We start from the raw sequence: 57,205 nt of genomic DNA, 5'->3' as shown, positions 1-57,205 counted from the left end.
GTGATCGATCTGCGCATCGACGTCGATGCGGGCGAAAGCCGTTCGCCAGCCGGTACGCCGGGACTGGCGACCATGACCCTGTACGGGCTGATGGACAAGGACTTCGAAACCAACGAACTGCGCACGCCCTACCAGTTGCTGACCGACACCGGGAACCAGTACGGCGTGGACCTGCGGCGTGACCGGGCCAGTATTCTGCTGCGCGTGGTCAGCACGCGCGGCCCCATGACCATGGTCAGCACCCTGGCCAAGCAGATGGCGGATGCCAAGTACCCGTTCGAATACTTCAAATACCGTCGCGATGCCGTGGTCGGCCAGCTACCCGAAAACCCCGCCAAGTCGTCCACCGAGCGCAATCTGTCTTTGGCGTTGTACGGCGATCATCCATTGGCCAATCTGGATCGCCGCACGCCGGATACAGTGAAAAGCGTGGGCAACTCCGCAGCCCGTGGGTTCTATCGCAGCTTTTACGTACCGGGCAATCTCATCGTGACGCTGGTCGGCGACGTAAGCCGCGCCGATGCGGAAAAGATGGCCAATCTCCTTACCGAGCATTTGCCCAAAGGCGACGCGGCAGCGCCGCTGCCTCCCGTCCCACTGAGCGCATCGAGCGTGGAAGCGGCGCCGCAACGCCTGGTTCGCCAGAAGAACCAGAGCTCCATCGAGCTTGCGCAGTTGCTGCCGATCGACAGGAAATCCCCCGACATGGCGGCGATCATGCTCGGCAACTACATGCTGGGCAGCTCCGGCTTCCAGTCGCGCCTGATGCGCGAGTTGCGCGAAAAGCGCGGCCTGACCTACGACGTGAGCAGTTCGCTGGATATCCTGCGGGGCAGCGCCATGCTCAGCATCGACATCAGCACGCGTAGCGAGCAGGAGCAGCAGGCGCTGCAATTGCTGCACGACGAACTGGCACGCTTCACCCGGGACGGCCCCACCGAAGCCGAAGTGGCCGAAGCCAAGGATCGCTACCTGCGCAGCATGAGCTTCTGGGGCAGCACCAATCAGGCCCTGCTGGGGCTGGTTGCCAACCTCGGCTATTACAAGCTGCCGCTGGATTACTACGACCAGTTGGCCGCACGGATCGAAAAACTGAACGCCGCCGATATCAAGGCCGCATGGCAGCGCCATGTGGACCCCACCCGCTTCCGCATCGCCATCGAAGGCCCCGAGCCGGCCAAGCCCGCCACCGATGCAACGCCCGCCGCCATAGCAGCGTCGGCACCATGAGCCAGGCACGCAATCAGCTACGCATCGTCGGCGGCGAATATCGTCGCCGCGTGCTGCGTTTTCCGGATGCAGAAGGCTTGCGCCCGACACCCGACCGGGTGCGCGAAACGCTGTTCAACTGGCTGGGCCAGGATCTCACCGGCAAGACCTGCCTCGATCTGTTTGCCGGTAGCGGAGCGCTGGGCTTCGAAGCGGCCAGTCGCAATGCCCGACGTGTGGTGATGGTGGAGAAGGCCAAGCCGGTGCATGCCGCGCTCCAGGTCAATCGTCAATTGCTCGGCGCCACCCATATCGAGCTGGTCCACGCCGACGCGGCGGCATGGCTGGCGCGCTGTACGGAGCAATTCGATGTGGTGTTCCTCGACCCGCCTTTCGCTTCCGACCTGCTGGTCAAGACCTTGACGGTGCTGCCGGTGCGGCTCAATGAAGGTGCGCTGGTGTATGCCGAATGCGCGCAGCGGCCCGACCTGAAGGGCTGGGAAATCCTGCGCGAAGGCAAGGCCGGCACCGTGCATTACGCCTTGCTGCGCCACACGGACTGAACGGTCGCGCGGTTTCGCTTCGAGCCTCACCGCCTGCACGATATGGCATACCGCCCGGCAGTGATTTTCCGGCCAGCGAAGCCCAGGCTGCGGCGGCAATGCTTGTGATGCTGCAAAGAAAGGCCAAAGCCGTTCCTACTGACATTGTTTGCCGGGCCCGAAAGTGGGACAATCGCGCACGATTGGCCTAGGGCCATGTTTTTACTCGTTTTTTTATCTGTATTGCCGAGGAAGTAATCGATGTCTCTGATGATCACCGACGAATGCATCAACTGCGACGTCTGCGAACCGGAATGCCCCAACCACGCCATTTCGCAAGGTGCGGAGATCTACGAGATCAACCCCAACCTGTGCACCGAATGCGTAGGGCATTACGACGAACCGCAATGCCAGCAGGTCTGTCCTGTGGACTGTATTCCCCACGACCCCGATCGCAAGGAATCCAAGGAAGACCTGATGCAGAAGTACCTCACCATCACCGCGGCCTGACCCGATGAAAACCATGCCACCGCGCGCTCACGATCTGCGCTCCGAAATCGACCAGACCCTGGCGGTGGCTGGCACCCTGGCGAACGTTTCCCCGGAGCAGGCGCTGCAACTGGCCGGGCAGGCGCAAATGCTGGCCGAATCCATCGAGTACCATGCCGGGCAAGCGCTGGCGCTCTACACCCAGGCCGCCGCATTTAGTGCCCGCAATGCGCTGGTGGACGCGGAACGGATGGCGCGCCGCGCGCAGGAGATGGCGGAAGCCCACGCCTTGTGGGCACTCTGGTTCGACACGCTGGACCTGGCGTCCGGCATTGCCTACGACCTGGAACAATACGACGTCGCCGTGGACGGCTGGCTCAAGCAACTGGAACGGGGTTTCGACCGCGACGAGCCACTGGCCATCCTGCGGGGCTACCTCGGGCTGGGCAAGGTGTTCTTCATGTATGGCGACCTGCCCACCACCACCGCCATGCTGGAAAAGGCCCGCGAATACCTGCCGCAGATCACGCGGCATGACGTCGCCTTTGGCCTGTACATCAACCTGGCCGCCGATGCCTGCCATCATGCGGACTTCTCCGCCGCGCTGAAGGAGCTTGCCTCCGCCGAGGCGCTGCTCGATGAGATGGGTTACTGCCAGTACGAGCACGAACTTTACTACTACCGGGGCCACATCTATCGCCGTCAGGGCAAGCTGCATGCGGCATTGCGGCAACTCGAGCGCTCGCTGGCGCTGAATGCCGGCACCAGCAACCAGTGGGGCCGTACCGTCAACCTGATCGAGCTGGGTGAAACCTGCCTGGACCTGGGGCAACTGCACGCGGCGCAGTATTACCTGAACAGTGTCGAGGAAGCGCCAATGCTGTATCTGCAAATGCAGATCCACGGCGTCCTCGCGCGCGTCAGCGCGGCAGTCGGCCGTACCGACCGCGAGTTCGTACATTGGCAAAAGCACTTCGCCCTGGCGGAGCGGATGGCGGAAGCCGGCGCCCAGCCTCACGTTGCGAAGCTGCGGGGTAAGGCGCTGGCGGAACGGATGCGCATTGTGGAAAACCGGCGTCAGGCCTGAGCGTTCTCCTTGTTCCACGGCGGCCCCAACGGGGCCGTTTTTCATTGTTCCCCCCCATTCCGGCCATAAAAAACCCCGCCCAGAGGGCGGGGTTCAAGCGTGGAACCAGAGGGTGGACAAGTCGCCTTACTGGCGCATCTTGGCAATTTCCTTTGCCAGTTCGCCATTGGCGGTATCGCCATCCAGCGCCCAGCTGAACACACCACCCAGGCCGTTACGCTTGGCGTAGTCGATCTTGACCGCGATGTCTTGCGGGGTGTCGTAGCTCCACCAGTTGCTACCGTCGTACTTCCAGGACTGCTTGGTCGTCGGATGGTAGTAAACCGTACCCGGCGCGTTCTTCAGCACCTTGTAGTCCTCGTTGCCGGCTTCGTAGGTTCCCTTCGCGGCACCGGAGGCTTTCTGATACAGACCATCGCCATTCGGGCCCGGTTGTACGCCAGTCCAGCCACGGCCGTAGAACGGAATACCCAGTTGCAGCTTCTTGGCCGGTACGCCCTTGGCGAGCAGCGACTTCACCGCAGAATCGGTGTTGTAGTACGTTGCCAGGCTGGCTTCGCCGGTCTTGCTGTCGATGGCATTGGGATTTGCCGGATCCGGATACAGGTGCGACTGGAAGTCGGTCGGGCCTTGCGCTGCCCAAGTACCGTTGTAGTCGTACGACATGATGTTGATCCAGTCGAGGTACTTGCTGTACTCGGCGGGCTCGGTCAGGTCGATCTTGTCCTTGCCGGCGCCAACCGCCGCGGTCAACAGATACCCGCTCTTCAGCGCGTCGAGCTGGGTACGGAACTCCTTCATCAGCAACGTGAAGTTCTGCGTATCGGCCGGGCTGACAGTGTTGTATGGCTGGCCACCGTGCGAGCCGGGGAATTCCCAGTCGATGTCGATACCGTCGAACACGCCATTGGCCGCCGCCACACCGCCGCTACCATCGAACGCGGCAAGGTTGCCCTTGATGTAGAGGTCGATACAGCTCTTCACCAGTTGCTTGCGCAGCGGATCGGTGGCCGATGCGGCGGAGAACCACTTGGACCAGGTCCAGCCGCCCAGCGAGATCAGCACCTTCAGGTCGGGATACTTGGCCTTCAGCTTCTTCAGCTGGTTGAAGTTGCCCTTGAGCGGACCGGACACGCCATTACGCGGATCGTCCCACTGCGGCCAGCCCCAGGTATCGCCCACGCCGTCGATCGCAGCGTCGGAGCCCATGCCCTTCTGATAGTCGGCCCAGGAATCACCACCGGTGCCAGCGCCCGGTGCATTCGGGTCGGTCGCACCCGGCTCCAGCTTGTTGACCATGCCGCATTCGTAACCACCGTTCTTCTGGTAGACATTACCGAACGCATAGTTGATGAAGGTGAGCTTGGCGGCGGTACCGCTGGTGTCGATGTTCTTCACCTGGTAGTTGCGGCCGTAGATGCCCCACTGCGCGAAGTAGGCACCCACTTGCGCACCGGCAACCGGAGTCGGGACCGGGCCAACCGGGGTCGGGGTCACGATCGGCGTCGGCGTTACCACCGGGGTCGGGGTGGGCGTCACCACCGGGGTCGGCGTCGGCGTTACGACGGGGGTCGGCGTGGGTGTCACCACCGGGGTCGGCGTCGGCGTCACGACGGGAGTCGGCGTGGGTGTCACCACCGGGGTCGGAGTCGGCGTCACGACGGGAGTCGGCGTGGGTGTCACCACCGGGGTCGGAGTCGGCGTCACGACTGGCGTCGGAGTTGGCGGAACAGGGGTCGGCGTGACATCACCGCCACCGCAGGCACCCAGATCCTGCCACACGCCCCATTGGCCGGATGCGGTCGGATTGTCGCCACGGGTCCACCACTTGGCTTTGTAGTTGCGGCCGTTGTAGGTCACCTGATCGCCGCCGACATACACATTGTCCGAACCCCAGGCCTGGAAGCAGCCGGTGTTCGGCGCCCCAGTCGGCTGGGGCGCGGGAGCCGGAGTGGCAGTGGGCGTTACGACCGGGGCAGCGGGCGTATCGGCGGAAGCGCCGATCTTCACCCACAGCGTAGGCGATGCGGCGGGGTTCCAGTTGGTACCAGTGTATGCCGTATGGGTAGCCAGGGCGCGGTAGTCACGGCCTTCGTAGCTCACCATCGTGCCGGCGGCGTAGGTATTGCCTTCCTGCCATGCGGGATAAGCAGCGAATGCCTGGGCGGCAGCCAACGCCGCCGGGATCGCCAGAAGTGTCATGCGATGGAAACGCGACATGCAACATCCTCCTTCTTTGGATATTCGGTATTTTCTTGCAATAAATGCAAGTAAATAGAGTTGCCAGTTGCCTCCACCGTCGATTCCGTCAAAAACCGGGCGGGGACAATGCCTTGAAGAAAACGTTGGTTCTTCCCGGCGGCATACCTGGAACATATTCGCGAATTCGCACATAACTGTCAAAAAAAGTACAATTATGTTTTTATGTTTAAAAACATAATGTTATTTACAAACCACCCGCACCCCATCCTGCCCTTCGAGCGGAGATGAACGGAATGCCACTTGAATTTGAACACCTCTGGTTTTCACATGAAATACTTTTGCTGGAACTGGTGCCACCCAAGACAGCCATCTCTTCATAAAGTAAGAATCAATGGCATAACTAGCTTAAATTGCGATGAAATCATGGAAAACTTTCACCCGACCATCCCGAGTAAAGGAGGGAAGGCCCCGGTGCGCCGCTCGGTCTTGGCCGGCCCCGGAACCGTCGCACTTTCTGGCACGAGGAGATAGCGGCAAAAAAAAAAGCCCCTGCCAAAGGCAGGGGCGAGTGTTTGCGCGGAGAGTGTGGATGCGCAAAATCAGTTCATATGTTTGGGCCTTACTGGCGAACCTTGGCCATTTCCTTGGTCAGTTCGGCATCGGCGGTATCACCATCGAGCGACCAGCTGAACACGCCACCCAGGCTATTGGACTTCACGTAGTTCACCTTCAGTGCGATGTCCTGCGGGGTGTCGTAGCTCCACCAGTTGCTGCCGTCGTACTTCCACGATTGCTTGGTGGTCGGGTGATAGCGCAGCGTACCGGCTGCGTTCTTCAGCACCTTGTAGTCCTCGATGCCAGCCTCGTAGGTACCCTTGCCGCCACCGCTGGCAGCCTGGTACAGACCATCGCCGTTCGGGCCGGCTTGCACGCCAGTCCAGCCACGGCCGTAGAACGGCAGGCCAACCACCAGCTTGCTGCGCGGTGCGCCCTTGGCAACCAACAACTGGATCGCTTCGTCGGTGTTGTAGTACGACACCAGGCTGCGCGCGCCGGTCTTGCTGTCGATGTAGTTGGGGTTGCTCGGGTCCTTGTACAGATGCGACTGGAAGTCCGTCGGGCCCTGGGCCGCCCACGCGCCGTTGTAGTCGTAGTTCATGACGTTCACCCAATCGAGGTACTTGGTGTACTCGGCGGGATCGGTCTGCTCGATCTTGTCCTTGCCAGCGCCGATGGCGACGGTCAGGCCGTAACGGGCGCTGTTGGTGGCGCCGATGGCGTCGAGCTGTTCACGGAACTCCTTCAGCAGCAGCGTGAAGTTCTGCTTGTCTTCCGGCGCCACGGTGTTGTACGGCTGGCCGATCACGCCCGGGAATTCCCAGTCGATGTCGATACCGTCGAACACGCCAGCTGCGGTGCCTGCGCCACCGGCATTGCTGCCTGCGTCGAACGGCACGTTGCCCTTGATGTAGATGTCGATGCACGAACGAACCAGCTGCTTGCGCAGGGCATCGGTCTTGGCAGCCGCGGAGAACCACTTGGACCAGGTCCAGCCGCCCAGCGAGATGTAGACCTTCAGGTTCGGGTACTTGGCCTTCAGCTTCTTCAGCTGGTTGAAGTTGCCCTTGAGCGGACCGGACACGCCATTACGCGGGTCGTCCCACTGCGGCCAGCCCCAGATGTCGCCCACGCCGTCGATGGCATCGCCACCGCCGATACCGCGCTGGTAGTCGGACCAGGCGTCACCGCCGGTACCGGCATCCGCTGCGTTCGGGTTGGTTGCGCCCGGCTCCAGCTTGTTGATGATGCCGCACTCGTAGCCACCATTCTTCTGGTACAGGTTGCCGAAGGCGTAGTTGATGAAGGTGAGCTTGGCCGCGGCACCGCTGGTGTCGATGTGCTTCACCTGATAGTTGCGGGCATACACGCCCCACTGGGTGAAGTAAGCGCCTACTTGCGCGCCGGCGATCGGCGTCGGAGTGGGGCCAACCGGCGTCGGGGTCGGGGTGACGATGACCGGGGTCGGCGTCGGGGTCACGACCACAGGCGTCGGTGTGGGGGTAACGACCACCGGGGTGGGAGTCGGGGTGACGACGACCGGAGTCGGCGTCGGGGTCACGACGACAGGCGTCGGAGTGGGGGTTACAACCACCGGTGTCGGAGTCGGGGTGGGCTGGCTGGTGCAAGCGCCCAGGTCCTTCCACACGCCCCAATCGCCGGACTGCGCCGGGTTATCGCCCTGCGTCCACCACTTGGCTTCGTAGTTACGGCCGTTGTAGGTCACCTTGGTGCCGCCGGTGTATACGCCGCTGGCCGTCCAGGCCACATAGCAGGACGCGCCGGGGTTGCTGGTCGGGGTGGGGGTCACGACCGGCGTCGGGGTGGGCGTCACCACCGAGGTCGGTGTCGGCGTCACCGGAGCGGGCGTCGGGGTGGCGGTACCGGACGAAACGCCCAGATCCTTCCACAGGGTCAGCGACGCGGCGGGGTTCCAGTTGGCACCCACGTAGGCGGTATGCGTCACCAGGGCCTGGTAGTCATGGCCGTTGTAGGAGACGTTGGTACCGGCGGTGTAGGTATTGCCTTCCTGCCAGGCGGGGTAAGCGGCGAATGCCTGGGCCGTGGCGAGAGCGGCGGGGATCGCCGCGAGGGCGAAGCGCTTGAATTGCGACATGAACAAATTCTCCATCCTTATCGGCTCGGGGCATGCCACCCGCCGTTGTGTCTTTGGATTAATACCATTCGTGGATTCGGGCCCGGTGTGCCGAAGGTGCAACTGGAAACCTTCGTCGTGCCCGCTTGGCATGCAGGTCGCATGGTGATTCATCATGGTTGTCAGTGTCAACCAAGTAAGCAATCACTAATTCATGTTAAATAACAACGAATTAGCCAAATTTTCAAACGGATGTAGTGATGCCGTCTGGCTGACGACAAACGGCCCAAAGGTAGCCACAGACGGCCAGCCCGACAAAACAAGTGGTGGTATTAGCCCGCATTGCCATTTCAGGCCTCAGGCGAGCCGGCCATGCCCTCCAGGGCACTAGCGACGGCATCGCGCCGTGCCTGGGCCACACGCTCGGGAATTTGCGCCGGATCGGCGCAAGCCCTGGCGACCGCTCCCGCATCCACCGCACGCGCAATATCCCGTACCTGGCGCAGACGGGATGCCTGGGGATAGGGAAGATCCGCGTTGCCGGATTCACTGCGCAGGTCGGTGGCACAGGCATCCAGCAATTGATCGAAGCGCGCGGGCTTGCGCAACGCATCGGTGCGGCCGAGCAGGCCCATCAGCGCCTCCGCATCGAGCGACAGCGCCTGATGAACCAAGGGCCGCTCGCGTTGGGTGATCACGGCCAGATCGCGGCATTCCGCCGGGGCGCGGATACGGCGGCTCAGGCTGTCGATCCGCTCCGCGCCGATCTGCCGCGCTGGCTCGGCGCACGGCTCGCCCAACCGTGCGCAAAGCGCGGCATAGCGCGTGGGCAGCGGCCAGTTCCGGCCCGCACAATCATCGAGCACCCACATGGCCTGGTCACCGTGGTTCGGCATGAAAGAACCCGTGGCGGTGGAACACGCCCACAGCGCATCCAACTCCGGCGCGATCCGCGCCAGGGCGGCGCATTGCCGCAGCACCGCGAACATGCGGCTGGGGGTGCGCTCCATCATGCCGCGCGCCAGCTCCTGCCAGACCCGCTCGGGCACCAAATGATCCACCTCGCCATCCGCCACCATGCCTTGCATCAGGGCCATCGTTTCCGGTGCCACCACGAACCCGAAGCGGGCGGCAAAACGGGCCAGCCGGAGCACACGCACCGGATCCTCCGCAAAAGCGGGGGAAACATGGCGCAGCACACCGGCCCGCAAGTCGGCCTGCCCATTGAAGGGATCGATCACCTGCCCATGGTCGTCCTCGGCCATGGCGTTGATGGTCAGGTCGCGCCGCGCGAGGTCTTCCTCCAGGGTGACGCTGGCATCGGCGAATACCGTGAAGCCCTTGTAGCCGCGCCCATTCTTGCGTTCGGTGCGGGCCAGCGCGTATTCCTCCTGGGTGCGCGGGTGCAGGAACACGGGGAAATCCTTGCCCACCGGACGAAAACCCGCGGCTTCCATCTGCGCCGCGTCCGCGCCGACCACCACCCAGTCGGTGTCCTGGACCTCGAAGCCCAGCAACCGGTCACGCACCACCCCGCCCACTTTGTAAATCCTCATCTCGCCATCCGCTCCAGACCGTTCGGGTCTGATCTTAAGCCTGTTCGGAGGGTTTTCACGACCGGCCCCTGCCGGCAAGTGTCAGTTCAGGTGGTACGACCAACGCGTGCGGGGCAGAAAAGGCCCCGAGCATTTCGGCCTGCCAGCCTTTCAAATAAGAATAATTCTTATTAGAATGGATTGTGACGATGCGCTTACGGTGTTGGTTCAACGAGAGGCAATCATGAGCAGCCTGCTTTCCCGGTCCTATCTGCTACGGAAGATGCTCGGCTTCGCCATCGTGCTGGCAGCCGGCATCGTGGCGATCCAGATGCTATGGCAACGCATCGGCGTCGGCGGTCCGGCCATGAGTGGCGCGCTGGTCGGGGGGTTGGTGGCTGCGGCGGCCACGGCATTGGGCACCTTGCCGGTGCTGTTGTCGCAGCGCCTTTCCGAGCGCACCCAGGACACGCTGTTCGGATTCGGCGCCGGTGTCATGCTCGCGGCCAGCGCCTTTTCGCTGGTGGTTCCGGGCATCGCCGCCGCCGAATCCCTGGGCGCGGGGCCGTGGCAGGCGGGGTCCATCGTAGGCGCCAGCATCCTGCTGGGCGGTGCGTTACTGCTCCTGCTCGATCGCCTGTTGCCGCACGAGCATTTCATCAAGGGCGTGGAAGGCCCGCAGGCACTGGCGCTACGCCGCGCCTGGCTGTTCGTGTTCGCCATCGCGCTGCACAACCTGCCGGAAGGGCTGGCAATCGGCGTGGCGTTCGCCGGCACCGATCCCACCAGTGCCGGCGCGCTGGCCACAGGCATTGCGATCCAGGATGTGCCCGAAGGCCTGGTCGTGGCCGCCGCCCTGCTGGCGGTGGGTTACTCGCGTGCGCTGTCAGTGGGCCTGGGCATGGCATCGGGCCTGGTGGAACCGGTCGGCGCCGTTTTCGGCGCGGCGGTGGTCAGCCATTCCGCCGCCCTGCTGCCGTGGGGGTTGGGTTTTGCCGCTGGCGCAATGCTGTTCGTCATCAGTCACGAGATCATTCCCGAATCGCATCGCAAGGGGCATGAGGTATACGCCACGGGCGGGCTGATGGTGGGGTTCGTCATCATGATGGTGCTCGATACCGCGCTGGGCTGAGCGCTGCCAGTGACAGCCGTCGGGGCGTACACTGCAAACATTCGGCTATCGCCATTTCATCCCACGCGCTGCACAAACATGCCAGCACCCGGGAAATCGGCCAGAATCGCGAAGCGCCGCGCCACGCGGCCCATCCGGCCTCGGCAACCGGCCGCCCCCGAATCCAGTGCGTCCGGCCTGCGGCCGCACCCATCCTCCAGGAGTCCGCCATGCGTATCGCCAACGATGTCACCCAACTGATCGGCAACACCCCGCTCGTCAAACTCAATCGTGTGACCGAGGGGTGCGGCGCCACCGTGGTGGCCAAGCTGGAATACATGAACCCATCGCATTCGGTCAAAGACCGTATCGCGGTCAGCATGATCGATGCCGCCGAAGCGGCCGGCCTGATCGGCCCGGATACCGTGATCGTCGAACCCACCTCCGGCAATACCGGTATCGGCCTGGCGATGGTTTGCGCGGCACGCGGCTACAAACTGGTGCTGACAATGCCGGAAACCATGTCGCGCGAACGTCGTGCGCTGCTGCGCGGCTACGGCGCAGAGCTGGTACTGACCCCCGGCCCCGAAGGCATGGGCGGCGCCATCGGCCGCGCCAAGGCACTGTGCGACGAGCACGCCAACTATTTCATGCCACAGCAGTTCGAAAACCCGGCCAACCCCGAGATCCACCGCCGCACCACGGCCGAGGAGCTGTGGAACGATACCGACGGCCAGATCGACATCCTGATCGCCGGGGTGGGCACCGGCGGCACCATCACCGGCGTGGCCGAGGTGATCAAGGCGCGCAAACCATCGTTCCAGGCCATCGCCATCGAGCCGGATGCCAGCCCGGTGCTGTCCGGGGGCGCCAAGGGCCCGCACCCGATCCAGGGCATCGGCGCGGGCTTCGTCCCGGCGGTTCTCAATACCTCCTCCTACGACGAAGTGATCCGGGTATCCAATGACGATGCGTTCGCCACGGCGCGTGCCATGGCAACCCGCGAAGGCATCCTGTGCGGGATATCCGCCGGGGCGGCCACATGGGCTGCGGTGCAGGTGGCACGTCGGCCGGAGAACGCCGGCAAGCTGATCGCCGTGGTGATTCCGTCGTTCGGTGAGCGCTACCTCTCGACCAAGCTGTTCGAAGGATTGCTGGACTGAGCATGCACCGCAGCACGGTCACGCTGCCCAGCGACAACCGCTGAAGTCCATCCGCCGCGTGCCAGCACGCGGCGGATCATTCCCTTTCCGGCAGCCCCCGCCACGTCCGCCGCGTCACACCGTGGCCTCGAACTCCGGTAGCTTTTCCGGTACGCCTTCATCGCGGAAGGTGATCACCACCCCGGCCAGGTTGCCACCATCGTCACGCATCGCGGCCGCCGACTCCTCGACCATGATCCGCAGGCTGTAGCGGTTCAACAGCACGCAACGTCGGGGGCGCACCGTCTGCGCCTGCCCGAGCAGCAATGGACCGCACAGATTGGGAAGCGGCACGCCGCGCGCCGTATCCACCATCACCAGCACCCGCTCGATCGGCATGCCCGCGGCGTCCTCGCTGGAAAAGCCGGTCAACGCCGCTGCGGCCGGATTCATGTATTGCACCCGCCCTGACGCGTCGATGCCGATCAGGCCCTCGCCCAGCGCCTCCAGCATGCGCTTGCAGCGCACCGACTCCACCTGGACCCGTTCGCGCCAGGTAAAGGATTCGCTCACGTCACGCGCCACGCCGCGATAGCCCTGGAAGCGCCCCGCCGAATCGTAGTGTGGCCGGCCACTCAGGCTGACGATGTAATGCCTGCCCTCCAGGGGCACGCGCAGGATGAAGTCGCGATAAGGCTGGCGGCGGTCCAACCGCTCCCGGTGGGCATCCCATTCCTGCTGGCTCAGCCCGCCATCGTCGATTTCCCAGCTTCGCTTGCCCAGCAACGCGCTCAGATTGATCCCCGCCCGCGCAAACTGGCTGCTCGACACGTAGGTGATGCGATGTTCGGTATCCAGCTCCCAATACCAGTCGCAGACGATCTCCAGCAGTTCGGACATGCGCTGGCGACGCAGCGTCAGCTCCACTTCACGCTGCTGTTCGTCAGTCACATCGCGAACGATCACCACGCGATGACCCGGATAGCCCGACAGCGGCAGCGTCTTCAATGCCAGGTGGCGTTCTTCGCCGTGCCGGTCGGGCAAGACCAGATGCAGCGCTTCCTGCCCAGGGCCAGGGTCCAGCTCGGCACTGCTCCAGATCGCATCTTCGCGCCCCAGCAGCGGCACATCGCCCCCCAGCCAGGCCTGCGCCGCCCGATTGCCGTAGATCACCACATTGGCGGCATCGCGCAACACCACCATCGCTGGGAGATGCTCCACCAGCGTAACGATGCGCTCGACACCCCGCGACACCGGAATCGCCCCCCCGCGTGACGCCTGCCGCGGGCGATCGACGGTTGCCGCCAGTGCCGCCAGCAGGCTCAGGGCAAGCCCCAGGGGCCAGACCCAGAGCAGGTTCGCGCGGCTCGCCGGGGTCTCAATGAGCACCAGCCGCCACTGGCCACCCTGCTGGTTGACCAGCGCTTCGCTATGTAATCCGCCCTGTAGCGCCTTCTGCCCGCCTTCCAGCATGCGCGTCGGCTTTGTCGCCGCCCCCCAGGCGGGGTCCTGCCAGGTCTGCCAGAGCGAGTAATGGACATTGGCGGGCAGCGCCTGCTCCACCCAGCGCGTCACACTGCTCAATGGCACGGTGATCGACAGGAAACCATTGAATGCCTCGCGCCGCTGCCCCACCGAATCAAGCGGCATCTCCGGGTGATACACCGGGTAACGCAGCGCGAACGCCAAGGGTTGCATTTTCAATGCCAGCAAGGTGATCGGCGGGCTCAACACGGGCTGGTTTCGGTCACGGATGGACTCCAGCGCCTGACGCCGTGCCACCACCTGCCCAATGTCGAACCCCTGGTAGGCCCGGGTGATCTCGTTGTCGGGGTAGAGGTAATCGATCAGGTAATAGCTCTCGCGCGCGACCGGCGCATGCAATGTCACCTGCCCGGCATCGCCGAGTTCGGGATTGTGTCGCTTCGCCAGAAACTCAGCGACCTCGTCGACGGGAACTTCGCGGATGTAGGCCGCCATCAGGTAATCGCCGAGTTCAGGCGTCAGGCGCTGCTGCCGTAGCAGGCGCACGAAATCCTTGCCGTCGAGATCGGGGTCGACCAGGAAGGCGCCACGGATACCTCGGACCATTTCATTCAGGCGTTCCATGCGCGATTCCAGGCGGACCGCCGCCAGCGCAGCCTGCTGGGTCAGCCGCTCCTGCACGATGCGCGTCTGGGTGTGATAGAGCCAGAGATGCAGCATGGCCGTACACAGCAGGCCGATACAAAGCACGGCCAGGAAAATGGTGAGCCGATTCGCGGAAACGCGGCGGAGAAAGCTGCGCATGATGTGCCCTGAACTACACCGGATTACCGGCAGGTAGCCCCACTATGCGCGCCAGCCTTCCGCCCATCCCCACCCCCTTGATGGGCCAGCCAACGAAATCCAGTGGTTGGCAGGCGATTGATCAAGGTAATTGCTCTTCTCGCCTGAGAATCGGATTTTTCCACTGGCGGGGCGGTGAATCCCGGACTATCCGTCGCGACGGCCCGGGATAAAAAACTGCCCGGGAAGCCCCGGGCAGAAGCAAGGTGCGGCGGAGGTGCGGGTCTTGCCGACGAACCCTGCGAGGGTGGCCACCGACCAGTGACGTCGGTTCATTGCTTGGCCGGGTTGTTCACCGCGATCTGACCACCGAGCAGCGCCAGGTTGCTGCTGGCCTGGAGGACAGCGGCCGGCATCAGCGAGGGAATACCGATACGGATACTGCCTGCGGCTTGCAGACCGCCGGTGCGCGAAGCATCGAAGACAATCTCATAGCTGCCGCCCGTAGTCGGGACGATGTAATCGTCGCGCCCATCCCAGACCGCGCTGACGCTGGTGGGCAGGCATAGCAGGCCGCCACCGCCCGCCAGCGTGGTATCGCCACCGGCGCCTACCGTCAGGTTCACGATGGGGCTCTGCAACAAGCAGCCGCTGAGCGAATTGCCGCGCCAGGTGCCAATCAGACTCTTCAGCGTGTTGGGTACCGCGGTGCCGTAATAAGCGATGTTGTTGCGCAAGCGCAGCACCTGGCCCGAGCCGGCCATCGTCAGCACGCCCGTGATCTGCCCATCGGCGCCAAAGGTCAGGCTGGCCTGGCTGAACGGCGCTGCAGTGTTATTGATGACTACCAGTTGCCCCAGATTGACGAACAACTGGATCAACCCGCCCACGCCCAGCGTCAATGTGGGGCGCTGCTGGGCGATGGTGGCAAGGGTCTGCCCGTTACCGTCGCGCAGGGTGATGCGCAAGGTATCGCTGCCTTCGCGCGCCACGGTCAGCTCGGCCATGCCGATCTGTCCGGTCATGCCGTCGGGCGTGTCATAGATCGCCACCGGGTAAGTACCGACGTACACGTCGAGAATCTGGTCGGCATCGCTGAGGCCCGTGGTCGCGAACGACTTGGCAAGACCGATGGCGGTGGCAGTTCCGGGTGCAGGCGTCGGGGTGGGAACACCCGGCGTGGGCGTGGGGGTCGGCGTTCCGGGTACGGGTGTGGGAGTCGGCACGCCGGGCACCGGAGTGGGTGTCGGTGTGCCGGGCGCAGGAGTGGGTGTGGGCACGCCTGGTATGGGCGTGGGGGTCGGCACACCGGGTGCCGGGGTGGGTGTAGCGCTACCGGGCGCAGGAGTGGGCGTGGCGCTACCAGGTGTCGGCGTAGGCGTGGGCACCCCCGGCAGCACGCTGCCGTCGAGGAAGACCCCCACCAGCGCCTGGTACGCCGCCGCGTTGGTTTCCAGCCCACTGAACAACGAAGCCAGCAGGGCATAGTACGGATTGCTGGCAAGCGGTGCGTAGTCGTCGGTGAAGGCATTGAAACCGGTGGGTACCGGCGCGCCCTCCTGGCGGAGCGCATCCGACAAGGTAGTATTGGCGGTCGGCGCGCCGGCCACGGCGGCGGTCAGGTCGGCAGCGGTCAGTTCATCGAACCAGGTCGTGGGTTGCTTACCGTGGACCATGACCAGCATCAGATCGGTCAGCGGGGTCAGCCGGAAGCTACCCGCCTGCGGCGCCAGCGTATGGAGCGTCAGCGCATTGGCATTGCCGGCGCTGGTGCCGCCACTTACCTGCAAGGCGCAGGGAAAGGCCGTGCTCGGTACATCGATGCTGAAGCGGCCATCGGCGCCAGTCGAACCGCTGCCTTCGTAGCCGCTGGCACATTTGGCCTTCAGCGTGCCGTTGGCGATCGGCTCGGTCACCGCCGCCACACCGGCGATGGTGCCGGTATCGCCACCACCGCCACTGCCCGAACCCCCGCCACTGCTGCCGCCCCCACCACCGCCGCCACCGCAGGCGACGAACATCATGCTGGCGGCGGTAGCGCCCAGCAAGGTGGCCCAGCGGGCCCAGTTGAATCCCGTAGTCTTGTTGACGTGTTCCATTTTTCGCACCTCGAATCGGTTGTCGGTAAGGGTTGGGCCTGCTTCGACCGGGCCTCTTTTGCTTTCCGCCAATCTAGGTTTTGCGACATGGAAGCGGCATCACCAAAGCCAGGCCCCCGATTCGGGGGGATGCCCGCCAGGGCTTGCCGCTATTGGGTTTGGCCGGTGCCGTGGCGATGGATGGTGGGGTCGTGAGGGGGAACGACGACCCATAGGCCGTCAAGTTGGCGGATGCGGCCACGTCGCAAGCCGGCATGCCCCACGTATTGATGACAGTCAGGGGGAAAAGGCGCGGTGTACGCGCCAGGGGACATCAGCCGATCGACAGGCTGCTCAGACCAGCCCGCGCCGCGCCGCTTCCAACGCGGCCTCGGCCCGCGAACAGATATTCAGTTTGCGGTACAGCACCTTGATATAGCCGGCCACGGTATTGTCGGTCAGCCCCATCAGGCGCGCGGCCTCGCCAACACGCAGGCCACGGCCGATGAACGACAGCACCTCGGTTTCCCGGGGGGTGAGTTCGCTGGCCGACTCATCCTCCAGTTGGGGCAACGGTGCCGGCTGCTCGCGAAAGTGCCGCAGGATGCGGCGGGCAATGGTGGGCGACAGCGGCGGCATGCCGTCTTCGATCTCGCGCAGATGCCGCACCAGCACCTCAGCCGTCTGGCCCTTCAACAGATAGCCCTGCGCGCCGGCCGCGATGGCGGAGAACAAGTGCTGGTCGTCGTCGTAGATGGTGCTGATCAGCACCCGCGCGTGCGGAAAACGCCCGAGGATCGCAGGGATCAGCGTCAGCCCCGAATCGTCGGGCAGACCGATATCGATCACCGCCACCTGGCAGGCATCGGCCTGCGCCAGCCATTGCCGTGCCTCGGCGCAATCGCGCACCTCGGCCACACTGCAATCGGGATGCACCGCCAGCAACGCGCCGCGCATCGACTGGCGCGCGGCGGGCAGATCGTCCACGACCAGGGTGGCATATCCAGCACGGAGGGATTCGGACATCGTGGGCTCCTTCGATTTCTACCCTGCCAGTGGGGAGGGTGGCGGCGTGAATACCACGATAGCGGTGGTGCCCCCGCCTTCGCCGGAGAAATAGAGATCGCCGTCGATCTCGCCCATCCGGGTGCGCAGGTTGGACAGGCCATGGCCCCGGCCAAGCCGCTCTGCCGCCATGCCCATGCCATCGTCGCGGATCACCGTGACCAGCCGCCCGGCGATGCCACGCTCCAGCCGCACGCTCAATCGCCGGGGCCGCCCATGGCGGATGGCATTGCTGACCAGCTCGCGGAAGACCGACATGTAGTTCTTGTAATAGCGATAGTCCAGCCGATGTGGCAGGACGTCCTCATCGAAGGGCCAGTCGAGTTCGATCCCGGCCTGATCCAGCCGTTGCGCCGTTTCGTGGCGCAACTGCGCCAGCACCTCCTCCAGCGACAAGGCCTCGCCCGCCAGCCCGCCGACAACGGTACGCATCTGCGCAATGGCGGCCTGCACCGCGTGTCGCGCTGCGGGCTGGTCCGCCTGAGCGAGCGCCGACAACAGCGCGGCACCCAGGTCATCGTGCAGATCGCGCGCAATGCGCTGGCGTTCCGCTGCCACGCCTCGATCGTAGGCGGTCCGGCCTCGTTCCATCTGGCCCGACCAGGCCAGCAGCGTGGCGCCCAGGCGTTGATGCGACAATCGATAAGGCTGGCGACCGGTCAAGCGCAGGCCAGCGTCGGAAAACGGCGTGGGCAAAACCAGTTGGCCCCGATCGAGCGTCGGAGCGGCTGCATCAGCCACGACCATGCTGTTCAGCGGCCGATAGACACGGCGCAACAACCGCCGCCAGATCGCATCCCGCGCCTGGTGCGTTGCAGCCCCGTCCAGCCCGGTCATCTCGTTCAGCAACCGCTGAAGCGCCTCGGTCCACCGCTGTTCGCGATATGCCAGCCCACCCCGCCACCCTGCCGGGGCCACCAGCAGCCCGGCCAGCAACGCCACCGCCCAGGTAGGCCACACGGGGAAACCATACCTCAACACGACGACCAGCAACGCCCAGAGCACGCCGGGCACGATCACGGCCCTGCAACCGACCGGCTGAAGCGCCGCGCGATGTCCCAGCCAGATCACCATCGCCAGCAACAACATCAGGACCGGCACCAGCGAGGGCCAGGATGCGTCATGCCGTACCAATACCGCCAGCGCCAGCCACACGGCCATGCCCGCCAACGCCAGCCACTGCACTTTCCGACGTGAGCGCGGATTCAGCGTCATCGCCGTCATCACCAGCGCCAGCAACAGCAGGAGAAACCACTGCCGACCCCAGGCCGGAGCCAGCATCGGAACAGCGAAACCGCCCGCCAAGATAATCAGCAGCAGCAACGCCTCGCGCCATCTCCGCCCGGTGGGCCGCATCAGCGGCAGCGTCGCGCACAGCGCCGCCCCCGCAAAACACAGGCCGCCCATCCAGGCCGCCAGCCCAAGCGCGACCGGCCAGGTTCCGGGGTGAATCTGCATCAGCGCGGCACTGCCGATGAAGACGACGAATCCGACGCCAGCAAGGGCGGCCCAGCGATTTCGCCAGTAGCCGGGCCGCGCCAGGCAGCCCACGCCGGCGGCCAGCGCCAACCATGGCGCAGCGAGCACGGCGAACCACCAATACAACGTGGAGGGCAAGGACGGCCAGGAATGGTATTGCAGCACCGCCAGCGCCACGATGCCGGCCGACAGGGCCAGCCGGAGAAACAGGGCAAACCGGGGCGAGCCGGTCGAACGCATGGAGAATCCAGTCGGCGGTTCCAGATACCGGAAAGTCTAGAACACGCCCCGCGGCGGTGCGGCCAGCACACCGCCCTCCCGCATCACAACTGGATCAGCTCGTTGTGCTCCGCACTGAGAATGGCCGCTTCGAGCACGCGCATCACGGCCACCGCTTCCTGCGCGGGCACGGGATTCGGCCCGTGGCCGCGAATGGCCGCCGCCATCGCGGCATAGAAGGCGGGATAGTCACCGCGCGGCATCGGCACCGATTCGGATTCCGGGCGATCGTTCACCCAGCGGTGCAAGGTGCCGGGCAGCGGATCGATACCCCAATTCCGATCCGCAGGGGTCAGGCCGGCCTTGAGCTGATTCTCCTGCTCATCGAGGCCGTGCTTTTCGAAGCTGGCCTGGGTGCCATGCACCAGGAAGCGCGGTGTACCACCGGAAACCAGCATGCTGGCGGCGAGAACGGCACGCAGCGTCGGGTAGTGCAACACCACCAGCGCATCGTCCACCGCCATGCCGCCATCGCGGCGGACCACCATATTGGCGCTGACCGCCGTCGGCATGCCGAACAGCGCCAGCGCCTGATCCACCAGGTGCGGCCCCAGGTCGAACCAGAGGCCGGCGCCCGGGCCGTCGCCCTCGCGCCAGCGTCGCCGCACCACAGGGCGATAGCGATCGAACCGGCTCTGGAATTCCGTCACGCGCCCCAGCACGCCGTCGTCGATCAATCGGCGCAACGCCAGGAAATCGGCATCCCAGCGGCGGTTGTGGAACACCGAAAGCAGGCGATCCGCCTCGCGCGCGGCGTCGACCAGCCCCTCGGCCTCGGCCACGTCCAGCGTGAATGGTTTATCCACCACCACATGCTTGCCGGCGGCCAGCGCGGCGCGTGCCAGCGGCGCATGGGTATCGTTGGGGGTGGCGATCACCACCAGATCGATATCGGGCCGGGTGATCAGTGCGGCGGGATCGGTCTTGACCGCCATCTCGGGCCAGTCGGCGATAACATCGGCCGGGCGGGAACTGGCCACCGCCACCAGTGACAGATCGGGCGTGGCATTGATCAGGGGGGCGTGGAACGTCTTGCCGGCATAGCCATAGCCGATCAGGCCCACGCGCAGGGGACTGGACATGCTGCGAACTCTCCAACTTCGATAGGCGGATGTTATAACCGTGCTCGCCACTCGTCGCTAGGGCATATCACCAAGCGAGTGTTCGTTATCACCCGATCCGATACCCATGATCAGCCTGCACCCCACCATTGCCGAACTACCTGCCACCGCCTGGGATGCCCTGGCCGGCGAACAACCCATGCTGCGCCATGCTTTCCTGGATGCGCTGGAACAAAGCGGCTGCGTCGGTGGCGACAGTGGCTGGACGCCATGCCATCTTGCGCTGTGGCGCGACGGCGTGCTGTGCGGCGCAATGCCGCTGTACGCCAAACAACACTCCTACGGCGAATACGTTTTCGACTGGGCCTGGGCCCGTGCCTATGCCGAACACGGCCTGTCGTACTACCCCAAGCTGCTCGGCGCCATTCCATTCACCCCCCTGCCCGGCCCGCGCCTGCTGGCACGCACCGATGCCGACCGGCAGGCACTGATCCGGGGCGCGCTGGATCGCGCGGCGCAACTGGACATGTCATCGCTGCACCTGCTGTTCGGCGACGACGCCGACCTTGCGGCCTGCGACGCAGTCGGCCTGATCCGGCGCGAGCAAGTGCAATTCCACTGGCAACGGCAGGCGGGTTGGCAGGATTTCGACGACTTTCTCGCCAGCCTGTCGCGCGACAAACGTCGCAAGATACGCCAGGAACGACGCAAGATCGGCGAAGCCGGGGTCCGGATCGAGCGCAAGGCCGGGCACGCGATCGACGCCGGGGACTGGGCGTTCTTCCTGCGCTGCTACGACAGCACCTACCGCGAACACCGCTCCACTCCCTACCTGAACCTGGACTTCTTCCTGCGCGCGCATGCCGCGCAGCCCGAGGCGTGGATGATGGCGCTGGCCTACCGCGACGACGCACCCATCGCCGCGGCGCTCAATCTGGTCGGGCCAGCGCGGCTGTATGGCCGATACTGGGGTGCGCAATGGGATGCCGCCGGCTGGGTGCCGGGCCTGCATTTCGAATTGTGCTACTACCAGGGCATCGAACACGCGCTGGCCACAGGGCTATCGGTGGTCGAAGGTGGCGCGCAGGGCGAACACAAACTGGCGCGCGGCTTCAGCCCGGTCATGACCCATTCGGCCCACTGGCTGGCCCACCCCGCCTTCGCCGATGCCGTGGACCGCTTCCTCGACCGCGAACGACGCCTCGTCAACGCCTACCGCGACGAACTGGAAGCCCACCTCCCGTTCCGCCTGGAGCAGAACGGCGATTGAACCCCACTGGCAGGATGGGGATTTCAACTTCGTACAACCTGACTGCCAGCCCATCCAGCAATGCCGGATAACACCTGGCAAGCGATGGCCAAGTGGGAGAGCAACCCATCAGGTTCGAGCCGGTCCCGACAGATCACCCATGACGAGCCTCCAGCTTTGCCTTTTGCCTGCACCCTTCAGCAGCCCAAACAAAACCAGAAACCCGGTTCAACGCAGCACAGATAGCTCAGTACAGCGAACGAGCGCAGCGAGGCTCCCTCGCGACGGCGAGGGTGGGGGGGAGTGGGATCAATCAGGATTGAACCGGTGCCCGCATACCCGGATAACGTCGCGCCCGGCGGAGCCGGGCGCTTGCCGCCCTCTACCCAACAACCCAAGCCAACCCCAAAACCCGGTTCAATGTAGCTTGATCGCCGGCCGCGCCACCCGCCGCAGCTTGTCGCCCATCCAGAGCAATGCCGTCAGCACCCAGCCGTGCACCGATGCCTGATGGATGCGGTACAGCGACGCATAGATCAGCTTGGCGCCGCGCCCTTCCACGTAGTAGTTGCGCTTGGGGCCGACAATGGCAGCCAGGCTGCCGACGGCGGTGTGCTTGCCCAACGACACCATGATGCCCTGCGGCCTGAACTCGAATGGCTTGACGGCGCGGCCGGCCAGTTTGTCGCCCAATGCCTTGGTCAGCCATTCGGCTTCCTGGTGCGCCACCTGCGCCGTAGCCGACAACGGTTTACCCCCCTCGCCATCAGGCGCACTGGAGCAATCGCCCATCGCAAACACATCAGGGTCGGTCAGCGTCTGCAAGGTGGTGGTTACTTCAATCTGGTTCTGCCGGTTGACGGCCAGCCCCAGCTCGGCCAACCAGGGCGATGCTTTCACACCCGCCGCCCACACCGCCACGTCGACCGCCAGCACCGTACCGTCGGCCAGCACCACGTTGCCCGGCTGGACCTCGGCCACACGCCGGTGCGTGAACACCTGGATACGCCGCTTTTCCAGTTCGGCGCGCGCGTAGTCGGCCAGTGCCGGCGGGGCGGCGCCCAGGATGCGATCGCCCGCTTCGATCAGCGTGATCTCCAGTTGTGCCGGTGTGAAGTTGGAACCGTAGTGGTGCAGCTCGCAGATGGTGTGGTGGATTTCCGCCGCCAGCTCCACCCCCGTGGGGCCGGCCCCAATGATGGCGATACGCAGCGGCGTGGCGGGGTTGGCATGCGCGCTGGCGGCAAAGGTCAGCGCCAGGATGCGCTTGCGCAGACGCTCGGCGTCAGTGGGGGTGTTCAGGAACATGCAGTGCTCGGCCGCGCCGGGGGTGCCGAAGTCGTTGGCAACCGCCCCCACTGCGATCACCAGCGTGTCATAGCGCAATGTGCGGGGCTCGGTCATCACCGTGCCGTCCTCATCGCGGACCTCGGCCAGCACGATCTGCTTGTGTTCGCGGTCCAGGCCCGTCATCCAGCCATATTCGAAGCGATAGCCGTTGCGCCAGGCATGTGCGAAGTAGTTCACCTCGTCTTCGCCGGTATTGAGCGCGCCGGTCGCCACTTCGTGCAGCAACGGCTTCCAGATATGGGTGGATGCGCCATCGACCAGGATCACCTCGGCCCGGTGTGTGCGCCCCAGCGAGCGGCCCAGGCCGGTTGCCAGCTCGATGCCTCCGGCGCCACCACCGACGATCACGATGCGATGCGGTTCCGTTGCGTTGGATGCAGTCATGGGTATTGCTCCAATGATCGAGAAGAGGATGCCCTCGGAGCGTGAGGGATGGCCCTACCGATGAAGGGCCAGAATTGCCCCAAGCATGGCGCAGATCACTCGCTTTTGCGCACGAAAAATGTCACATGCTGGAAAAAAAAGCGGGTGTTCGAAGGCTGGTTTCCACGCGTTCGAAGGCAATTAGCGAGACCCAGTGATAAACAGGAGTTTCATTAGGGCTCGCCCTGACACTTGGAGAATGGGGGAGGGATCGGGCGGATACAAGCGATGGGCGGCACGCCCAAAGAGAAAGGGAAGAAGCAGAACAACAGACCCACAGAGAATGTGCCGACACAGCGGAAATCATGAAGAACGTTTCAACGGGGGGTGCCCCCGGGCGGCGGCTGGGCAGCCGCGGAGGAGCATGGGTAAACGGTCTGGTGACTGATATGGGGCATGCTTAGCCAAACCGCCTGCACTCGAGCCTGAACTCCTGCATGGCCTCGGCCATGAAAGGCGTACGGGGGCGGCCAGAGAGGGAAATCATGGCGAACTGAAGCTTGGGCAACGGCTCGATGACGGGAATCACGCACATCTCCGGATGCAAATCCGTATCATCCCGGCAAGGCAGCAGGCACAGATAATTTGCGTGCAGAATCAATCCCTTGGCCGCGCCATAGCTGACGCAGTGCACGACATGCTCAGGCGGGGATTGCTGCGTCGAGCCGAATGCGGTTTCCAGCAACGCGGCCGAATCCCCACAGCCACCCGCGGCCGTCCAGTTGTACTGGCGCAAGCCTTCCAGAGAGGTCTCCTGAACACCCGGGTGGTCACGCCGCGCCACGACCTGCCAGGGGATCTGGAACATCGGCTCCAGCTCGAACTCGCTGCCTTGCTCCAGATTGATCAAGCCATTGATGCAGAAGTCGATTTCGCCTTCGCGCAGTTGGCGCAGGCTGTCGTGCAGCAACCCTTCGTTGGCGACGATGGACGCTTCCGGATAGCGCGCATGCAGCCGCTCGACCACCTGCGGAAACAGCCCGCGCGTCACGTAGGGCGCCATGCCCACTGCCACGCGGGGAAGGCTGCCCGAATAGAGCTGCGCCACCTCCACTTCCAGCGACTGCAACTCGGCCACGATGTAGCCGGCGCGCTGCGCGACCAGCCTGCCGGCCTCGGTCAGTTGCGAGCCACGATGACTACGTTCCAGCAGCGAATGCCCCAGCGACGATTCCAGTTCGCGCACGGCTTTGGTGACGGCGGGTTGGGATAGACCCAAGGTACGCGCGGCGGCGCGAATACTACTCACCTTGGATATGGTGGAGAGTGCAATTAATTGATGAATCTTCATAGGATTGTTCCCAATTTCTCTCTGCTCTGAAATAAGGGTGACAACCAAAAGTTGTCACGACCACCTTTAGAATGCTTTTTAATATTTACTTCCTGGACATATCCTAAAGGCGATCGTTCATTGCCTCAAATGGGTGTCCCCCGGACTCAAGGGAGTAATCGTGAAAATTCAGCAGCGGCTTACGCTATTGATCGTTGCCTTCGTATCTTTGTTCTGCTTATCCATTGGTGCGCTCTTGCTTTCATCCTCACGCGCAGAGTCAGCAATGCGTGAAGTTGGCGAAAACAAGCTACCAGCCACAGCGGCGATTTTGAATATTGATCAGGCGAGAACCAATTTGACTCGCGCGGACTGGGAACTCAGCCTGGTTCGTTACAGCGCGCCGGATGAGCGTCAGAAGAAACTGACGGAAATCGGCGAGGTGATCGACCGCGCCACGGTCAAGCTCGACGAAAACATGAAAGTTTACGAGTCGCTGCTTTTGCCTCAAGACACCGAAGATATCGCCAGCTTCAACCAGTTGAAACAAATAGTCGATCGGTGGCAGTCCATTTATAAAAGCCGCAACCTTTCCATTCTCAATGCGCTAAAACAAAACCCTTACCGCGAGGACATTGAACAATTGTTCGTGGAGTATGAATCCACTTCCGGCGCCCAAAACGATATCTACCTGGAGCTTCGTCCGGTCATTGACCGTATGGTCCAATTCAATGCCGATGATTCAAAAAGAGAAGTCGCGTACGCACTGTCGCAACAGAAAGAACTGATCACCATCCTGATCGGTCTCGGGGCGGTTTTACTGGCTGGTTTGTCCTTTTTCGGCTTTATCACCTATCGCGTCATCATGCGCGGCGTGAACAGCGTGCGCACTGTCGCAATGGACGTCGAACAGCACAGCGACTTCACCTTGCGCGCCCCGGTGGTGGGCCACGACGAGATCGCCGAGACCGTCACCGCGTTCAACAGCCTGCTGGGCCGGATGCAACGCGCATTGCAGTTGATCCGCCAGGGCACCGACGAATCACGCGATGCCATCCGCACCGTAGCAACCGCATCGGAGCAGGTGGCGGTCAGTTCGGCCAGGCAGAGCCAATCCGCCTCGGCCATGGCCGCGGCGGTGGAAGAACTCACTGTGAGCGTATCCCATATCAATCAGAGCGCCGCCGACGCGCTGAACGTCGCCAACGCCGCGCGCGACGAATCGGTATCCAGTGCCACCATCATCAACGATTCCGTGGCCCGCATGCGGCAGATCGCCAGTACCGTGAACGCCGCCGCGCACACCATCGGCCAGTTGGGCGAAGAGTCGCAGAAGATCTCCTCCATCGTCGCCACGATCAAGGAAGTGGCGGAGCAGACCAATCTGCTGGCGCTGAACGCGGCCATCGAAGCGGCGCGGGCCGGGGAGCAAGGGCGCGGCTTCGCGGTGGTGGCGGACGAGATCCGCAAGCTGGCCGAGCGCACCGCGAATTCGTCGCTGGAAATTTCCGGCATGGTGACGCGCATCCAGCAAAGCAGCAACGGCGCCGTGCAGGAGATGCAGCAGGTGGCCGAGGAAGCCAATCAGGGTCAGCAACTGGCGGAGCAGGTGGGCGAATGCATCGGGCGCATCGAACATCTGGCATCGCGGGTGTCCGATTCCATCGGCGATATCTCCGGTGCGTTGCGCGAACAGAGCGCAGCCAGCCAGGACATCGCCCGTCACGTGGAAACAGTGGCCCAGATGACCGAAGAAGGCCACGCCGCCTCGCAGGTCACCTCGGAAAACGCGCAGTCGATGGCTTCCTCCGCCGAAAGAACCAGCACGCAGATCGCCCAGTTCAAGATCGGGGATACCGCATTGAACGCAGCCTGACCAGTTCACCGGGCCATCCGGCTGGAAAGTGAAGGTATCCCCCGTACCCGATCCGACCGGCATTGGATGGCCCACCCTTCCATCGTTCACGCCTGATCTGTTCAGCAGAAAGCCCGCTCAGGGGATACCCGGAACGCGGCGGCACAAATACTGCAAGGCGTGAACCACTTCATCCCGCCGGTGAATGCCGGCCTTTTCTTGCCGGCAACTGGCGCTGCTCAGCAAGCCCTCGTTACCCCGCGCGGGAATGCCACGCCAGGTATTGCAGACCTTGTGTTGCCTGCGGCCGAAGGAAACCGGGCGAACCCCGGACTGGTGGTGGGTGTTCCATACGACGTGCCCGCACGGCGGCACTGGCGTTGTTCACCGCATTCAGTCGAAGCGCGCTTCCCGCGTGCTGGCAAAGGCCAGCGCCAGCCCGTCCACCCCGATATTGACGGCCGCCGTGGCGCTCATCTCCGCCACGTGGATGGTCACACCACGTTCCCGCGCCAGTTCGACCAGGGCATTCCAGCCCGGCAACGTCGTGATGCGGTCGATCTCACCGCCGTAGCTGATACAAATGGTCGGCGCCATCAGGCCGGCCTCGATCTGCTGGCAGGCGGCGGCGAACAGGCGCTCGGCGCCGCTCTCGAAGCCCCGCACCCTGCCCACCGGCTCGGTCTGCCCCTGGAACCCCCGGATGATGGGTTTGATATCGAGCGCGCTACCAAGCAGGTAGGATGCCAGCCCCACGCTCTTGTCGCCCTTGCTGCGCGCCTGGCGCCGCAACTGATCCAGGTTTTCCGGGATCAGGAACGCCTGGGTCAGCCGTTGCAGCATCTCGATATGACGGATGATCTCCAGCGTGGAACGCTCCTCGCGCACCAGCCGCGCCACCTCCGCCACGATCAACCCCTGACCGGGGAACAGCGTACCGGTATCGAACACCCGCAGCGAAAACGGGCCGCCGACACCAGCGGCCTCGCGCACGGGCTTGTAGCTGTTGAGGATGCCGAACGACGCCTGGGTGGCATATTCGTGAATGCGGCTGCGGCTGGCCATCACGGTCAGGCAGAAGATGTAGTCGTATTCGACCACCAGCCGCTCCAGGAAGAGCGAGCGGATTTCCTCCACCGACAACGGCGCCGATTCGAAGGTGGTTTCACCCTGCTTGATCCGCCAATAAAACTCCAGCGTGGCGCCGGGATTTCGGTTATCGATGAATTGTTGCGATGCCGAGGAAATGGTGATCGGAAGAATCACGATCCCGTTCCGATCGATAAACGAACGCGGCAAATCACAGCAGGAATCGGTCACGATGCCAATGCGCAAAGCTTCTCTCCAGAGTTTTAAAACGTGCAAATATAGCCACGTCAGTATGGCCGATCCTGTTTTTTGACCGTGCCTTTTCGGTTTTATTCCAGGATCATTGGTTGGAAAGCTGTTCCGTGCAATCGGGTTTTACCTGATTGCCGCGCTTGAAATCAGAACCTGACAACCTTGATAGCGACAGTCAGGGTATGTCGATGGATACCCTTCAGTTTTCACTCCAGCCTGACTGAGCGCCCCCCTACATATGTACGGCCCCCTCTCAAATTTACATAACCCCTTGTCTTACATGGGAAATTGCGAATCATGCGCAACTGAGGGAACGGCGAAAACGACGTAAACCCCACGCCACCGTCAGGGCGACCAAAGGGATAGCCACCGCGGTGACCAGCTCCGCGTCAAGGGGTGCGCCCATGGCCTTCACACCCTTGCCCAGATAACCGATCAGCCCGACGGTGTAGTAGGTGATGGCGGCCACCGAGAGGCCTTCCACGGTTTCCTGCAAGCGCAACTGCAATTGCGCGCGCTTGTCCATTGAGGCCAGCAATTGCTGGTTCTGCCGCTCATGGGTGATTTCGACCCGCGTGCGTAGCAGCGAGGAAGCCCGTGCCACGCGCGCGGCCAGCACCCGCTGGCGCCGCGCTACCGATTCGCAGGTATCCATCGCCGGGCTGAGCCTGCGCTCGACGAACTCGGTGAATGGCTGCACGCCCTGGATGCGCAGCTCCCGCAACTCCACCACGCGGCGGCGTACGATCTCGTAATAGGCGTGGGCGGCGGAAAAGCGAAAGTCGGTGCGCGACAACGCGCTTTCGATCCGCGCCGCGAGCTGGGTCAGGCGGTCGAGCAGGATCGGCTCGTCTTCCTGCCGCGCGGCCGGCATCGCCGCGGTCAGTTCGGCGAGTTCGTGATCGGCGTCCGTCAGTTCGGGTGAAATGCTCTTGGCCACCGGCAGCGCCAACAACGCGAGCATGCGATAGGTATCGATCTCGAACAGCCGTTGCAGCATGCGCCCGGCCTGGCGCCGGCCCATGCCGGCGTTTCCCAGCACATAGCGGCCAAAGCCATCGGCACCGATGCGAAAATCGGTGAACGCGCGCGCCGCGCCTTCGCCCAGGCCCGCGCCAATCAGATCGTTGCCGCCAAAATAGCGCTCGGACACTTCCTCCACGTTCGCGGGCAGGGCGTCGTCCGGCAGCAGTAGCGCGTGTGCGGCATGCAGGACATTGCCGGGCAACTGGGCCAGCCAGTCAGCGGGCAGTTCGCTCAGCGCCGTCTGGGTGAAGGGCGCATCCGCTTCGCCTTCGGCGATCACCGTCATCGAGGAGTACTCGGCATGGCGCGCCCACTTGAAACGTACCCCGCCCAGGATGGCGGAGAAATGAACGCTGTCCGGGGCTGGCGGTTGAACCTGCCCCCAGGCGCACAGCTCGCCCAGCAGCCAGCGCTCCTGTTCCGCGCTGGCGTTGCGGTGCAGGTAAGCGACGAAGCTGAGCCGTGCCGGTGTCTGCAAAGGTTCGAACGGGCGGGCGTGGGCTTCGTCGTTCAGCTCCCGACGCAAGGGGTGATCCGACAGGCGTGCAAAGGCGCTGGGTGCGTTCATGCGTGGCTCCTCGGGTGCGGGTGGCACCGGTTTGCCAGGCAGGTAGCCCGGCGGTGCGGGAAGATGCCAATGGGGATATTGCGGCGCAGCAATTTATGTTGCATTGCAGCAAAATTGCTGCGATCTATAAAACTTCACCGATGAATGGCAAGTGAAGGGCGCCTTTTTCTGGGCAAGCTGCGTGGCCAAGCAAACGCCGGGTCAGGCTCCTCCCGAAGAAAAGGACGAAAGCCGGAATGCGGTACAAGTCGTGCCGGGTGGCGCGGGTCGGTCCCCCGCGAGCACGGCATAACGCAGCAATGCGCCCGGCCTTCGTCCTTTACACCCCTGTTCGCAGGCGGCTTCGTCCTAATGATTGGCGCGCGCCCAGGTCTTCCAGGCCTCGAACAATGTGGGGGTACGGGCCGCCACCACCGAACGCGCCCAGATGTTGTGCCGCCAGTAATCGTCCGTGGCCAGGGCCGCGTAAAGGCACCCGGCTTCCTCCGCGATCAGTGCGCCGGCTGCGTAATCCCAGAGCTTCTGCGCCCCGTGCAGCATCAGATCCACCCGCCCGGCCGCCAGGTAGCACCAGTCGATGGTGGAGGCGCCAAAGTTGCGCAGGCTGCCGAAGGGCGGCACGGTGGTCACCCGCGATGGCAGGCGGCCGCTGAGCCACTTGGGCTCGACGATGGCAACCGCCTCGGCCATCTGCGTTTCGCCATGCACCAGCGGCAGCCGCACGCCGTTCATCCAGGCGCCGTAGCCCGCCAGCGCATAGAAGCACTCGTTCAGCACCGGCAGGTAGACCACCCCCATCATCGGCCGGCCACAGCGCATCAAGGAAATCGACACAGCGAAATGGGGCAGGCCATGGACAAAGTTGGTGGTGCCATCGATAGGGTCCACCACCCACAATCCCGACTGGTTTTCGTCCCACAACTGCTGGTGTTTCTCGTCGCTCATTTCCTCGCCCAGCATCGGGTAGGGCGCCAGGTCGTACAGTAACCGGGCCAACGCCATCTGCGTGGCGAGATCGGCCTCGGTGAACAGGCTGCCGTCCCGCTTGCGTTCCGTCGGGACAGACAGGAAACGCGGCATCACCTCCTCCTCGGCAACCTGGCGCGCGATGGCGCATAGTCGCTCCAGTTTTTCGAGATCGGGCACGGCGTGGCTCCAGGGGACGATGGGTCGATTGTAAAGACCAAAGCCGCCGCCATGCACCAAAGGAAAACCCAGATGCGCGTCCGGCCCGCGTAAAGCGGTGTTTTTCCGGGGTTCGGCGGGCCCGCGCATGGCGTAAAATCAGGGCTTTCCGTCGTCCGGAGCCCGATGTCATGCCCGTTTCCCGCCTTTACCCCGCCTTCCGTGCCCGCCGCATGCGCCGCGACGATTTTTCGCGCCGGCTGATGCGCGAACACGTGCTGACCGCCGACGACCTGATCCTGCCGGTGTTCGTGCTCGACGGCGAAGGGCGCAGCGAGGCGGTGGCATCGATGCCGGGCGTGGTGCGCCAGAGCATCGACCTGCTGCTGAAGACGGCCGCCGAGGCGGTGGCGCTGGGGATTCCGGCACTGGCGCTGTTTCCGGTGACCGATGCAGCGCTCAAGAGCGAGGGCGCCGAAGAGGCCTGGAACCCGGACGGCCTGGTGCCGCGTACCGTACGTGCGCTCAAGGCCGCCTTCCCTGATCTGGGCGTGATCACCGACGTGGCGCTCGACCCCTACACCAGCCACGGCCAGGACGGCCTGACCGATGCCAGCGGCTACGTGCTGAACGATGAAACGGTGGCGGCACTGGTGAAGCAGGCGCTATGCCATGCCCGCGCCGGCGCCGACATGGTGGCACCGTCGGACATGATGGACGGCCGCGTTGCCGCGATCCGCAAGGCGCTGGAAGAGGATGGCCTGATCCACACCCGTATCCTGGCGTACTCGGCCAAATATGCCTCGGCGTTCTACGGCCCGTTCCGCGATGCGGTCGGCTCCGCCGGCAACCTGGGGAAAGGCAACAAGTACACCTACCAGATGGACCCGGCCAACGGCGACGAAGCACTGCACGAGGTGGCGCAGGATCTGGCCGAAGGCGCCGACATGGTGATGGTCAAGCCCGGCATGCCCTACCTGGACATCGTGCGCCGGGTGAAGGACGAGTTCGGCGTGCCGACTTTCGTTTACCAGGTATCCGGCGAGTACGCGATGCTGCGCGCGGCGATCCAGAACGGCTGGCTGGCCGAGGAAGCCGTGGTGCTGGAATCGCTGCTGGCGTTCAAGCGTGCCGGCGCCGATGCAATCCTGACCTACTTCGCACTGGATGCCGCCCGCTGGCTGCGGGCACGCGGCTGATCCCGCGCGTACCCGTCAAAAAACGGCACCTCGACGGTGCCGTTTTTTTTTTTGCTGGGTACCAGCCGGCTACACCCCGTGGCGTCGGAACCATTCCAGCGTGCGTTGCCAACCATCGCGCGCCGCTTCGGCGTGATAGCTGGGCCGATAGTCCGCGTAGAAGGCATGCCCGGCTTCGGGATAGACATGAACTTCCGATGCACCGCCGCTGGCCGCCAGCGCGGCCTGGAACGGCGCCACGGTGTCCTGCGGGATACTGGTGTCCGCCCCGCCATACAGCCCCAGCACCGGCGCCTTCAGCGCTTGCACCACGTCGGCGGGAAAACGCGGCTGGTTGGCAGTGACCTCGCCCACCAGCCGGCCATACCATGCCACCACCGCGCGCAGACGCGGCTGACGGGCTGCGTATAGCCAGGCGATGCGGCCGCCCCAGCAAAAGCCGGTCATCGCCACGCGCGCCGCATCGCCGCCATGCGCAATGGCCCAATCCAGCGCCGCATCCAGATCGGCGAATACCTGATCGTCCGGCACCTGCGCCACCACCGGGCGTATCTGCTCGAAGCCGGCCAGTTGCCGCACATCGCCCTGCCGCTGGAACAGCTCCGGCGCCACCGCCAGGTAACCGGCCTTGGCGAAGCGCCGTACCACGTCGCGGATATGCTCGTGCACACCGAAGATCTCGTGCGCGATCAGAACCACCGGGAATGGCCCCTCGCCTTGTGGCCGGGCGTAATACGCGTCGATGTCGTCCAGGCGGATGTCGCCGGTTTCCAGGTCGGCATCGTCGGTCACGATCAGCGTGGCCGTGACCGGGGTCGTGGCATGGGCAAAGCCGCCAGGGGTGGGCGCTTGGGTCATGGAGTGTCCGTGGATGGGGATGAAAAGCCGATATCGCGGCGAACCCGCGCCATGCGGCGCGGGCCTCTCGATAAGGTAGCGGAAGAAAACGCCTGTCGCGGTCAGGCCGCGACCCGGTTGCGCTGGACGGTGTGGTGGTTCTCCGGCCGGCTCAGCCCCAGGTGCTCGCGCAAGGTGCGGCCCTGGTATTCGCTGCGAAACAGGCCGCGTTCGCGCAGGATCGGCAACACCAGTTCGATAAAGTCGTCCAGCCCGGTGGGCAGCACCGGCGGCATCAGGTTGAAGCCATCGGCCGCGCCCTGCTCGAACCAGGCCTGCAACTGGTCGGCGACCTGCTCGGCCGAGCCGACCACCTGCCAGTGGCCGCGCGCGCCGGCAATCGACAGATACAGCTCGCGGATGGTCAGGTTTTCGCGGCGCGCCTTGTCGATCAGCAGCGCTTGCCGGCTTTTGCCGCCGTTGGACGCCGGCAACGGCGGCAGCGGGCCGTCCACCGGGTAGGCGGAGAGATCGAAGCCACCGATCATGCCCGACAGCAGCGCCAGGCCCACCTTGGGGTCGATCAGGTTCTGCAACGCCTCGAATTTCTCCTGCGCTTCGGCCTCGGTGCGCCCCACCACTGGGAACACGCCGGGCAGGATCTTCAGCGAATCGGGGCTGCGGCCATAGCGCGCCAGCCGCCCCTTCACGTCGGCGTAGAACGCCTGGGCATCGGCCAGCGTCTGCTGCGCGGTGAAGATCACCTCGGCGGTACGGGCGGCCAGTTCCTTGCCCGGCTCGCTGGAGCCGGCCTGTACCAGCACCGGGTAGCCCTGCGGCGGACGTGCCACGTTCAGCGGCCCGCGCACCTTGAAATGCGTGCCGCGATGGTTGAGCGGATGCAGCTTGTCGGCATCGAAGTAGACGCCGCTGTCCTTGTCGCGCAGGAAGGCATCGTCTTCCCAGCTATCCCACAGACCCTTGACCACGTCGATGAATTCTTCGGCGCGCTGATAGCGATCGGCGTGCTCGACATGTGCATCCAGGCCGAAGTTCTGCGCCTCGTGCTGATTGGCCGAGGTGACGAGGTTCCAGCCGGCGCGCCCGCCCGACAGCCAGTCGAGCGATGCGAACTTGCGCGCCAGGTGGTAGGGCTCGTTGTAGGTGGTGGTCACGGTGGCGATCAGGCCGATCCGCTCGGTCACCGCCGCCAGCGCCGATAACAGCGTGATCGGCTCGAAGTGCGCACCGCGTGCGCTGCGCGCCAGCGATTCCAGCCCCTGGCGATCGGTGCCGCCCACACCCGCGCCCCCCCACACCGCCGCGCTGTCGGCGAGAAACACGCCGTCGAACTTGGCGGCTTCCGCCGCCTGGGCCACGCGCGCGTAATGCTGGAACTCATGGCCGCCGTTGGCGGCGGCATCCGGGTGGCGCCACGCCGCCACATGGTGGCCGGTGGCGGGAATAAAGGCATTGAGGCTGAGTTGTCGTTGGCTCATGGCAGGCATCCGGTCGGGCGCGCCCGGCTGGCGCGCGAAGCCTGCTGTCCTGCAGGAAGCGTGCCATCCGCCGGAGCGCGCCGGCGCTGACGCGACAGCGCAGCGGCTGTTGCGGAACCAGCAGTTCGCGCAACGCCTTGCGGGCTTCGCAGCAGCGTTTGCCCGCTTCAGCCGCGCGGGCTCAGCCCTGCTTCCACTTGATGCCGCAACCGATGCTGGGCCGCTGATCGTCCACCACCGGATGCCCGCTCGACAGTGCGCGCACCGCGCGGCGGATGTCCTCGCCGGTGGCTGGCGCGCCACCAGGCCGGGTGTCGTCGAACTGGCCGCGATAGACCAGCCGGCCATGCATGTCGAACAGGAACAGGTCCGGCGTGCAGGCCGCGCCGAATTCGCGCGCCACCGTCTGCGTCTCGTCATACAGGTAGGGGAAGGTGTAGCCCGCTTCGCGCGCCACCTCGACCATGCGCTGCGGCGAGTCGTCCGGGTATTGGGCGACATCGTTGGGGCTGATCGCCACCATCCCCACCCCCAGCGCGGCGAACTCCGCGCCCATCGGCGCCAGCGCCGGATTGATGTGCTTCACGTACGGGCAGTGATTGCAGATGAAGATCACGAACAATCCCTTGGGGCCAGCCAGCTCGCCATCGGTGCGAAAGGTGCCCTGGCCATCGGGCAGGGCAAAGTTGGGCAGCGCGCTGCCCAGCGACAACATGTTGGAGGCGGTAAGCGCCATGGGGTACTCCTTCAGGGATGTCCTGCGATTCGATCAGTCCGGCAGCGGTAGATTCAGCGTTTCCTTGACCTCTTCCATCACGATATAGCTGCGCGATTCGGCCGCGCCGGGCAGGCGCAGCAGGATATCGCCCAGCAGGCGGCGATAGTGCGTCATGTCCGGCAACCGGGCCTTGAGCAGATAGTCGAAATCGCCCGCGATGAGATGGCATTCCAGCACCTCGCCGATGGTGCCAACCGTGCGGCGGAACTCGTCGAAGATCTGTGCGGATTTCTGCGACAGCTTCAGCTCGACGAACACCAGCAGCGGCGCATCCAGCTTCTGCGGGCAGAGGCGGGCATGGTAGCCCAGGATCACGCCTGTTTCCTCCAGCCGCTTCACCCGCTCCGCGCACGGCGTGGCGGTCAGCCCCACGCGCTCGGCCAACTCGGTGATCGACAGCCGCGCATTGCCTTGCAGCGCGCGCAGTATCTTGTAGTCGATCCGATCGAGTTCACGTCCGGCACGGTATTGGGTCCGCATGGGGAGCCTCCAAAAACGCAGCGATCAATAGAGAAAACCACTGGTGGTCTCTCAATATACTCACAGTAATCTCTAATATTCCATGCGCGAGGTGCGCCATGAAAGTCGTTGTGATCGGGGCGGGGGTCATCGGCGTGACCACGGCCTGGTATCTACGCCAGGCGGGTTGTGAAGTCACGGTGCTGGAGCGACACGCTTCGGCGGCCGAGGAAACCAGTTTCGCCAACGCCGGGCAGGTATCGCCGGGCTATGCCGCGCCATGGGCCGCACCGGGTATTCCGCTCAAGGCCCTGAAGTGGCTGATGTCATCGCACGCGCCGCTGCGCATCCACCCGGACGGCAGCGGATTCCAGTTGCGCTGGCTGGCCGCCATGCTCGCCAACTGCATCCCTGGCGCCTACGCGCGCAACAAGGGGCGGATGGTGGCACTGGCGGAGTACAGCCGCGATCAACTCCGGGAGCTGCGCCAAACGCTGGGTTTGCACTATCAGGAGCGTAGTCTGGGCACGCTGCAACTGCTGCGTACCGAGGCACAGATGGCCGCCGCGCGGCGTGACGCCGCCATCCTGGCCGATCTGGGCGTACCGCACGAAGTGCTCGACATGGACGAGCTGGAAACGGTGGAACCAGCGCTCGAGCCCGTCGCGCACAAGCTGGTTGGCGGCCTGCGCCTGCCCAACGACGAAACCGGCGATTGCCACCTGTTCACCAAGCGCCTGGAGCAACTGGCGCAGGCCGCGGGCGTCGAGTTCCGCTATCTGGTCGAAGTCACCCGCCTGGGCAAGCAGAACGGGCGCATCAGCTACGTCGAGCTGGATGATGGCGAAGCGCTGCACCCGGATGCGGTGGTGCTGGCCTGCGGCAGCTTCAGCCGCCAGCTCGCGCTGCCGCTGGGCCTGTCGCTGCCGGTGTATCCGGTGAAGGGTTACTCGCTGACCATTCCACTCACCGATGCCGATGCCGCGCCGCGCTCCACCGTGCTGGACGAAACCTACAAGGTGGCGCTGACCCGCTTCGACGACCGCCTGCGTGTCGGCGGCATGGCCGAACTGATGGGTTACGACCATTCACTCGATCCACGCCGCATCGACACTCTGAAAATGGTCGCCAGGGATCTGTTCCCCCAAGCGGGCGATGTGGATTCCGGCAAGCCATGGAGCGGCCTGCGCCCGATGACGCCGGACGGGACGCCGCTGGTTTGCGGCACGGACATCGACAACCTGTACCTCAATACCGGCCACGGCACGCTGGGCTGGACCATGGCCTGCGGCTCCGCCCGCGTGCTGGCCGACCTGATCCAGGGCCGGGTACCGGACATCGATGCGGCCGGACTGGCGCTCAGCCGCTACCAGCGCCGGGCACAGAATGCCGACCAGCTGGCGCCACACGACGGGGAACCGGCCGCTGCCTGAGCCACCCGCTCAGATCTTTTCGGCCACCCACGAAGGCCCCGACCACCACACCGCCAGCCAGACCGTCCGGTTGGCGGTGTAGTTCACCCGATGGCGCCGCCCTGGCGCGATCAACAGATAGTCGCCCACGCCAAGCACCATCTCGCCGGGCGTATCCGCGAACGCCACGCGTGCCGCGCCTTCCAGCACCAGCACCCATTCCGTTTCCTCCTGCTCGTACCAGAAGCCGTCGGGCGACACCTGCCCGGTGGAAACGATGCGTTCGATCCGCACGCCCGGCGTGCTGGTCAGGGTCTGGAACAGCTCTTCGTCCAGAGCTTGCGGGATATCGGCAAACACGTTGTTCATAAAGCACTCCACACAGTTCGTACCGAAGCATAGACGGCCGCTAGCGTCTTAAACACGATACCTTGCATTGCAAGGTAATGCGGCGCTATGATGGATCGTCGTATTTCGATGAATCGCCATGAAGACACAACTGAAGAAGGGTGTGCTCGACCTGTGCGTACTGGCGGTGCTGGACCGGGGCGACAGCTACGCCTACGAGCTGGTCAACCAACTGGCGCAGGGCATGCAGATCAGCGAGGGCACCATCTACCCGCTGATGCGCCGGCTCCAGGCCGAAGCCTGGGTCGAGACCTATCTGGTGGAATCGTCCGCCGGGCCATCGCGCAAGTACTACCGGCTTACCGCCGCCGGCCGTGCCGAGCTGGACGCCATGCGCCGCGAATGGCGCGATTTCGTCAGCGAAGTGGAACTGGTGTTGTCCCCCGCACCGCAGACCGAGGAAGCGTTGTCATGAACCAGAGCGAATTTCTCCAACGATTACAGACCGGCTTGCACGGCCTGCCCACCGCCGAGATCGAGGACATCCTCAGCGACTACCGCGAGTATTTCCAGGATGCGCTGGCCGCCGGCCGCAGCGAGGCCGAGACCGCCGCCGCGCTGGGCGAGCCCGAGCGATTGGCACGCGAGCTGCGCGCCCGCCACAGCGTCAAGGACTGGGAACAGCAGCGTTCATTTCGCACCGCGTGGCGCGCCTTCGTCGATGCGTCGGGCCTGGGCCGGCTCAACGTGCTGCTGGCGCTGGTACGGGTGATCTGGCTGGCGATCCTTGCCTATCTCACCGCGCTGGCCGCCGGCCTGACCCTGGCCGGGCTGGCATTGCTGCTGTTGGGCAGCATCGCCACCTTCGGCGGCTACGACACCGAATCGCTGATCACCCGCTGGGCCGGCAATGGCGCGCATCACGGCATGGTCCACCTCGACGATGGCAAGGGCGGCATGGTGTCGGTACAGCCCGGCCCGGACGGCCGCACCAACGTGCTGGTGCGCTCGCACGAAGGCGAAGTGCGGCTGGAAGCCGGCGCCGCCAGCGGCGCGCGCGACCTGACCATCACCGACGGTCACGGCAACGTACGGGTGCAGGGCCTGCGGCTGACAACCTATCCGCTACTGTTCATTGGCGGTTTCGCGCTGGTGCTGGGCATCGCCGGCCTGTGGTTGGGCATCCGCCTGCTGCGCCAGAGCGCCCGCGCACTGATGACCCAACTCGGTGACGCCGCCAGCGCCAGCGCCCCATCGCGCGATCATGTGCCAGCTTGAGTTGAACCCCACGCCTTGAACCACAGGGGACACAGAGCGCACAGCGGGAGCACAGAGATAAGGCCAATCAATGCGCTGTCGCGACCCATGCCTTCCCGGGGTTCGGTTTTCTCTGTGAAACGCTGTGTTCTCTGTGCCCACTGTGTTTCAAGATCCGGGGTTTGCCTTAACCTTCTATCCTGATGAAAAACAAGGGTTTTCAGCTAACGCCGGCTAAATCTGCGACAATGCCGGCCTGATCCGCTCGCCGCCCTGGTTTTTCATGTCCGCCGTCGCCACCCCCATCTACGATTACGCCCCGCCGCGTCGCGCCAAGCCTGCGCCATTCCTGCCCACCACCCGCGCCGAGATGGCCGCGCTGGGCTGGGACGAATGCGACATCGTGCTGGTCACGGGCGACTGCTACATCGACCATCCCAGTTTCGGCATGGCACTGGTGGGGCGGCTGCTGGAAGCGCAGGGGCTGCGCGTCGGCATTCTCAGCCAGCCGGAATGGGATAGCGCCGAGCCGTTCAAGGCACTGGGCCGGCCGCGGCTGTTCTTCGGCGTCACCGCCGGCAATATGGATTCGATGATCAACCGCTACACCGCCGACCGCAAACCGCGCTCGGACGATGCCTACACCCCCGAAGGCGCGGGCGGACGGCGGCCGGATCGCGCGGTGACGATCTACTCGCAGCGGTGCCGCGAGGCGTACCCCGGCGTGCAGATCATGGTGGGCGGCATCGAGGGCAGCCTGCGCCGTATCGCCCAGTACGACTACTGGAGCGACAAGGTACGCCAGTCGGCCATCGTCTACGCCAAGGCCGATATCCTGCTGTTCGGCAACGCCGAGCGTGCGCTGGTGGAAGTGGCGCACCGCGCCGCCGCCGGCGAAAAGCTGCGCGAGATTCGCGACGTGCGCGGCACCGCCTTCATGACGCCGCACGGCTGGATGCCGGCACGCGACTGGGCAGTGCTCGACTCCAGCACCGTCGATACCCCCGGGCGCGTGGAGCCGCACCCCGATCCCTACGCCATGGAAAGCGAAAAGCAGGAAGCCGCCTGTAGCGACCCGGCCGCGCCGCAGCCGATCCGCATCCAGAGCAAGGCCGAACGCATCGCCGCGCGGCAGGCCGAACGCCAGCGCACCGTGGTGCGCATCCCTGCCTACGAGGCCGTGGCCTACGACCCGGTGCTGTACGCGCACGCCAGCCGCACGCTGCATCTGGAATCCAACCCCGGCAACGCGCGAGCGATGGTGCAGCAGCATGGCGAGCGCGACGTGTGGCTGAACCCGCCGCCGATCCCGCTGACCACGCCGGAGATGGACTACGTCTACGGCCTGCCCTACGCCCGCAACCCGCACCCCAGCTACGGCAAGGCGCATATCCCGGCGTGGGAGATGATCCGCTTCTCGATCAACATCATGCGTGGCTGCTTTGGCGGCTGTACCTTCTGCTCGATCACCGAGCACGAAGGCCGCATCATCCAGAGCCGCTCGGAGCAATCGATCCTCAAGGAGATCGAGGACATCCGCGACAAGACCGCCGACTTCAAGGGCCACATCAGCGACCTGGGCGGCCCCACCGCCAACATGTACCGGCTGGCGTGCAAGGACCCGAAGATCGAGCAATCCTGTCGTCGGCTGTCGTGCGTCTACCCCGGCATCTGCGAGAACCTGAACACCGACCACTCGCATCTGATCCAGCTCTATCGCAAGGCGCGCGCGATTCCTGGCGTCAAGAAGATCACCATCGGCTCCGGCCTGCGCTACGACCTGGCGGTGGAATCGCCCGAGTACATCAAGGAACTGGTCACTCACCACGTCAGCGGCTACCTGAAAATCGCCCCCGAACACACCGAGGAAGGCCCGCTCTCCAAGATGATGAAGCCGGGCATCGGCAGCTTCGAGCGCTTCAAGGAAATGTTCGAGTACTACAGCAAGCAGGCCGGCAAGCAGCAGTACCTGATCCCCTACTTCATCGCCGCCCACCCCGGCACCCGCGACGAGGACATGCTCAACCTGGCGCTATGGCTGAAGAAGAACAACTTCAAGCCCGACCAGGTCCAGGCGTTCACTCCCACGCCAATGGCGCTGGCCACCACCATGTGGCACACCGGGCGCAACCCGCTGAAAAAGCTGGCGCGCACTTCGGAGAAGGTCCGCATCGTCAAGGACGCCAAGCAGCGCAAGCTGCACAAGGCGTTCCTGCGCTACCACGACCCGGACAACTGGCCGACCCTGCGCGAGGGCCTGATCGCGATGGGCCGCGCCGACCTGATCGGCAACAGCCCCAACCACTTGGTGCCACCGCAGCAGCCCGGCGAAAAGCGCGTTGCCGGCCCCCGCCCCGATAGCCGGCCCGGCCAGCGCCCAAGCCAGCCGCGCCAGCCGCAACGGCCCGGACAAGGCAAGGGGAAGGGCAAGCAGGCGCCAGGCAAGCGGCGCATGGGCTGAGCGCGGCGACGCTGGATTTCCGGCGCGGTGAGGGCGGGGCTATCGCCCCGACCTGCCGCGCGGCTTTGCCTGCATGCCTTGTTCCGCTTCACCAATAATTGCGATCCGGGCCGGTATCCGCCACCGCCGCTTTCGGCCCATAGGGCCGACAGACGATGGCCTGCGCCAGCCGCGCCTAGCCCTTGTCACCCACTGATCGCAACCCCAGCAAGGCGGCCTGTGCCGGCTGGGCGAACCAGTCCGCCAGAAAATCGATCAGCACCCGCACCTTGGCCGGCTGCGGCAGGCGGCGCGGATAGACGAAGTACATCGGCTGCGCCGGCAGATCGAATGCCGGCAGCAAACGCAGCAAACGACCCTCCGCCACATCGGCGGCAACCAGATAGCTCGGCACGCGCGCCGCGCCAGCGCCACCCAGCGCCAGATTGCGCAGCAGGCTGTAGTCATTGGCGCGCCACGGGCCGGTAACGTTCACCGCCAGCAACGTGCCATCGCGCTCGAACGCCCAGTGTTCCGGCTCGCGAAAATGGTGGTTGGTCAGGCAGGGCCAGTCCGCCAGCGCGGCCGGTTGTGCAGGGAGACCGTGCGTCGCCACAGCGGCCGGGCTGGCGACCACCCAGTCGCGCAACACCGCCAGCGGCCGCGATACCAGCCGTTCCGGGGGCGCCAGATTCAGCCGGATCGCCAGATCGTAGCCCTCGGCCTCCAGATCGCGCGGGATCGCGGACAAATCCAGCTCCACCGCCACCTCGGGGCAGTGCTCGCGGAACGCCAGTAACGCCCGCGCCATGAACACCCCGCCAAAGCTGGTCGGCACGCTCAGGCGCACCGTGCCGGCCACCTTGCCGCCAACCTCGGCCACCGCGCGTTGTGCCGCCGCCACCCGTTCCGGCCAGTCGCCGCAGTGCGTCAGGTACACGCGTCCCGCCTCGGTCAGCGCCAGCCGGCGCGTGGTGCGGTAGAGCAACTGCGTGCCCAGCGCCGCCTCCAGTTGGGTGATGCGCTTGCTGACCGCCGCCTTGGTGCACCCCAGCGCCTCCGCCGCGCGGGTGAAACTGCCCTGCGCCACCACCGTGGCAAAGGTAACGGCCCATTGCAGTTGCTGCTCCAGATGATCCGACGCCATTGTTTCCATTGGTTTGACAGTAAAAACGATTTGAAGCCGATTATCGTTTATTTGCATTGTATTAGCATATCAATCGTCGCAACCCGATTCATTTGCTCAAGGAGCCTTCCCCCATGCGTATCCTGCTCGTCGGTGCCCACGGCACCCTCGGCCGCGCCATCGCCGAACAACTCGCCCCGCGTCATGAACTGATCACCGCCGGCCGCAGCAGCGGCGACCTGCGCCTCGACCTCACCGACTTCGCCAGCGTGCAGCAGGCATTGCGCGATGCCGGCCCGCTGGACGCGGTGATCGCAGCGGCCGGCAACCTGCACTTCGCCCCACTCGCCGATTTCACTCCCGAGCAGTACGGCATCGGCCTCGCCGACAAGCTGATGGGCCAGGTGCACCTGGTGCTGGCCGGCCAGCACCTGTTGCGCGACGGCGGCAGCTTCACCCTCACCAGCGGCATTCTCACCGAAGAGCCGATCCGCAATGGCAGCAGCGCCAGCATGGTGAACAGCGCCGTCGAAGGCTATGCCCGTGCCGCCGCCATCGAGCTACCGCGCGGCCTGCGCATCAATGTGGTGAGCCCGAACGTGTTGGTGGAATCGCTGCCCAGCTACGGCCCGTTCTTCGCCGGCTTCGAGGCCGTACCGGCCGCGCGGGTGGCGCAGGCATATGTGCGGAGCGTGGAGGGGGCCCAGACTGGGCGGGTTTATCGAGTGCATTGAAGGGGGAAGGGCCGCACGAGCCGCGGCCGCTGTCTGCAACTGCAACTGCAACTGCAACTGCAAAGGCTCTTAACCGCCAAGTGCCTTCGGCGCGGACTAATTGACGCCCTCAACGGCCGGGCAGGCCGCTAAGGGCATCAATCAACCCGCGCCGCAGGCGCTAGCAGGGTTAAAGGCTGTTGGCTGTTGCCACCAGCAAACAAATCACTCCCTCGCCACCACCCGCGGGTCCGGCACCGTCTCCAGAAACTTCAAATGCCCGATATAAACCAGCGGCTGCTCGATCCGCAGCGACGACACATCCTCCTCCCGCATATGCAGGATATCGGCCGGGCTCAGCCAGCGCGGATGAGCGTCGAGCAACGGCGCGCCAGCCACGCGGTAGGCTTCCAGCACGAATTGCGAGCAAAAGAAACGCTCGTTGTCCGGTGTGCCAAGCTGGATCGCGGCCACGCCGCGCAGGCAGGCGTCCCGCACCAGCGACGGCACCAGCGGCAACTCGCACAACCGCCGCTCCAGCGAAAACGGTGCTTGCAACATCACACCCACATAATCGTAATGACGCCCGACCTGCGCTTCGGCGAACTGCCGCATCGCCACCACCTGCTCCGGCGTGAGCCCACCGCGCCGGAATGCAACCACCACCGCCTCTTCATCCAGCAGATCGGGAATCGTGCGCAAACGCACGCCATCGCCCACCGCTTCGGCCACCTGGCCATCACCGATATAGAGCGCGGCATGGCTGACCGGAGCCAGGGTGAACATGCGGATGCCGGCCGAAGTAATGCCGTTGGACGCGGACAACAGGATATCGCCCGGCTGGAGCGCATCGGCCGAGATCAACAGGCCGCCGTTCTCGGGGCTGAGCCCGGATTTCTGGAACGCCACCCGCTTGGGCGCCTCGGCCGTGGCGCCGGGCCGCACTTCGGTAGCGCAGGCGGTGAGCAGCAGCAGGCAGGTCAGCAACAGACAACGAAAGGCGCGCATGGCAAATGAATGAAACGAAACGAGGCGTGCAGCTTAGCAGAGTGAGTGGGGGAAGTCGGGCGGCCCCCCAAATCATGAAACACAGCGGGCACAGAGAAAACCAGAGAAACAGGCAAGGGTGCAGAGGAAGTACGCGTTGTGTGCAATGTGGCTCGATCGGGCCGCCATGGGATCGTCGACTTGGTTCTCTCTCTGCTTCTGGTTTTCCTCTGTGAGACTCCGTGTTTTCTGCACCCGCTGTGTTTCAAGATCTGGGGTTTGGAGTACCCCTCCCCTCACAGCTCGAAACGCAGCGCCGCCGGATAGGGATAGAAATCCTCGACCACCCCGGCCTGGATGCGGGCCTTGGTCTGTTGCCAGAACTGCGGTTGCAGCAGGTCGGCATGATGTTTCATGAACGCATCGCGCACCTCGGGGCGGGTGAGCAGGAAGGTGCCGAATTCCTCGGGATAGACCTCGTTCTTGTGTCCGGTGAACCACGCCTCGCCCGACAGCTCGTACTCCGGCGCCAGCGGTGGCGGGATGCGACGGAAGTCGCAGTCGGTCATGTATTCGATTTCGTCGTAGTCGTAGAACACCACGCGGCCGGCGCGGGTGATGCCGAAGTTCTTGAACAGCATGTCGCCAGGGAAGATGTTGGCGATGGCCAGCTCGCGCAGCGCGTTGCCGTAGTCGCACACCACATCCTCGATCACGTCCGGTGCAGCATTGTCGAGCAGCATGTTCAGCGGCATCATGCGCCGCTCGATGTAAAGGTGGCGGATCACCACGGTATCGCTGTCTTCTTCCAGCATCGACGGCGCCAGCGCGCGCAGGTCTTCCAGCACGGCGGGATCGAAGCGTTCACGCGGCAGCGCCACGTCGGAGAACTCCAGCGAGTCCGCCATGCGCCCGACACGATCATGGCGCTTCACCATCAGGTACTTCTCGCGCACCACGGCGCGGCTCACCTCCTTGGGTGGCGGGATCACGTCCTTGATCACCTTGAACACGAAGGGAAACGACGGCAGCGTGAACACGATCATCACCATGCCCTTGATGCCGGGCGCGAACACGAAGCGGTCGCCGCTGTGCCGCAGGTGGTGGAACAGCTCGCGGTAGAACATGGTCTTGCCCTGCTTGCCCAGCCCCAGCATGGTGTACAGCTCGGCGCGCGAGCTTTGCGGGATCAGTTGTTGCAGGAAGCGCACGTAGGCTGAGGGTACTTCCATGTCCACCAGAAAGTAGGCGCGCGACAGCGAGAACAGGTGACGGATATGCCGCTGTTCGAACAACGCGGCATCCACATACAGCTGGCCATCATCGTTGCGATACAACGGCAGCGCAAACGGGACTTCGTGATCACCATTCACCGCGCGGCCGATCAGGTAGGCGGCCTTGCCGCGATAGAACGGCGAGCTGAGCACTTCGATATGCGCATTGAACGCCAGCCGTGGCCAGCGCCCCAGGTGGCGCCGTAGCGCGCGCAGAATGCGCTTCACATCGCGCCGCAGGTCCACGAACGGCAGTTTCCAGCCGAAATCCGCAATGATGCGTGCCACCGTGTTCGGCAGGTTGTCCGGGCGCGGATAGTAGCTGCGGTAGGTGGGGCGCTCGTCGGTCTCCAGGTATTCGGTGGAAACAGCGGGGCGGTAGAAGATGAAATCGTTGTGGAAGTAGGTGCGATGCAGGATGCGGCAGCACACCGAGTTGAAGAAGGTCTCGGCCAGCTCGGGCCGCTTGTGGTTGGCCAGCAGGCCGATATAGGCGGATTTGGCCTGCGCCCATACCGCGTCGGCCAGGCGCTCGGCACCATGTGCGGAGATCAGCAGCGCCGTGGTTTCGGCCACGCGGGTATCGTAGAAGGCGATCCGGTCGCGTACCGCCTCGCCCTGTGCCGCCGCGTCGCCGGCCTCGAAATGCGAACGCGCCACCTGGCTGCTGGCACGGAACAACAGGTAGTGGTGATCGAAGCCATCGAGAATGACCCGCGCCAGCTCCTGCGCCTGGGTACAGACATCGATGCAGGACGGCAGGCCCTGCCAGGCGGCTACGGGATGCGTGGGATGCATGGCGAACTCCGGGGCGGCAACGCTTCACTTTAGCCCCTTGTCCCGGCACGCCAGCAGATGGCGATAACCCTTAGGCTTTGTCGCACGGCCTGCAGCGGGGACAACGCTCTGCCCCACCACGCTTCGCGCAGCCATCCGGGCCACGGACCAACGTATCTCTCGCTTGAAGGCCGATCACCCTGGCCGTGTGATCGGTGCGACGCCCATCGCCGGAGCGCCCCGGGCTGGCGCCCGCGCAGCAGGCGCAAAAAAGCCGGGCATGCATCCCGGCTGCTTTTGTTGGCGTGGCGCAACGTTACTCGACGATCTGCACCAGGCTATCCAGCTCTTCTTCGGTCTTCTGCCCTTCCGGCCAGCAGACGCGCGCGCGATGGCCAACCACCTTCAGCACGCGGCCATCGTAGCGCTCGCCGCCATCGAGATCGGCGATGCGGTTGACGCGGTCATTCACCGTGATCTGGTGATGGCTGCCGCGTGCCATGTGGAACAGGGAAGCGAAAAACGAGTACATGATTTCACTCCTGGGGGGACGATATGTAGTATTGCTACGTAGCTTATCGTAATTTTATTTCATTTTTCTACCAGAATTTTCTGTAATTTTGCAACGCAATCCAAGTAACGGCCCACCGTGGAACTCGCCTGCGAGTGCCATTCGCTATCGGCGTCATCCTCATGACGCTGCCGCTCACCCGCTGTTGAACAAGCGCGGTCCACCCTGGATGCTGCGGGTGGGCGCCAATTGGGCCACCGTCGGCGGCCTGCTCACGCAGACGGTCTCGACGCCGGACAGCTGGCCGCTGCTGGTGGCCGGCACGGTGCTGATTGCCATCGGCATCGCGGTGTTCGGCTCGCAGGTCGGCGGCGCACTGCCGGCCGCACTCGGGGTGAAGGTGGGTCTGGTGCTGATCGTCGCCAGCATGGCCGGGATCGTGCTGCTGACACAGCGCTATCTCAAGCTGGTGTAACACTGGGGGCCGTGACTCCGATACGCGGGTGACTTTCATTTCGTGCGATCGATGCGCCCGGATCGCCGCCCCCGCATCGCCCCCAGGCGCGGCAGCATGAAAAAGGGCGGCCTAAGCCGCCCTGCTACCGGACCGGATGCCGCTTACTTTTCAGCAGCCAGACGGTTTTCGATATTCTTGGCGCGATCAGCCGACGCGGGGTGCGAGCTGAGCATGCTGTGGTTGCCACCACTCAGTTGCTCCAGCTTCTGGAACGCCGTCACCAGCCCCTGGCGGTTCAGCTTTTTCTTGGTGAGCAGGTCGAACGAGAAGTTGTCCGCGTCCTTTTCCTGCGATTGCGAGAATTGCGCATTGATCAGGCTTTCGGTGAACTCGCCCAGTTCCGAACCGGCCAGCGTGGTCACGGTGCCGTTGTTGGTCGAGCCGGCGGCGGTGCGCGCGGCGGAGACAGCATAGGCGGTCTGCATCGCCTTCTTCGTGTGGCCCAGCGCCACGTGGCCCATTTCGTGGCCGATCACGCCGATCACCTCATCGTCGTTCATCAGATCCATCAGGCCGCTGTAGACGCGGATGCAGCCGTTGGCCATGGCCCAGGCGTTCACGTCCGGCGTGAGATACACCTTGTAGTTCACCTTGCGGCCATCGATCTCGGTGCCCAGCGCCTTGGAAATCTTGTCCATGCGCTTGGTGTATTTATCCTTGGCCGGCGCGATCTTCGATTCCGAATCGCTTTGCTCGCAAGCCTGATCGGCCAGGCTCTTCACGTCGGCATCGCTCAGCGTGGCGGCCTGCAACGCCTGGCTGCCGGCCTTGAGCATGCCGCCCAGGTCGAGTGCGTGGGCGGCCGGTGCCAGCCATAGGGTGGCGCACAGCGCCAGGACGAGGGAACGATAGTTCATGGAAAATCTCCTGGGGGACGGATGGAAATCGGATGGAGGCGGATGATAAGTAATGGTAGTCACCCAGTCTGTATCGAAAAGCAACACGTAAGTATGGCGTGAGGATGGCCGCCCATCGTCGCACCGGCACGGGCTCACCGCGCGGGGAACGGTAGAATGGCGACCCATCGCGCCGCGCGGCCCTGCCGCCCGTGCCAAGGAATCCGCCATGAACGACAAATACGACATCCGCCCCGGCCAATCCGTCGAGCTGCTCAAGCAACTGCATATCCTCACCCGCGACGGCAAGCTCAACCAGGACAGCCGCCGCAAGCTCAAGCAGGTGTACCACCTGTTCAACTTTATCGAGCCGCTGCTGGCGGCGCTGGTGGCCGACCACGCCGAGATCACGCTGGTGGACCACGGCGCCGGCAAGAGCTACCTGGGCTTCATCCTCTACGACCTGTTCTTCAAGGGCCGCGCGCCGCAGGGGCGGCTCTATGGCATCGAGACGCGCGACGAGCTGGTGAAGTCGTCGATGGCCCTGGCGCAAAAGCTGGGCTTCGCCGCCGGCATGCGCTTTTACAACCTGTCGGTGGCCGAATCGATCACTTCGGAGCGCCTGCCACCCCAGGTCGATATCGTCACCGCGCTGCACGCCTGCAACACCGCCACCGACGATGCCATCCGCTTCGCGCTGGAAAAGCATGCGCGCTATATCGTGCTGGTGCCGTGCTGCCAGGCCGAGGTCGCCGCCGAGTTGAAAAAGCACAAGGCACAGGCGCTGAAATCGCCGCTGGCCGAACTATGGCGCCATCCCATCCACACGCGCGAGTTCGGCGCGCAGATCACCAATGTGCTGCGCTGCCTGGAGCTGGAAGCGCACGGCTACCAGGTAACGGTGACCGAGCTGGTGGGCTGGGAACATTCGATGAAGAACGAGCTGATCGTCGCCGAATACAAGGACCTGCCACGCGGCAAGGCGCAGGCACGGCTGGCCGGGCTGCTCGATACGCTGGGGCTGGATACGCTGCGCGAGCGCTTCGGCGCCTGCGAGGTGGCGTGACCACGCCGCGCGTCATCGTCGTCGGCGGCGGCCCCGCCGGGCTGATGGCCACCGAGACCCTGCTGGCCGGTGGTGCCCGTGTCGATGTCTACGACGCGATGCCATCGCTGGGACGCAAGTTCCTGCTGGCCGGCGTCGGCGGCATGAACATCACCCATTCCGAAGCGCTGGAACCGTTCCTCGATCGCTACGGTGCCGGCCGCGCGGCGCTGGAACCAGCGATCCGCGCGTTCGATCCGCCACAACTGCGCGCGTGGATTCATGGCCTGGGCGTGGAAACCTTCGTCGGCAGTTCCGGGCGGGTGTTTCCGCGCGAGATGAAGGCCGCGCCTTTGCTGCGCGCGTGGCTGCATCGGCTGAAACAGCACGGCGCAGCCTTGCACGTCCGCCACCGCTGGCTGGGCTGGAGCGCCGACGGCGCACTGCGCTTTGCGACGCCGGATGGCGATATGGCGGCGCAGGCCGATGCGGTGGTGCTGGCGCTGGGTGGTGCCAGTTGGAAAAAGCTGGGTTCTGATGGCGCGTGGGTGCCGTGGCTCACTGCACGCGGCGTTGCAGTCTCGCCGCTTCAGCCGAGCAACTGCGGCTTCGATGTGGGCTGGAGCGATTTCTTCGCGCAGAAGTTCGCCGGCGCGCCGCTGAAGGCCGTGTATCTGACGTTCACCGATGCCCAGGGTCAAAGCCATCGCCGCCAGGGCGAGTTCGTCGTGACACAAGGTGGCGTGGAAGGCAGCCTGATCTATGCGTTTTCCGCCCGCCTGCGTGATGAAATCACGCGCAGCGGCCAGGCGCGGATCGAGATCGACTTACTGCCGGGCCGCGATCTGGCGCGTATCGAGGCCGAGTTGCGTGCACCACGCGGCGCCGACTCGATGGCCAACCACCTGCGACGCAAGCTGGGACTGGAAGGCGTAAAGGCTGGGTTGCTACGCGAATGCACACCCAAGGCGACGTTTGACGATCCGGCCACCCTGGCCGCCGCGATCAAGGCGCTGCCCATCGTGCTGCGCGCGCCGCGCCCCATCGACGAAGCGATCAGCAGCGCCGGTGGCATCGCCTTCGCGGGCCTGGACCACAACCTGATGCTGCGTGCGGCACCGGGTGTGTTCTGCGCCGGCGAAATGCTCGACTGGGAAGCACCCACCGGCGGCTACCTGCTCACGGCATGTTTCGCCACCGGCCGCGCGGCCGGACAAGGCGCGCTGGCATGGCTGGCATCCCGCGCCCGGGTGGATTGACGGCCGCGCCCCTGCACCTGCCATCGTCATCCATTACATTCGAGCCCGCGCCGCGTTCGAGCACAGCGCGGCTTCGCGGCCATCACCAAGGGCCAAGACCTTGCGGCGAGCGCGGCCGCGTTGTCACACGATGAAGCGGCAGTGCCGGTGCGAGAGGATCTCACGAACGCTGGCGCCACTCGTCCGTCAGCACGTCGGTCTTGTCCGTCTTGGGGCCGCAGGGATAGTCCTGGAACACGCTGCCGCCATCTTCCGCGCATTCGTAGATACGCACCGCCGCGACCTGCACGGCCGGCGCGTGCCCCGATTCGGGCGGCTGCGCCTCGTCGCGATCGTCCTCCGCCAGCGCGGCGGGGGCTTCTTCCTCGACCGTGGGCTGGGGAGCGGCGGGCGCGACCGGGTGGTGCGCCGGCGCGGTGGCCAGCACTGCCGGCGTAGGCAACAGCTCCGGGGGTTCGACTTCCATCTCCGGGCGCAGGATTTCGGGTGCATTCATCACCAGCGCTTCCGGCTGGGCCGGCGTGGTGGGCCGCCACTCGGTGGCGGCGGAGAGACTGAACGCCAGCGCACTCATGGCCGCCAGCGAAACGGGTACGAAAAACAGATAGGTCGAGCGCATTGCGGGTGCCCCCACGTTGAGCCGCCGATCCACCCTGCTGGCCATATTGCGCGAACCCGCCGTACCTCGATGTACCGCCTGGGTGCGCGCGCCTCGCCAGCCCATTCAAACAGGCTTCACTGCGGCGCTTGATCACGCTGCGAATTCTTCCTATTTGCTTTAGCACCCGGCATCGTCCCGTGGCCCAAAACCGTGTAGGAATCAACGACATATGGGACAGGCGGCACGGCGTTTCGCCGTCGGTCAGCGTGAGCGACGGGCGGTCAGTAATGCGGTGGAATCTCCTCCGCCGGTGGCCTGCGCCCAGCGCCGGATTCCAGCCCGCGTACCATGTCGTACAGCTCGCGCAGCTGGGCCTGGAGGGTGTCGATCTGTTGCTGCTGCCGCGCCACGGTATCGTTGAGCGCGTCGAGCAGGTCGTCCTGGAACGCCAGTTTGATTTCAAGCTCGGTGAGACGGTTTTCCATGCGATGATCCTGTGCCCGCGTAGCAATGCGCGCAGGATACGCGCATCGTCGGCGATTTGACTGCGGCCAGGCGCTCGCGTAGCTTCCGCCCCCCTATTTTTGAAGTTCACCATGATCCACGCCTGCGGCATCGATTTCGGCACCTCCAATTCCACCGCCGCCCTGCACACCACACAGGGGCCGCGCCTGCTGGCGCTGGAAGACGGCAAGGTCACGCTGCCCTCGGCGGTATTCTTCAACCTGGACGAAGAATCCCTGGCCTTCGGCCGTGCCGCGCTGGGCGAATACCTGGAAGGCTACGAAGGCCGCCTGATGCGGGCAATGAAAAGCCTGCTGGGCAGCAGCCTGATGGACAACGGCACGGAAATCGCCGGCCGCATGCTGTCGTTCCGCGACCTGATCGGCTGTTTCATCGGTGAAGTGAAGCAACGCGCGGAGGCCCAGGCCGGCCATGCGCTGGATGCCGTGGTAATGGGCCGCCCGGTGCGCTTCGTCGATGACGACGAAACCGCCGACCGCTATGCCGAGCAGACGCTGGCCGACATCGTGCGCGGGCTAGGCTTCGGCGAAGTGAGCTTCCAGTTCGAACCCATCGCCGCTGCACACGATTACGAGCAGCGCATCGACCGCGAGGAACTGACGCTGGTGGTCGATATCGGCGGCGGGACCTCCGACTTCTCGCTGGTGCGGCTATCGCCGAAGCGTCGCGATCTCGAGCAACGCGATGCCGACTTGCTGGCCACCGCCGGCGTGCACGTCGGCGGCACCGACTTCGACAAACGCCTGTCGCTGGCGGCGGTGATGCCGGAGCTGGGCCTGGGTACGGTGCTGAAGAACGGCGCAGCGTTTCCCAACAGCGTGTTCTTCCAGCTTGCCACCTGGCACACCATCAACTTTGCGTATGCGCGGCGCGGCTGGCGCAATCTTCAGGAACTGGCTCCCGAAGTCACCGACGCGCGCCGCTTCGAGCGGCTGCTCAAGGTGATCCGCGCGCAGTCGGCGCACCACCTGGCAATGCGGGTGGAGGACACCAAGATCGCTTTGTCCGAACTGCCCGAGGTCAGCCTGCCGCTGCCCGAGGTGGAGGAAGGGTTGAGCCTGCCGGTGGCGCGCGATGCCTTCGCCAGCGCCATCGCCGATGAAATCGCCGCCGTGGGCGATGCCGCTGCCCGCACGTTGCAAGTGGCCGGCGTGACGCCGCAGCAGGTGGATACGCTGTTCTTCACCGGCGGCGCATCGGCCGTGCCGGCATTGCGCGCCGCCCTGGCCGCGCGCTTCCCTTCGGCGCGGGCCGTGGAAGGCGATGCCTATGGCAGCGTAGGTACCGGGCTGGCCGTGGTGGCAGGACAGCGCTATGGGTGAGCGCAGGAGCCTGGATGACCGGCATGCGCCAGTTGAAAGGCCACCTGCGTCCCTTGATTGAACCCATTCCCCCTCGCCACTGCGAAGGGGCCTCGCTCTCGCGAGAAGTGCGGCGCTGTACCATTAGCTGGTTTTGCCAAACTACTCCCTGATCAGGTTGACCCCGCCGCGATGACCCAGCTAACTCCCGCCGATGCCCGTCCGCCCCAGATCTGGGTGGACGCCGATGCCTGTCCCCGTCCGATCAAGGACATCCTGTTCCGTGCGGCCGACCGGGCGCGCATCCATGTAACACTGGTGGCCAACCAGTTGCTGCATGTGCCGCCCTCGACGTATCTGCATGCGCTGCAAGTGCCGCGCGGCTTCGACGTAGCCGACAACGAGATCGCCGCACGCGTGGCGGCCGGCGACCTGGTGATCACCGCCGACGTGCCGCTGGCAGCCGAGGTCGTGGAAAAGGGCGCGCAGGTGCTCGATCCGCGCGGCGAGCATCTGACCGTGGAAAACATCCGCGAGCGGCTGAATCTGCGCGATTTCATGCAGGGGCTGCGCGATAGCGGCGTGGAAACCGGCGGTCCCGCCGCGCTGTCCACCGCGGACAAACAGGCATTCGGCCGCGCGCTGGATCGGTGGCTGGCGCGTCGGCGTGGGTAGGTTTTGTTTTGGATTGGAACTCGAATGGCATCAGGCATCCGGCAAAGCCGGACGCTTGTCGAAACAGGTATGCCGGCAACCCGACGCTTCCTGATCCATTCCACTCCCCCCGCCCTCGCCGCCGCGAGGGGGCCTCGCTTTGCTCGAGCGGTGGTTGCGGCACACATCGCGCGATGGGGGCTTTGGTTGAAGCGAAGCTTCCCGGTCACATGGGTGGGCGAAGCAATGCCCGCTCGCATGCGGTAACTTGAATCGAATCGGTACTACGCAGGAACGGTCATGACGCCCCAGCAACGCGAACAGCGCGAGCATGAGCTGACCATGCATGTGTTCTCGATATCCGCCGCCATGGTCGGCGTGTGCCTGACCGGCATCGGGCTGCTGCGCCTGCTGGCGACCAATACCCATGTGGAAAGGCTGGGCGACGAAATCCTGGCAGCCGATGCGGTGCTGTTCATGCTGGCCTGCGTGCTGTCGTTCTGGTCGTTCAAGACCGATCGCCATCTGCTGGCACTACGCCGCGTGATCGATGGCGTGTTCATGCTGGCGCTGGGCTGCATGGTGCTGGTCTGCGCGCTGATCGCCTATGAACTCGTCTGATCCCTACCTGCGTTCGATGGCGCTGTTCGAAGCCGCCAAGGGCGCGCTGGTATTGCTGGCGGGCGCGGGATTGCTATCGCTGGTCCACTGGAAGGCGCAAGCCGTAGCCGAAGCGCTGGTCCGGCACCTGCACCTGAACCCAGCCAGTCGCTACCCACGCATTTTTCTCGACCTCGCCACCCAGGCCACCAGTGCGCGGCTGTGGGGACTGGCCGCGCTGGCCTGTGGTTATGCCGGGCTGCGCTTTGCCGAGGCGTGGGGCCTGTGGTGGCAGCGGCGCTGGGCCGAGTGGCTGGCGGCGTTGAGCGGCGGTATCTATCTGCCACTGGAACTGTATGGATTGTGGCAACGGCCGGGTTGGCCCGAACTCGGCCTGGTCGTCCTCAATGCGGCCATTGTCGGCTATGTGGTGCGGCTGTTGTGGTGCCGCCGCGATGACACCGCCTGAGCACCGGTACAATCCACTCATGTCGCTTCCCTATCTCGCCGGTTATCCGGCCCATCTGCTGGACCGCGTGCAAGCCCTGCTGGAACGGGACAAACTCGGGGACTGGCTGCAACGGCGCTACCCCGACCGCCACGATATCCAGACCGACCGTGCGCTCTACGACTACGTGATGGCGCGCAAGCAGCGCTATCTGAAAAACGCCACGACGCCGGCCAAGGTGCTGTACGACAACCAGCTCGACCTGATTGGTGGCACGCTGGGGAGCAACACCTTCGCCAGCCGGGTGCAGGGCGGCAAGCTCAAGCGCAAGAATGAGATTCGTGTCGCCAGCCTGTTCCGCGATGCGCCCGAAGCGTTCCTGGAAATGATCGTGGTGCATGAACTGGCCCATCTGAAGGTCAAGGATCACGACAAGGCGTTCTACCAGTTGTGCTGTCACATGCTGGGCGACTATCACCAGTTGGAGTTCGATCTGCGGGTATGGCTGACCTGGCGGGAGCAGCGCTGAGATCGGCCGGGCAGTGCCCCGTAGTGTGACTGTCATCTTGCTGCAATGACGCTTCCACACAATCGCGCGCAGTCGAGCCCAATGACGGGCCGAAACCCGCCGCGTCCAGCGGCCAAACCATGACTGAACCGGGGATCAAGATGAACACCAATATTTCTCGACTGAGCTTGAGCGCCTGCCTGCTGGCCGCCACCCTGGCCATCGCCGCCTGCGCCAGCGCGCCCGAACAGAAGCCCGCGCCGGCCGCCGAAGCCACCAAGCCGGCCCTGCCCAAGGACGCCGCGCTGGCCGCCAATGTGAAGACCGCGCTGGATAGCGACGCCGAGCTGGCAAAATTCAACCTGGCCGTCACCGGCAAGGGCGAGGATGTGACCATCGAAGGCGCCACCGATACCGGCTTGCAGATGGCCCAGGCCGGCATCATTGCCGAGAAGGTACCGGGCGTGCGCTATGTGATGAACAACATCCAGCCGCGCGACTAAGCACTCAGCGCTGTTACGAAAAGGCGTGCCAGGCACGCCTTTTTCTTTGGTTGTCCCCTTTTGGGGTGGCCCTGCGATTGAGTGGTGGCCAAGTGGCCGCTCTATGCGGAAGCTTGAACCAGGCCCGGTGTCCGGCCGGGGCGCATTGGAGGGCGGAATCCCATGGACGTGGGCGGTGTTTCTTCCTTTGGCGGCGCAGCAGCCCTGAATGTCCAGGGCGTGCAGCGGGGCGATCGCACGGCGCAGTTACGCACGCAACTGGTCCAGCTCCAGGCGCAACTGGCCCAGGCGCAGCAGGACCGCTCGCAAACAGAAGAGCAACGCAACGCCAGGGTGGAACAGCTCAAGAAGCAGATCGAAGCGATCCGCCAGGAAATTGCCCGCGCCGCACAGGAGCGCGCGGGCGACAAGGAAACCGCCGATACCGCCAACTCGTGGCGGGGAGTGGGGCCGGGCGGGCTGATTGATGATTACGCCTAGGGCAAATCACCCCAGAGCCAGGCGCAACGAAGGCCGCTACCGCTACGCCGCCAGGGCGGATTGACATACTTCCGTTTCCGCCCGGGCCTGTTCCCGCTCCAGCACCCGGCGCAGCGCGGCAAAGCATTCCCCATCCAGCCCCTTGCCGACATTGTCCGCCATGATCGCCAGCGTTTCCTCCACCGACATCGCGGGGTGATAAGGGCGTTCGGCACTGATGGCATCGAAGATATCGGCCACGGTGATGATGCGGGTTTCCAGTGCGATCCTGTCGCCGGCAAGACCATGCGGGTACCCGCTGCCATCCAGCCGCTCGTGGTGCGCACCGGCAATGCGCGCCAACTCGCGCAGCGGTTCGATCCGGCTCAGTATCTGTTCGGTATAGAGCGCGTGCCGCTGGACCGCGGCCCACTCTTCGGCGTCCAGTTTACCAGGCTTATCGAGAATAGCATTGCTGACACCCAGCTTTCCAACATCATGTAGCAGTGCGGCCCGTTTCAGCCAGCGCCGCCGGGTTTCGGGCACGCCCAGTTCCTCGGCGATCAGCTCGGTATAGAAGCCCACCCGCGCACTATGGCCGGCGGTGAACGGGCTCTTGGCATCGACCACTTCGCCGAAGGCGGCGGCGATCTCGTCCAGATAATCATCGTCCAGCACCACGCTGCCGTGATCAGGCGCCAGTGCGGTGACCGCCTCGGCAATATCATCAGCGGCCAGCCCCGCCCAGAACAAGGGCTGCGCCGCCACCATCTCGAAGGCGCCGACCAATGCCGGGTCGAACCAGTGGCCGGCACGCTGGTGAACTTCGGCCAGCGCCGCCTCGGGGCCGCCTGAAAAGTGGAAGACATCGATCACCTGCGCCAGCAGTGCGATGCGCGCATTGAGCGGAATCACGTCGCCCGCCAGCCCATCGGGACGGCCGCTGCCGTCGTAGTGCTCGTCCAGTGAGCGGATACCCTCCGCCACCGCATCGGGAAAACGCAGGCGACGCGCAATACCAGCGCCGCGCTCGCAGCGTGTCTGGATCAGTTCGTTGGCGATGGTGTCGCCATTGCGCAGGATGTTGAGGATGGCCGACAGCCGCCGCGACCAGTTGGCATGGCGTCCGGTCTGGCTGAACACGAAGCCCAGTACCTGCGGCAGGCCGGTGCCACTCAATTTGAAGTCATGCTTGAAGGTACGGTCGTCGGTGAGATACAGCTCGCAGATGCGCGCCGCGTTGCTGCTGCACCCCAGGTCCTTGAGCAACAGCGTGTAGTACAGCGACCACAATTGCTCGGGTGGCAATTGCAACTGGCGGCCGATGTGCACGCCGATCCAGCAGCAACGCACGCAGTGGCCCTCGGGCTGCCCTTCAGTGATGTCGAGCGCATAACTGAATGAAGCAATCAGCTCGGCGAGCTTGAGCGAGGTGGCCATCGAAACTCCAGGGGTCGTGCAATCGACGGGGCCCTGTTCCAGTAGGGGAATCGTGCTATGGAACCGTAGGCACGCTCGTGGGAATGCTTACGATGCTAGAGCAGTCGAGCAACCACGTCTATGCCACTGCGCTGTTTCCTGACAAATCAAATACCCTTTGTATGTAAATGCGGTGCCGCCTGCTCCCGCACCCGGCCAGCAGGCGGCGCTTTTCAGTGCAGCGCGTCCGGCGCGGTCACTTCCGCCACCCGATGCATGTTTTCGACGATCTGGTGTGCCGCATGCGCGAATGCCGAGACGAACCATTCACGGTCCACGGCGATGCGGCGCAGTGTGCCCGGGGCGCTGTCGTCCGGGTCGTCGTAGTCCACGTAGTCGATGACGATCTGGTCGGGCGTGGCATAGCCGTGTTCGCCGAACAATGCCCAGGGCTGATCGATATCGGCGCTATCGTCGGCCTGGAACACCAGCGGCACTTCGGGCAC

General features: G+C 64.6%; 51 protein-coding genes (2 of these 51 only partly in view). 24 read left to right on the top strand and 27 right to left on the bottom strand.

From position 1 onward, the window contains the following. The 4 genes from FAZ21_RS04765 to FAZ21_RS04750 form a co-directional block, all read left to right on the top strand. On the top strand, positions 1-1,230 hold the 3' portion of the coding sequence (locus tag FAZ21_RS04765; RefSeq protein WP_169307247.1) for a M16 family metallopeptidase. 135 nt of this gene lie to the left of the window's left edge; 1,230 of the gene's 1,365 nt are visible here — the last part of the coding sequence; its start codon lies beyond the left edge, outside the window; it ends in the stop codon at positions 1,228-1,230. Further along, entirely contained in the window at positions 1,227-1,772 is a 546-nt protein-coding gene (gene rsmD, locus FAZ21_RS04760; RefSeq protein WP_136772111.1) for a 16S rRNA (guanine(966)-N(2))-methyltransferase RsmD, read from the top strand. The genes FAZ21_RS04765 and rsmD overlap by 4 nt, the downstream gene beginning before the upstream one ends. A gap of 240 nt (positions 1,773-2,012) precedes the next feature. Beyond that, positions 2,013-2,261: a YfhL family 4Fe-4S dicluster ferredoxin gene (locus FAZ21_RS04755; RefSeq protein ID WP_136772110.1), complete on the top strand. Its 249-nt coding sequence runs from the start codon at positions 2,013-2,015 to the stop codon at positions 2,259-2,261. A 13-nt stretch (positions 2,262-2,274) separates the two neighbouring features. Continuing rightward, positions 2,275-3,327 carry a tetratricopeptide repeat protein gene (locus tag FAZ21_RS04750; protein ID WP_136772109.1) on the top strand — a complete coding sequence of 351 codons (1,053 nt, stop codon included), beginning with the start codon at positions 2,275-2,277 and terminating at the stop codon, positions 3,325-3,327. A 126-nt stretch (positions 3,328-3,453) separates the two neighbouring features. Here the strand turns inward: FAZ21_RS04750 and FAZ21_RS04745 are convergent, their stop codons facing one another. The 3 genes from FAZ21_RS04745 to FAZ21_RS04735 all read right to left on the bottom strand — a co-directional run bounded on the left by FAZ21_RS04745 (position 3,454) and on the right by FAZ21_RS04735 (position 9,738). Next, complete coding sequence (locus FAZ21_RS04745) at positions 3,454-5,547, bottom strand: glycosyl hydrolase family 18 protein (protein ID WP_373279520.1); 2,094 nt, start codon at positions 5,545-5,547, stop codon at positions 3,454-3,456. A 601-nt stretch (positions 5,548-6,148) separates the two neighbouring features. Then, positions 6,149-8,203 carry a glycosyl hydrolase family 18 protein gene (locus FAZ21_RS04740; protein WP_246038477.1) on the bottom strand — a complete coding sequence of 685 codons (2,055 nt, stop codon included), beginning with the start codon at positions 8,201-8,203 and terminating at the stop codon, positions 6,149-6,151. Positions 8,204-8,532: 329 nt separating this feature from the next. Then, entirely contained in the window at positions 8,533-9,738 is a 1,206-nt protein-coding gene (locus FAZ21_RS04735) for a multifunctional CCA addition/repair protein (RefSeq protein ID WP_136772107.1), read from the bottom strand. Between the two features lie 223 nt (positions 9,739-9,961). On the opposite strand from FAZ21_RS04735, the gene FAZ21_RS04730 reads away from it, so the two are divergent. Then, positions 9,962-10,849, top strand: coding sequence for a ZIP family metal transporter (locus tag FAZ21_RS04730; protein WP_136772106.1), 888 nt, complete (start codon positions 9,962-9,964; stop codon positions 10,847-10,849). A gap of 209 nt (positions 10,850-11,058) precedes the next feature. Then, positions 11,059-11,991, top strand: a complete 933-nt coding sequence (cysK, locus tag FAZ21_RS04725; protein ID WP_136772105.1) for a cysteine synthase A — start codon at positions 11,059-11,061, stop codon at positions 11,989-11,991. Between the two features lie 114 nt (positions 11,992-12,105). Here cysK and FAZ21_RS04720 read toward each other — a convergent pair whose 3' ends face one another. The 5 genes from FAZ21_RS04720 to FAZ21_RS04695 form a co-directional block, all read right to left on the bottom strand. After that, positions 12,106-14,259 (bottom strand): CHASE domain-containing protein, encoded by a 2,154-nt coding sequence (locus tag FAZ21_RS04720; RefSeq protein ID WP_136772104.1) that lies wholly within the window; start codon positions 14,257-14,259, stop codon positions 12,106-12,108. Between the two features lie 311 nt (positions 14,260-14,570). Continuing rightward, the gene (locus FAZ21_RS20525; RefSeq protein ID WP_211243364.1) at positions 14,571-16,337 is read right to left on the bottom strand and encodes a hypothetical protein; all 1,767 of its coding nucleotides are present in this window, start codon (positions 16,335-16,337) and stop codon (positions 14,571-14,573) included. Between the two features lie 333 nt (positions 16,338-16,670). Then, positions 16,671-17,342, bottom strand: coding sequence for a response regulator transcription factor (locus FAZ21_RS04705; protein WP_136772103.1), 672 nt, complete (start codon positions 17,340-17,342; stop codon positions 16,671-16,673). Positions 17,343-17,360: 18 nt separating this feature from the next. Next, positions 17,361-19,100, bottom strand: coding sequence for a sensor histidine kinase (locus tag FAZ21_RS04700; protein WP_136772102.1), 1,740 nt, complete (start codon positions 19,098-19,100; stop codon positions 17,361-17,363). A gap of 83 nt (positions 19,101-19,183) precedes the next feature. Continuing rightward, positions 19,184-20,221 (bottom strand): oxidoreductase, encoded by a 1,038-nt coding sequence (locus FAZ21_RS04695; protein WP_136772101.1) that lies wholly within the window; start codon positions 20,219-20,221, stop codon positions 19,184-19,186. A 106-nt stretch (positions 20,222-20,327) separates the two neighbouring features. On the opposite strand from FAZ21_RS04695, the gene FAZ21_RS04690 reads away from it, so the two are divergent. Then, positions 20,328-21,470, top strand: a complete 1,143-nt coding sequence (locus tag FAZ21_RS04690; RefSeq protein WP_136772100.1) for a GNAT family N-acetyltransferase — start codon at positions 20,328-20,330, stop codon at positions 21,468-21,470. Positions 21,471-21,866: 396 nt separating this feature from the next. On the opposite strand, the gene FAZ21_RS04685 is transcribed toward FAZ21_RS04690, so the two are convergent. Continuing rightward, entirely contained in the window at positions 21,867-23,183 is a 1,317-nt protein-coding gene (locus tag FAZ21_RS04685) for an NAD(P)/FAD-dependent oxidoreductase (RefSeq protein WP_136772099.1), read from the bottom strand. Positions 23,184-23,622: 439 nt separating this feature from the next. Next, positions 23,623-24,513, bottom strand: a complete 891-nt coding sequence (locus FAZ21_RS04680; protein WP_281279736.1) for a LysR substrate-binding domain-containing protein — start codon at positions 24,511-24,513, stop codon at positions 23,623-23,625. A 160-nt stretch (positions 24,514-24,673) separates the two neighbouring features. Here FAZ21_RS04680 and FAZ21_RS04675 point away from each other — a divergent pair, with 160 nt between their 5' ends. Further along, positions 24,674-26,368 carry a methyl-accepting chemotaxis protein gene (locus FAZ21_RS04675; RefSeq protein WP_136772097.1) on the top strand — a complete coding sequence of 565 codons (1,695 nt, stop codon included), beginning with the start codon at positions 24,674-24,676 and terminating at the stop codon, positions 26,366-26,368. A gap of 372 nt (positions 26,369-26,740) precedes the next feature. On the opposite strand, the gene FAZ21_RS04670 is transcribed toward FAZ21_RS04675, so the two are convergent. From FAZ21_RS04670 to FAZ21_RS04660, 3 genes are all read right to left on the bottom strand, one after another. After that, entirely contained in the window at positions 26,741-27,667 is a 927-nt protein-coding gene (locus FAZ21_RS04670) for a DegV family protein (protein ID WP_246038483.1), read from the bottom strand. 316 nt (positions 27,668-27,983) lie between these two features. Further along, on the bottom strand, positions 27,984-29,282 hold the full coding sequence (locus tag FAZ21_RS04665; RefSeq protein ID WP_136772095.1) for a DUF3422 family protein: 1,299 nt from the start codon (positions 29,280-29,282) through the stop codon (positions 27,984-27,986). 348 nt (positions 29,283-29,630) lie between these two features. Further along, entirely contained in the window at positions 29,631-30,428 is a 798-nt protein-coding gene (locus tag FAZ21_RS04660) for an inositol monophosphatase family protein (RefSeq protein WP_246038476.1), read from the bottom strand. Between the two features lie 170 nt (positions 30,429-30,598). Here FAZ21_RS04660 and hemB point away from each other — a divergent pair, with 170 nt between their 5' ends. After that, a complete protein-coding gene (gene hemB / locus FAZ21_RS04655; protein ID WP_136772093.1) occupies positions 30,599-31,606 on the top strand; it encodes a porphobilinogen synthase in 1,008 nt (335 codons plus the stop codon). A gap of 69 nt (positions 31,607-31,675) precedes the next feature. Here the strand turns inward: hemB and FAZ21_RS04650 are convergent, their stop codons facing one another. The 4 genes from FAZ21_RS04650 to FAZ21_RS04635 all read right to left on the bottom strand — a co-directional run bounded on the left by FAZ21_RS04650 (position 31,676) and on the right by FAZ21_RS04635 (position 35,200). Continuing rightward, complete coding sequence (locus tag FAZ21_RS04650) at positions 31,676-32,464, bottom strand: dienelactone hydrolase family protein (protein ID WP_136772092.1); 789 nt, start codon at positions 32,462-32,464, stop codon at positions 31,676-31,678. Between the two features lie 101 nt (positions 32,465-32,565). Next, positions 32,566-33,942, bottom strand: a complete 1,377-nt coding sequence (locus FAZ21_RS04645; RefSeq protein WP_136772091.1) for an LLM class flavin-dependent oxidoreductase — start codon at positions 33,940-33,942, stop codon at positions 32,566-32,568. 181 nt (positions 33,943-34,123) lie between these two features. Beyond that, complete coding sequence (locus FAZ21_RS04640) at positions 34,124-34,678, bottom strand: thioredoxin family protein (protein ID WP_136772090.1); 555 nt, start codon at positions 34,676-34,678, stop codon at positions 34,124-34,126. A gap of 33 nt (positions 34,679-34,711) precedes the next feature. Further along, the gene (locus tag FAZ21_RS04635; RefSeq protein ID WP_136772089.1) at positions 34,712-35,200 is read right to left on the bottom strand and encodes an Lrp/AsnC ligand binding domain-containing protein; all 489 of its coding nucleotides are present in this window, start codon (positions 35,198-35,200) and stop codon (positions 34,712-34,714) included. A 98-nt stretch (positions 35,201-35,298) separates the two neighbouring features. On the opposite strand from FAZ21_RS04635, the gene FAZ21_RS04630 reads away from it, so the two are divergent. Next, the gene (locus FAZ21_RS04630) at positions 35,299-36,612 is read left to right on the top strand and encodes a D-amino acid dehydrogenase (RefSeq protein ID WP_136772088.1); all 1,314 of its coding nucleotides are present in this window, start codon (positions 35,299-35,301) and stop codon (positions 36,610-36,612) included. Positions 36,613-36,621: 9 nt separating this feature from the next. Here the strand turns inward: FAZ21_RS04630 and FAZ21_RS04625 are convergent, their stop codons facing one another. Further along, positions 36,622-36,960: a cupin domain-containing protein gene (locus FAZ21_RS04625; RefSeq protein ID WP_136772087.1), complete on the bottom strand. Its 339-nt coding sequence runs from the start codon at positions 36,958-36,960 to the stop codon at positions 36,622-36,624. Positions 36,961-37,078: 118 nt separating this feature from the next. Here FAZ21_RS04625 and FAZ21_RS04620 point away from each other — a divergent pair, with 118 nt between their 5' ends. From FAZ21_RS04620 to FAZ21_RS04610, 3 genes are all read left to right on the top strand, one after another. Continuing rightward, positions 37,079-37,414: a PadR family transcriptional regulator gene (locus FAZ21_RS04620; protein ID WP_136772086.1), complete on the top strand. Its 336-nt coding sequence runs from the start codon at positions 37,079-37,081 to the stop codon at positions 37,412-37,414. Beyond that, complete coding sequence (locus FAZ21_RS04615; RefSeq protein ID WP_169307244.1) at positions 37,411-38,217, top strand: DUF1700 domain-containing protein; 807 nt, start codon at positions 37,411-37,413, stop codon at positions 38,215-38,217. The genes FAZ21_RS04620 and FAZ21_RS04615 overlap by 4 nt, the downstream gene beginning before the upstream one ends. Positions 38,218-38,479: 262 nt before the next feature. Further along, positions 38,480-40,657 carry a YgiQ family radical SAM protein gene (locus FAZ21_RS04610; RefSeq protein ID WP_136772084.1) on the top strand — a complete coding sequence of 726 codons (2,178 nt, stop codon included), beginning with the start codon at positions 38,480-38,482 and terminating at the stop codon, positions 40,655-40,657. Between the two features lie 175 nt (positions 40,658-40,832). Here the strand turns inward: FAZ21_RS04610 and FAZ21_RS04605 are convergent, their stop codons facing one another. Then, complete coding sequence (locus tag FAZ21_RS04605) at positions 40,833-41,783, bottom strand: LysR family transcriptional regulator (RefSeq protein ID WP_246038475.1); 951 nt, start codon at positions 41,781-41,783, stop codon at positions 40,833-40,835. Positions 41,784-41,896: 113 nt separating this feature from the next. Between FAZ21_RS04605 and FAZ21_RS04600 the strand changes: the two genes are divergently transcribed. Beyond that, complete coding sequence (locus FAZ21_RS04600) at positions 41,897-42,496, top strand: short chain dehydrogenase (protein WP_136772082.1); 600 nt, start codon at positions 41,897-41,899, stop codon at positions 42,494-42,496. Between the two features lie 204 nt (positions 42,497-42,700). On the opposite strand, the gene FAZ21_RS04595 is transcribed toward FAZ21_RS04600, so the two are convergent. From FAZ21_RS04595 to FAZ21_RS04585, 3 genes are all read right to left on the bottom strand, one after another. Beyond that, complete coding sequence (locus FAZ21_RS04595; protein WP_136772081.1) at positions 42,701-43,483, bottom strand: YaeF family permuted papain-like enzyme; 783 nt, start codon at positions 43,481-43,483, stop codon at positions 42,701-42,703. A gap of 275 nt (positions 43,484-43,758) precedes the next feature. Continuing rightward, complete coding sequence (aceK, locus tag FAZ21_RS04590) at positions 43,759-45,534, bottom strand: bifunctional isocitrate dehydrogenase kinase/phosphatase (RefSeq protein ID WP_246038474.1); 1,776 nt, start codon at positions 45,532-45,534, stop codon at positions 43,759-43,761. Positions 45,535-45,829: 295 nt separating this feature from the next. Then, the gene (locus tag FAZ21_RS04585) at positions 45,830-46,045 is read right to left on the bottom strand and encodes a hypothetical protein (RefSeq protein WP_136772080.1); all 216 of its coding nucleotides are present in this window, start codon (positions 46,043-46,045) and stop codon (positions 45,830-45,832) included. 217 nt (positions 46,046-46,262) lie between these two features. On the opposite strand from FAZ21_RS04585, the gene FAZ21_RS04580 reads away from it, so the two are divergent. Beyond that, a complete protein-coding gene (locus FAZ21_RS04580; protein ID WP_136772079.1) occupies positions 46,263-46,499 on the top strand; it encodes a hypothetical protein in 237 nt (78 codons plus the stop codon). 143 nt (positions 46,500-46,642) lie between these two features. Here the strand turns inward: FAZ21_RS04580 and loiP are convergent, their stop codons facing one another. After that, the gene (gene loiP, locus FAZ21_RS04575; RefSeq protein ID WP_136772078.1) at positions 46,643-47,398 is read right to left on the bottom strand and encodes a metalloprotease LoiP; all 756 of its coding nucleotides are present in this window, start codon (positions 47,396-47,398) and stop codon (positions 46,643-46,645) included. A 208-nt stretch (positions 47,399-47,606) separates the two neighbouring features. On the opposite strand from loiP, the gene FAZ21_RS04570 reads away from it, so the two are divergent. Both FAZ21_RS04570 and FAZ21_RS04565 read left to right on the top strand, forming a co-directional pair. Beyond that, complete coding sequence (locus FAZ21_RS04570; RefSeq protein ID WP_136772077.1) at positions 47,607-48,443, top strand: class I SAM-dependent methyltransferase; 837 nt, start codon at positions 47,607-47,609, stop codon at positions 48,441-48,443. Next, positions 48,440-49,681 carry a TIGR03862 family flavoprotein gene (locus FAZ21_RS04565; RefSeq protein WP_136772076.1) on the top strand — a complete coding sequence of 414 codons (1,242 nt, stop codon included), beginning with the start codon at positions 48,440-48,442 and terminating at the stop codon, positions 49,679-49,681. The genes FAZ21_RS04570 and FAZ21_RS04565 overlap by 4 nt, the downstream gene beginning before the upstream one ends. Positions 49,682-49,841: 160 nt before the next feature. On the opposite strand, the gene FAZ21_RS04560 is transcribed toward FAZ21_RS04565, so the two are convergent. Then, positions 49,842-50,300: a hypothetical protein gene (locus FAZ21_RS04560; protein ID WP_136772075.1), complete on the bottom strand. Its 459-nt coding sequence runs from the start codon at positions 50,298-50,300 to the stop codon at positions 49,842-49,844. A gap of 263 nt (positions 50,301-50,563) precedes the next feature. Continuing rightward, entirely contained in the window at positions 50,564-50,767 is a 204-nt protein-coding gene (locus FAZ21_RS04555) for a SlyX family protein (RefSeq protein WP_136772074.1), read from the bottom strand. A 111-nt stretch (positions 50,768-50,878) separates the two neighbouring features. On the opposite strand from FAZ21_RS04555, the gene FAZ21_RS04550 reads away from it, so the two are divergent. The 7 genes from FAZ21_RS04550 to FAZ21_RS04520 all read left to right on the top strand — a co-directional run bounded on the left by FAZ21_RS04550 (position 50,879) and on the right by FAZ21_RS04520 (position 55,301). After that, complete coding sequence (locus FAZ21_RS04550) at positions 50,879-52,129, top strand: Hsp70 family protein (RefSeq protein WP_136772073.1); 1,251 nt, start codon at positions 50,879-50,881, stop codon at positions 52,127-52,129. Positions 52,130-52,300: 171 nt separating this feature from the next. After that, entirely contained in the window at positions 52,301-52,783 is a 483-nt protein-coding gene (locus tag FAZ21_RS04545; protein WP_136772072.1) for a YaiI/YqxD family protein, read from the top strand. Positions 52,784-53,062: 279 nt separating this feature from the next. Beyond that, positions 53,063-53,383, top strand: a complete 321-nt coding sequence (locus FAZ21_RS04540; protein WP_136772071.1) for a hypothetical protein — start codon at positions 53,063-53,065, stop codon at positions 53,381-53,383. Next, positions 53,370-53,831 (top strand): DUF2127 domain-containing protein, encoded by a 462-nt coding sequence (locus FAZ21_RS04535; RefSeq protein ID WP_136772070.1) that lies wholly within the window; start codon positions 53,370-53,372, stop codon positions 53,829-53,831. Before FAZ21_RS04540 ends, FAZ21_RS04535 begins: the two co-directional genes overlap by 14 nt. 19 nt (positions 53,832-53,850) lie before the next feature. Beyond that, a complete protein-coding gene (locus FAZ21_RS04530; RefSeq protein ID WP_136772069.1) occupies positions 53,851-54,339 on the top strand; it encodes a M48 metallopeptidase family protein in 489 nt (162 codons plus the stop codon). Between the two features lie 140 nt (positions 54,340-54,479). After that, on the top strand, positions 54,480-54,821 hold the full coding sequence (locus tag FAZ21_RS04525; protein ID WP_136772068.1) for a BON domain-containing protein: 342 nt from the start codon (positions 54,480-54,482) through the stop codon (positions 54,819-54,821). Between the two features lie 162 nt (positions 54,822-54,983). Beyond that, positions 54,984-55,301, top strand: coding sequence for a FlxA-like family protein (locus tag FAZ21_RS04520; RefSeq protein WP_136772067.1), 318 nt, complete (start codon positions 54,984-54,986; stop codon positions 55,299-55,301). A gap of 42 nt (positions 55,302-55,343) precedes the next feature. On the opposite strand, the gene FAZ21_RS04515 is transcribed toward FAZ21_RS04520, so the two are convergent. Further along, the gene (locus tag FAZ21_RS04515; RefSeq protein WP_136772066.1) at positions 55,344-56,720 is read right to left on the bottom strand and encodes an HD-GYP domain-containing protein; all 1,377 of its coding nucleotides are present in this window, start codon (positions 56,718-56,720) and stop codon (positions 55,344-55,346) included. Positions 56,721-56,932: 212 nt separating this feature from the next. Continuing rightward, positions 56,933-57,205, bottom strand: partial view of a hypothetical protein gene (locus tag FAZ21_RS04510; RefSeq protein ID WP_136772065.1) — the 3' end only. The gene runs 483 nt beyond the window's last position; 273 of the gene's 756 nt are visible here — the last part of the coding sequence; its start codon lies beyond the right edge, outside the window — the gene reads right to left on this strand; its stop codon occupies positions 56,933-56,935.

The sequence above is a fragment of the Chitiniphilus eburneus genome, assembly GCF_005048205.1.
GTDB lineage: Bacteria > Pseudomonadota > Gammaproteobacteria > Burkholderiales > Chitinibacteraceae > Chitiniphilus > Chitiniphilus eburneus.
This window is presented reverse-complemented; position numbering and strand designations above follow the sequence as displayed.

Coding starts and splice junctions, on each gene's coding strand:
- rsmD (WP_136772111.1), top strand. CDS start 1,227: ATGAGCCAGGCACGCAATCAGCTACGCATCGTCGGCGGCGAATATCGT.
- FAZ21_RS04755 (WP_136772110.1), top strand. CDS start 2,013: ATGTCTCTGATGATCACCGACGAATGCATCAACTGCGACGTCTGCGAA.
- FAZ21_RS04750 (WP_136772109.1), top strand. CDS start 2,275: ATGCCACCGCGCGCTCACGATCTGCGCTCCGAAATCGACCAGACCCTG.
- FAZ21_RS04745 (WP_373279520.1), bottom strand. CDS start 5,547: ATGTCGCGTTTCCATCGCATGACACTTCTGGCGATCCCGGCGGCGTTG.
- FAZ21_RS04740 (WP_246038477.1), bottom strand. CDS start 8,203: ATGTCGCAATTCAAGCGCTTCGCCCTCGCGGCGATCCCCGCCGCTCTC.
- FAZ21_RS04735 (WP_136772107.1), bottom strand. CDS start 9,738: ATGAGGATTTACAAAGTGGGCGGGGTGGTGCGTGACCGGTTGCTGGGC.
- FAZ21_RS04730 (WP_136772106.1), top strand. CDS start 9,962: ATGAGCAGCCTGCTTTCCCGGTCCTATCTGCTACGGAAGATGCTCGGC.
- cysK (WP_136772105.1), top strand. CDS start 11,059: ATGCGTATCGCCAACGATGTCACCCAACTGATCGGCAACACCCCGCTC.
- FAZ21_RS04720 (WP_136772104.1), bottom strand. CDS start 14,259: ATGCGCAGCTTTCTCCGCCGCGTTTCCGCGAATCGGCTCACCATTTTC.
- FAZ21_RS20525 (WP_211243364.1), bottom strand. CDS start 16,337: ATGGAACACGTCAACAAGACTACGGGATTCAACTGGGCCCGCTGGGCC.
- FAZ21_RS04705 (WP_136772103.1), bottom strand. CDS start 17,342: ATGTCCGAATCCCTCCGTGCTGGATATGCCACCCTGGTCGTGGACGAT.
- FAZ21_RS04700 (WP_136772102.1), bottom strand. CDS start 19,100: ATGCGTTCGACCGGCTCGCCCCGGTTTGCCCTGTTTCTCCGGCTGGCC.
- FAZ21_RS04695 (WP_136772101.1), bottom strand. CDS start 20,221: ATGTCCAGTCCCCTGCGCGTGGGCCTGATCGGCTATGGCTATGCCGGC.
- FAZ21_RS04690 (WP_136772100.1), top strand. CDS start 20,328: ATGATCAGCCTGCACCCCACCATTGCCGAACTACCTGCCACCGCCTGG.
- FAZ21_RS04685 (WP_136772099.1), bottom strand. CDS start 23,183: ATGACTGCATCCAACGCAACGGAACCGCATCGCATCGTGATCGTCGGT.
- FAZ21_RS04680 (WP_281279736.1), bottom strand. CDS start 24,513: ATGAAGATTCATCAATTAATTGCACTCTCCACCATATCCAAGGTGAGT.
- FAZ21_RS04665 (WP_136772095.1), bottom strand. CDS start 29,282: ATGAACGCACCCAGCGCCTTTGCACGCCTGTCGGATCACCCCTTGCGT.
- hemB (WP_136772093.1), top strand. CDS start 30,599: ATGCCCGTTTCCCGCCTTTACCCCGCCTTCCGTGCCCGCCGCATGCGC.
- FAZ21_RS04650 (WP_136772092.1), bottom strand. CDS start 32,464: ATGACCCAAGCGCCCACCCCTGGCGGCTTTGCCCATGCCACGACCCCG.
- FAZ21_RS04645 (WP_136772091.1), bottom strand. CDS start 33,942: ATGAGCCAACGACAACTCAGCCTCAATGCCTTTATTCCCGCCACCGGC.
- FAZ21_RS04640 (WP_136772090.1), bottom strand. CDS start 34,678: ATGGCGCTTACCGCCTCCAACATGTTGTCGCTGGGCAGCGCGCTGCCC.
- FAZ21_RS04635 (WP_136772089.1), bottom strand. CDS start 35,200: ATGCGGACCCAATACCGTGCCGGACGTGAACTCGATCGGATCGACTAC.
- FAZ21_RS04630 (WP_136772088.1), top strand. CDS start 35,299: ATGAAAGTCGTTGTGATCGGGGCGGGGGTCATCGGCGTGACCACGGCC.
- FAZ21_RS04625 (WP_136772087.1), bottom strand. CDS start 36,960: ATGAACAACGTGTTTGCCGATATCCCGCAAGCTCTGGACGAAGAGCTG.
- FAZ21_RS04620 (WP_136772086.1), top strand. CDS start 37,079: ATGAAGACACAACTGAAGAAGGGTGTGCTCGACCTGTGCGTACTGGCG.
- FAZ21_RS04615 (WP_169307244.1), top strand. CDS start 37,411: ATGAACCAGAGCGAATTTCTCCAACGATTACAGACCGGCTTGCACGGC.
- FAZ21_RS04610 (WP_136772084.1), top strand. CDS start 38,480: ATGTCCGCCGTCGCCACCCCCATCTACGATTACGCCCCGCCGCGTCGC.
- FAZ21_RS04605 (WP_246038475.1), bottom strand. CDS start 41,783: ATGGCGTCGGATCATCTGGAGCAGCAACTGCAATGGGCCGTTACCTTT.
- FAZ21_RS04600 (WP_136772082.1), top strand. CDS start 41,897: ATGCGTATCCTGCTCGTCGGTGCCCACGGCACCCTCGGCCGCGCCATC.
- FAZ21_RS04595 (WP_136772081.1), bottom strand. CDS start 43,483: ATGCGCGCCTTTCGTTGTCTGTTGCTGACCTGCCTGCTGCTGCTCACC.
- aceK (WP_246038474.1), bottom strand. CDS start 45,534: ATGCATCCCACGCATCCCGTAGCCGCCTGGCAGGGCCTGCCGTCCTGC.
- FAZ21_RS04585 (WP_136772080.1), bottom strand. CDS start 46,045: ATGTACTCGTTTTTCGCTTCCCTGTTCCACATGGCACGCGGCAGCCAT.
- loiP (WP_136772078.1), bottom strand. CDS start 47,398: ATGAACTATCGTTCCCTCGTCCTGGCGCTGTGCGCCACCCTATGGCTG.
- FAZ21_RS04570 (WP_136772077.1), top strand. CDS start 47,607: ATGAACGACAAATACGACATCCGCCCCGGCCAATCCGTCGAGCTGCTC.
- FAZ21_RS04560 (WP_136772075.1), bottom strand. CDS start 50,300: ATGCGCTCGACCTATCTGTTTTTCGTACCCGTTTCGCTGGCGGCCATG.
- FAZ21_RS04555 (WP_136772074.1), bottom strand. CDS start 50,767: ATGGAAAACCGTCTCACCGAGCTTGAAATCAAACTGGCGTTCCAGGAC.
- FAZ21_RS04550 (WP_136772073.1), top strand. CDS start 50,879: ATGATCCACGCCTGCGGCATCGATTTCGGCACCTCCAATTCCACCGCC.
- FAZ21_RS04545 (WP_136772072.1), top strand. CDS start 52,301: ATGACCCAGCTAACTCCCGCCGATGCCCGTCCGCCCCAGATCTGGGTG.
- FAZ21_RS04540 (WP_136772071.1), top strand. CDS start 53,063: ATGACGCCCCAGCAACGCGAACAGCGCGAGCATGAGCTGACCATGCAT.
- FAZ21_RS04535 (WP_136772070.1), top strand. CDS start 53,370: ATGAACTCGTCTGATCCCTACCTGCGTTCGATGGCGCTGTTCGAAGCC.
- FAZ21_RS04530 (WP_136772069.1), top strand. CDS start 53,851: ATGTCGCTTCCCTATCTCGCCGGTTATCCGGCCCATCTGCTGGACCGC.
- FAZ21_RS04525 (WP_136772068.1), top strand. CDS start 54,480: ATGAACACCAATATTTCTCGACTGAGCTTGAGCGCCTGCCTGCTGGCC.
- FAZ21_RS04520 (WP_136772067.1), top strand. CDS start 54,984: ATGGACGTGGGCGGTGTTTCTTCCTTTGGCGGCGCAGCAGCCCTGAAT.
- FAZ21_RS04515 (WP_136772066.1), bottom strand. CDS start 56,720: ATGGCCACCTCGCTCAAGCTCGCCGAGCTGATTGCTTCATTCAGTTAT.